Below are 56,253 nucleotides of genomic sequence, written 5' to 3'. Positions count from 1 at the left end.
GCACATCGAGGTGGTTGAAGGCCTTGACGACGCGCGCGCCCGGCACGAACTCGCGGAACACTTCGGTTGAATACTTACCGCCGAGATTGATCGCCTTGATGCCATAGGCCGCGAGCGGATTGCTAGGGTCCTTCGCATCGGGCGAATTGGGGTCGAGAAACTCAACCGGGTTGGTGCCATCGATGACGATGCGGCCGTTCCAGGCCGGCAGGCCGCGCAGCGCCTTGCCAAGGTCCACCCACCGCACGGCGACGAGAACGATCTCGGCACCCGCCGCTTCTGCCAAGGTGCCGGCCTTGATGGTGGGCCCAACTTCCTCGATCAGAGGTGCCAGCGAGGCCGGCCCGCGGCTGTTGGAAATCGTGGCCGAAATGCCCTTCTTCGCAAGCGCTCGCGCCACCTTGGAACCGAGGCCACCCGCGCCGATGATGCCGATGCTCATTGTTGTCATGCCTTCTGATGAATGAATGGTTTCAGGAAAGACGGCTGGGCAGCTTGCCCGCTTGCCGCAAGCGCGTGCCGATGCGTCGGATCTCGGCTTCACCCTGTGCGAGAGCCGCCTTGCTCGTGTGCACCGAGTAGTAGCCGGTCACCAGGTCGTGTGGGTGCTTCACCGCCGAACCCAGCACGAACGACGTATCGCCCTGCGCCACGAAGTCGATGGCCTGGCCGGACTCTTCGAACACCGCGAGCTCGCCTGCGCTGACCGAGCCCCCGGCGGTGAGCTGCCCGGCATCGACCGCGACCCATGCCACCGTGTGGCCGGCAGGTGGTGTGTAGCGCCAGCGCTCGCCGTCGTGCAGGTGGACAGCGAGGTAGCTCATCGCCGAGGGCGCCGAGATGGCGCTCTGCGCACCACCGTAGTGGCCCAGCAGCACGCGCGCCGGACCTTCTTGCGGCACTTGTGAAGGCGCGAGGTACAGGCTTTCAGCGGGCGCGTTTTCTTCAGCGGCCGGCAGGGCAACCCAGAGCTGGAAGCCCTTCACCGGTTCGTTGTCGACCGGTGCGCCGGTGTGCCACACACCGCCACCAGCGCGCATCCACTCGACACCGCCACTGACCAGAACCCCTTCCTTGCCGGTCGTGTCTTCATAGCGCACGTTCCCTTCTTGCATGAAGGTCAGCGTGGCGATGCCGGAATGCGGGTGCATGCCGAAGCCCTGGCGCTCACCTATCGGCTCGAAGCTGAACAGGTCGAGAAAGATGAACGGCTTCAGGATCTCGCCCAGATCGCCGGGGCTCATGAGCCGCGTGATCGGCCCATGCTTCGCGCCGCGGGTGCGGTGGACGATTGCGCGCGTTTGCGTAGCCACAGCCGTGTTCATGCTGCGTTCCTTGCGGGCTTGAGTGCCTTGATCCAATCATCCCGTGCCGGCACCAGCTGCCAGGCAACAAATGCCGCCAGGGCACCCAGCACCAGCGCGGGCAACGGACTGCCGCCGATCAGCATCAGATGGGTCGCGACGGCACCGACCATGGTGGCGAGCAGCAACACGCCCCCAAAGAAGCCGGTCGCAGGCACAAGCAGCAGCACGGCACCGGCCAGTTCAACGACACCGGTCACGATGCGAAACCACTGGCCGAAGCCGACGGCGTCGAACACCTGGACCATCTGCTGCGCGCCAGCCAGCTTGGCCACGCCAGCCGCACCGAATGCGAGTGCCAGGAGGATGCGAACGCCCCAGACGACGCGGCGCCGAGTGGGGGTCATTGAAGTGGAAGAAGTGATCATGATTTGCGATGTTCCTTGTGCGTGTTTGCGGCGATGGACGAAGCCAAACGATCCGATGCATGAAGCTTAGGCAGCCATCCATTCCACGACTAGACGGCACAATTGGATTGCACTCATCCATTTGCACAAGGAATCTCTCATGCTGGACCTCAACGACGTCGCCATGTTTGTGCAGGTGGTGCGCAGCGGCAGCTTTGCCGAGGCGTCACGGCGCCTCGGCGTGCCACCCAACACCGTGAGCCGTCGCATCCAGCAGCTCGAAGCCGAACTCGGCACGCGACTGATGCAGCGCTCCACCCGCAAGCTCGCGCTCACCAGTGCCGGGCAAGCCTTTCACGAGCGCTGCGCCAGCGCGGTCGATGGGCTGGTGGATGCAGGCCAGGAGCTGATGACGGGCAGCGATGAACCCAGCGGCCTGGTGCGCGTGGCCACCACGGCGGACTTCTTCGACTTCTTCCCGATGGAGTGGGTGGCGGAGTTTCTGGCCGCACACCCCCGTGTTCGGCTCGACTTCGTGCTCAGCGATGCCCGGTCCGATTTGATCGCCGAGCGCATCGACATTGCGCTTCGTGGCGGGCCGCTTGAAGACTCCGGCTTCATCGCACGCCAGATCTCGGGCGCCCGCAGCGATGGCCTGGTGGCCAGCCCGGCCTACATCGCCACGCGCGGGACGCCCACCACGCTGCAAGACCTGGCAGACCACGACTGCATGGGCTTCGCCCATTCTGGCGGCCGCACCCTTTGGCGCTTGTCCGGGCCCAATGGCGCGGAAGAAGAAGTGCAGGTGTCCGGCCGCTTCAGCGGCAACACCGCGCAGGCCGTGCGCAAGGCCACGCTCACCGGCCTCGGCATCGCCCTGTTGCCACCGACCATGATCCGGCGCGACCTGCGAGAAGGCCTTCTCGTACCGGTGCTGCCGCAATACCGACGCGACGCCCACGGCCTGAACCTGCTGTACCCGAGCCGGCGCCATCTGCCGCTCGCGGTGTCGGCGTTCGTCGACCTGGTGATGGAAAAGCTGAGCGACGTTGAAGAGCTGCCGCCGTGTCCCGTCCCTGCCCCGGTCTGCGCTGGGGACTCGCACGAAGCTTGATGCGTCAGCAGCCTCACGAAGGCATCGTCCCGATCACCTCGAAGGCTTGCTCAGCCCCGGCGCGCCGCCTCGATCTTGGCGATATCGATCTTCTTCATCGTCATCATCGCGTCGAAGGCGCGCTTGGCCGCCGCGCGATCGGGGTCGCAAACGGCAGCCGTGAGCGCCCGCGGCGTGATCTGCCATGACAGGCCCCACTTGTCCTTGCACCAGCCGCAGGCGCTCTCTTCGCCACCGTTGCCGACGATCGCGTTCCACAGACGGTCGGTTTCGGCCTGGTCATCGGTCGCGACCTGGAACGAGAAAGCCTCGCTGTGCTTGAACATCGGCCCGCCGTTGAGGCCCAGGCAGGGAATGCCCATCACGGTGAAGTCGACCGTCAGCACATCGCCCTGCTTGCCGTCCGGAAAATTGCCCGGCGCACGCATCACCGCGCCCACCGAGCTGTCGGGAAACACTTCGGCGTAGAAGCGAGCCGCTTCCTCGGCGGTGCCGTCGTACCAAAGGCAAATGGTGTTCTTGCTGGGCATGTTCGGTCTCCTGTAAAGCTGGGAGGATGCTCGGCCACACGCCGCGCCATCGTCCCAGTGGTTGACGGCCGTCCGGCCGAAGTCGTCGAGAAGCATCTGTTGCAGCAACCGGTGTTCCTGGATCTTGGCACCCCACCGATCGCGATTGACGTTTCAATCGCTGGTGACATCATCTGCGCGTCAAGCACTCACAGGGGTATCGCATGTCCAAGCCGTTTCCCACAGACGACCCGTTTCTGCGTGGCTATTACGCACCGCTGCACATGGAATGCGACGCGCCCAATCTGCCTGTGACGGGCGAGATTCCCAAGGAGTTGAACGGCTGGCTCTACCGGAACGGGCCCAACCCGCAATTTGCGCCGCGCGGGCCGTATCACTTCTTCGCGGGCGACGGCATGTTGCATGCCTTCCATGTGGAAAACGGTCGCGTGGCTTATCGCAACCGCTGGGTGCAGACGCCGAAGTGGAAGCTTGAACACGCAGAAGGCGAAGGCCTGTCGGGCGCGTTCGGCACACCACGCTTCTCAGACCCTCGAATCGTGGAGCTGAATTCGACGGTCGCCAATACCAACGTGGTGTGGCACGGCGGCAAGCTCCTGGCGCTGGAAGAAGCGCACGCCCCCTTCGAGGTCGACCCCGTCACGCTGGCATCGAAGGGCTACTGCGACTTTGCCGGCAAGCTGGCCGGCCCGATGACGGCGCACCCGAAGCTCGATGCCGTCACCGGCGAGATGGTGTTCATTGGCAACGCCGCCAAGGGCCGCTTCACGCCGGACGTGGCACTGCACGTTGCCGATGCCGACGGCCGGCTGCTGAACTCGCAGATGCTGCAGGCGCCGTACCCGAGCATGCTGCACGACTTCGTGATGACGCGCGACTGGATCATCGTGCCCGTCTTCCCGCTGACCGGCTCGATGGACCGCGCCATGAAAGGCGCGCCCGCCTATGCCTGGGAGCCCGACAAGGGCACGCACATTGCGCTGATACCCCGCCGCGGTTCCGTGGCCGATGCGCGCTGGTTCAGCGCAGACCCCTGCTACGTGTTCCACACGATGAATGCGTTCGACACGCCCGACGGCAAGATCGTTTGCGACATGATGAAGTGCGAGGTGGCGCCGCTCTTCCCGCTGCCCGATGGAAGGCCGATTGCCGACACCTACCCGATGGCCCAACTCGTGCGCTGGACATTCGACCCGACAGGCCGCAGCGACACCTTCAGCGAAACCGTTCTCGACGACCACCCCGGCGAATTCCCACGGCTGGATGAGCGGTTCGTCGGCCTGCCCTATCGCCACGGCTATTTCCAGGCGAGCACCGACCACACCCGCACTCGCGACGCGCGCAACGGCCTCGCGCACATCGATCACCAGACCGGCCGCGTGAGCACATGGCGGCCAGGTGTTGCCGACCAGTGCGGCGAACCAGTGTTCGTGCCGCGAAGCGCCACCGCCGAAGAAGGCGATGGCTTCTTGCTGTCGGTGATCTGGCGTGCCGAGACGAACAGCAGTGACCTGGCCTTCTTCGACGCAGGCCAGATATCGGCCGGGCCAGTGGCCCTCGCGCACCTGTCGCACCGAGTCCCTTCGGGGTTCCACGGCAACTGGCGTGGAACGGTGCAATAGGGAGCGAAGGGGCTCGTTGCACTCAGGCAGGCACTGCAGGCCTTAAGTCGCCTGCATGCCGGCCGCTTGGTGGATGGCGGCACGGATACGCGGATAGGTACCGCAGCGGCAGATGTTGCCAGCCATGGCCGCATCGATGTCCGCATCGGTCGGCTTGGGAATTTGCCGCAGCAACGCGGCGGCGGTCATCAGCTGCCCACTCTGGCAGTAGCCGCACTGCACCACGTCGACATCGGCCCACGCCGCCTTGAGCACCGCCACCTGCGGCCCGGACAACCCTTCGATGGTGGTCACTTCGCGGGTTCCCACCGCCGAGATCGGGGTGACGCAGGAGCGCATGGGCTCACCATCGACGTGCACCGTGCACGCGCCGCACAGCGCCATGCCGCAGCCGAATTTGGTACCGGTCATCTGCAGCTCACCACGCAACACCCACAGCAGAGGCGTGTCGGGCTCGGCCTTCACTTCAACGGGTTTGCGATTGATCGTCAACGTGGTCATGGGGCTTCTCCGGGTCAGGTGAACTTCAGCGGCAAGCTGCGCAGCCGCTGGCCAGTGAGGGTGAACAAGGCGTTGGCCACCGCCGGGGCGATCGGCGGCGTGCCGGGTTCGCCGACCCCCTCGGGGCTCGCATCGCTGTCGATGATGTGGGTCTCGATCAGCGGGCATTCATCGAGCCGCAGCACGGGGTGGTTGTGGAAGTTGGTCTGCTGGACCTGGCCCTTCTCGATGCGCACTTCGTCGTTCAACGCGGCCGACAAACCGTAGACGATGGCGCTTTCCATCTGCTGGCGGACGAGGTTGGGGTTGATGGCGAGGCCGCAGTCGATCACGCACATCACGCGGTGAACTCGAATGCGCTTGTCGGCGGACACCGACACTTCGGCAACTTGCGCCACGATCGAGCCGAAGGACTGGTGCAAGGCCACGCCGCGCGCACGCTTGATGCCGTCGGCCGCTGCAGGCAAAGGCTTGCCCCAGCCCGACAACTCGGCGGCGCGCTGCAGAACCTTCAGGTGCCGAGGGTGTTTCGCCAGGAGCGCGGCGCGAAAGGCCACCGGGTCACGGCCGGCGGCACTGGCCACTTCATCGAGAAAGCTTTCCTTGAAGAAGGCGTTGTGCGAATGCCCGACCGAGCGCCAGAACCCCACGGGCACGGGCAGGTCCATGGCTTCATGGCCAATGCGCGCCGCAGGCCATTCGTAGGGCTGGTCGAAGGCACCCTCCGAGGTGGTCTTGTCGGGCCCGGCGCCTGGCAGGTCGAACATGCGCTTGATGACCTGCGGCACGATGGCCTGGCCAGCCGACGCGTTCACCCAGCCCAACAGCTGACCCGAGGCATCGAGCCCGGCCTTGAAACGCGATACGCACGCCGGGCGGTAGAAGTCGTGCGTCATGTCCTGCTCGCGCGACCACATCGTCTGCACCGGAACGCCACCGGCCTCGCGGGCGATGAAAGTTGCCTGCGCGATCACGTCGACCTCGCAGCGCCGGCCGAAGCCGCCGCCGAGCAACTGCATCTGCACGTCGACCTGTTCGGCCGCGAGGCCCAGCACCTTGGCCGCGGCGCTGCGCGCCAGGTCGGGCACCTGCGTGGCCGCCCACACGGTGGCACGACCGTCCTTGACCTGCACGGTGCAGTTCATCGGCTCCATCGTGGCGTGGGCCAGGTACGGCGCGCGGTACTCGGCCTGGACGGTCTTCGCGGCGGTCTTCATCGCGGCATCGACGTCGCCATGCTTGTAGAAGTCGAAGCCATCGTCTGTGTCCAGCGATTGCGCCAGCCGCTGATAGATCTCGTCGGTGGACACCTGGGCGGCCGCGCCATGGTCCCATTCGACACGCACGGCCTTGACCGCACGCATCGCGTGGTACGGCGTGTCAGCGATCACCGCGACGCCGCCGGTACCGCCGTTGAGGCCCGGCACCGCCAGCACCTTCTTCACACCGGGCAGCTTTTGCGCGTCCGCGGCATCGAAGCTGGCAACGCGGCCGCCGAACGTCGGGCACATCTCGACACTGGCGTATTGCATGCCGGGTTGCAACACGTCGATGCCGAAGCGCGCGCTTCCGTCCATCTTCGACGCGGCGTCGAGACGGCGCCGAGGCTGGCCGATCAGCTTGAACGTCTTGGGGTCCTTCAGCACCACGGACTCAGGCAAGGGCTGGCTCGCGGCCGCCGCTGCCAATTCCCCGAACGAAGCGCTCTTGCCCGACGGGTGCAGCACGCGGCCGGCCTCGACGCGGCACTCGGCGGCCGGCAGCTTCCACTGCTTTGCAGCCGCAGCCACCAGCATCGCGCGCGCCGATGCACCGGCCTCGCGCATCGGCAACCACAGGTCCCTCATGCTGGAGGACGAGCCGGTGAGCATCACGCCGAACTCGCGCATCGCCTTGCTGGTAATTCGCCCGGCGACGGCCTTCAGCGTGCCGTGGTCATCGGGATGGAAGGGCAGGCCATCGATCATGCCGGCGACGTTCTGGTAGATCTTGTCGATGGGCGCGCGTTCGACGCGAACCTGCGCCCAGTCGGCGTCCAGTTCCTCGGCCAGTACCATCGCCAAGCCAGTGTGGATGCCCTGACCCATCTCGGCCTTGCACATCACGATGCCGACCGTGTTGTCGGCGCCGATCTTGACCCAACCGTTCAGCGCCGACTGGCCCGGCCCCACCGGCAGCGGGTCGGTCGTGACCAGGCGCGGCTTCGGCGGCGACGCCGTCCAGCCCACCATCAGTGCACCGAGCGCGCCCGCGACGCCGGCACTGCTGAGCAACACTGTTCTTCGGGTAACCATGACCGCACTCCTGTGGCGCCTGCCGCCTGAACAAAATAAAAGACCGTTGGTTTCCAATATAGCAGACCATCAGTCTCTTGTGCGGTTTTCTAAGATGCGCCGAATGAGCCCTCCATCACCGTACTTGCGCGCGCGCTCTCCCGAGCAGAAAGAGGAGCGCCGACGCCACCTGCTCGACACCGCAAGGGCCCTGCTGCTCGAGATTCCGGACGTGCATGCCCTGGGCATCAACGAGCTGGCGCGCAAAGCCGAGATGACCAAGTCGAACGTCTACCGATACTTCGAGAGCAGCGAAGCCGTGCTGCTCGATGTGTTGGTGGAAGAGTTCGTCGCCTGGCGCGCCGAGCTGGTCAAGGCCCTGAGCCGTGGCGGCAAGCGCAGCGGGACCATCGAACACATCGCGCGGGCGTTCAGTGCCACCTGGGCGGCCCGTCCACTGCTGTGCCGACTCACCAGCATCTTCCCGTCGATCCTCGAACACAACGTTTCTGCTGAACGCATCGTCCAGTTCAAGCAGGGCATGCTGGCCGTACGCCGAGAAACGGCGATCGATTTCCACGGCTGCGTGCCAGCCATCTCGGCCGCCACGTTCGAAAAATTCATCCACTTCGCCCTGCCCCTGCTCATCGGGCTGTGGCCGCTGAGCAGCCCGGGAGAAGTGGCTGCCGCGGCGGTTCGGCGCGCCGATCTGGCGGCATTGCGATACCCGTTCCAGCAGGAGCTGGAAGAGGGAATGCTGCTGCTGCTGCGTGGCCTGTCTCGCAAATAGCTGCATGCACGTCAGCTGGGTGCGCGTCCGCACGCGCTTCTGAGCGCCGGCGTTCCAGGCACCATCTCGCCACTGCGAGTGGTCTTCAGTCCGCCGGACGGTTTCAACCCTCTGCAGGACTGAGCGCGGGGTAGTCCGTATAGCCCTGTGCGCTGCCACCGTAGAAGGTGTTGCGGTCGGCACCGTTCATCGGCGCATGGGTCTTCACGCGCGCGACGAAGTCGGGGTTGGCCAGCACCATCTGGCCGTAGGCCTCCAGATCGGCCAGACCCGCAGCCACATCGGTGCCGATCTGCTCACGCGCCCGCCCCGGCCGGTTCACGATCAGCGTGCCGTTCCAGAGCCGGCGGATGTCCGCGAGCAGCGACTCGTCACCCTGGTGCAACACATGCACGTAAGCCAGACCGAGCTTGCCGAGTTCGGCGACGAGGTAGCGGTACAGGTCCGGCCCTTGTGGGCCCTCATCGATGCCGCCCATCTTGGCGCCGGGGGACAGGCGAATGCCGGTCCGGTCCGCGCCGATCTCTTGCGCGATTGCTGCTGCGACCTCGATGGCGAAGCGCGCTCGGTTCTCGATCGATCCACCGTACTGGTCGCTGCGTGTGTTCGCGCTCGGGGCAAAGAATTGATGGACCAGATAAGCATTCGCGCCGTGGATCTCGACCCCATCGGCACCGGCTTCGATGGCCCGGCGTGCGGCCAGTCGAAAGTCCGCCACCGTCTGGCGGATCTCGTCGATGGACAGCGCACGCGGCTCGGGGATGGGCTGCATGCCCTTCACCGTGAACATCGGCGCACCGGGCGCGATGGCGGACGGTGCCACAGGCTGCCGATGGTGCGGCGTGTTATCGGGGTGGGACATGCGCCCCACGTGCATGAGTTGGATGAAGAGGTGTCCGCCCTGGGCATGCACGGCGGTCGATATCGGCTGCCAACCCGCAACGTGGGCATCGGTATAGATGCCAGGCGTGGTGAGGTAGCCCTGGCCATCGTCGGAGGGCTGCGTGCCTTCGGTGACGATCAGGCCCACAGTGGCGCGCTGGGCGTAGTACGTGGCCGCCAAGGCCCCGGGGGTTCCGTCGACCTCGGCGCGCGAACGCGTCATCGGTGCCATCACGAGGCGGTTGGAGAGGGTATGGCGTCCGACTTGGACGGTGCTGAACAGTTGGCTCATGGGGATCTCGGGTTGGGTTGTTGAAGGCCTGGCTCAACTGCGCTGCAGCGGCCAAGCCTCGGACGACGAGGAAAGCGGCGTGTGCGTCAGCGCGAGAAGTCCGCAACGACCTTGCCGATGCGCGGCTCGGTGCGATTGCGTTCGATGGCCGCAGGGATGCCGTCGAAGCCCACCACTTCGCTGAGCTTCGAGATCAGCGTGCCTTGCGCGATGTCTGCCGCCAGCCGTTCCAGCAGGGCAGCGTCCGCCTTGTTCACGAACCACAGTCCGCGGCGGCCGGCAGGCGTGCGTGCAAGGATGTCCGGCGAGGTGGTGCCGACGATCGCGCCGTCTTTCTTCAGCACCTGCCACGAGCGATCGAGCACTTCGCCACCGACGTAGTCGAGCACCAGATCGATGTCTCGTGCGATCGACTCGAAGCGTTGAGTCTTGTAGTCGATGACGTGGTCTGCGCCCAGGCTGCGCACGTACTCAATGTGTGCGGTCGACGCGGTGGCGAAGACTTCGGCACCGGCGCGCTTGGCGTACTGCACGGCATAACCGCCCAGCCCACCCGCTGCGCCGTGGATCAGGATTCGCTGACCCGCGACGATCGGACCGGCGAGGTGCAAGCTTTGCCAGGCTGCCACGGCAGCCACCGGGATGCCGGCCGCCTGCACGTCGTCCAGCCCCTGCGGCGTCGGCACCAGGTTCGCCTCGGCGACCGCGACGAAATCGGCATAGGCACCCAGCCCGCCGAGCGGCCCCATGACGCGATCACCGACGCGAAAGCGCGAGGCACCCGGGCCAACCGCCTCGACCACGCCGGCGAGTTCGATGCCCAGCACAGCGGGCAGTTGAAGCGGGAAGGCGTCGCGGACGTAGCCTTCGCGAACTTTCCAGTCGATGCCGTTCACGCCGGCGGCGCGAACGCGGACGAGAACCTGCCCCTGTCCGGCGGTGGGCTTCGCGATCTCGGCGAGCTCGGCGGCGGCAGCACCGCCATAGGCCCGGATCAGAACGGCGCGTTGAGTGGTGGAAGTCATTTCATTTCCTCTATCGAAGTTGCGATGAGGAGAAGATAGGCCGTTGCATTCTCAAAACAAAGACTACAAAATCAAGACGCTTCGTCTCAAATTCGGAACATCATGGACATGAACGCATTGGCCGACTTCGCACTCGTCGCGACGAACGGCGGGCTTGGAAAAGCAAGCCGCGCCAGCGGCAGGCCCAAGGCCACCCTCTCCCGCCGCATCGCAGATCTGGAAGAGCAGCTCGGCGTGCGCCTCATCGAGCGCAGCGCGCGCGGGCTCAAGCTCACCGAAGCGGGCCAGATGCTGATGGACCGCACCGAAGGGCCCATGCACGAGGTGGCCGAGGCCATGACTGCTGCTCGCGAGGGCTTGTCGGCGCCGCGCGGTCGCTTGCGTGTCGCCGCGCCGGTGCTGTTTTCGCAGCTTGCGATGGGGCGCATCTCTGCCGAGTTCTGCGCGGCTTACCCCGAGGTCACGTGCGAGGTGGTGTCAGAAGACCGCGTGGTCGACCTCGTCGAAGAGCAGTTCGACGCCGCGATTCGCATCAACCCGAGCCCCGACAGCAGCCTCGTCGGCCGCTGCTTCGCCAAGGACCGGCTGGTGGTCGTCGCCGCGCCTTCCGTGCCGATGCCGACCCGAGGCAAGGTGCGGCCCGTTCCCGCCATCGTCGCCACGACCTTTCAACCCACAAACTGGACGCTCGACGATGGTCGCCTGGTCCTGGAGCCGATCCCGAAACTGCGACTTTCATCGTTCCTGACGATCCGCGATGCCGCGATTGCCGGCGCCGGCGCTGCTCTGCTACCGCAGTCCATCGCGTGGAACCAGCTGACCCGCGGCGAGCTGATTCAGTGGGGCGCGGTCTCGGGCGTGGAGGTCGCACTCTGGGTCCTGCATACGTCGCGACGACTTCCTGCGCCGAAGGTCCGTGCGTTCGTCGAGTTCATGTGCGAGCAATATCCGCAGGGGTCGCTCGTGCTGAACGGCTAGAAGAACGGCCTTCCGCTATTCGGAAGGTCATGCACCGTCCATCACGGCACGGGCCCCGGCGGCTGCCACGCAAGCGTCTTGCGTGGACTGCATGCCAGACACGCCAATCGCTCCAATCAACCGCCCGTCTTCGATGAGCGGGAGCCCACCTTCGAGCGGGCACACACCTTCGGTGGCCAACAGCCGCAGTCCCAGGCCTCCAGCGGCCAACGCCTCTTCGAAGACCTTGGTAGGGCGCTTGAACTGCACGGCACTCTTCGCCTTGGCTTGAGCGACTGCGACGCTGCCGATCTGCGCCATGTCCATCTTGTGCAGAACGACGAGGTTGCCGCCGCTGTCCACCACCGCGATCACCATCGGCCATCCGTTCGCCGTGGCTTCCGCTTCGGCAGCGGCGGCAACGCGTCGTGCTGTGTCGAGCGACACCGGCGCTCCATAAGGAATGACTTGTGCAATGGTCTTCACATCGACTCTCTTGAAGTGACAATGCGCCGCACGATAGCGGCGCACACACTGCACGCCTATTCCCAAACGTTTCGCATCCACTGTGCATAAATCGCCAGGTCCATCCCCTGCCATCGTGTCGCCATCGCTTGCATGGGACGACGTTCGCTTCTTCGTGGCCGTGGCGCGTGAAGGCAGCCTGTCGGGTGCGGCGCGCAGGTTGAACGTTGAACATTCGACGGTCGCACGCCGGGTGGCCGCGCTCGAGGCGCGCATCGGTGTGCGCCTGTTCGACCGCATGCCGCGCAGTTGGGCATTGACGAACGAAGGCGAGGCTTTGCTCGCGCCCGCCGAACGACTGGAGAACGAAGCCCTGGCCTTCGGCCGTGCCGCGATCGCCGCGACGAACATGCAGGGCACCGTGCGCGTGTCTGCCCCGCCGGCGTTCGCCAGCCACTTTCTGGTCCCCCAACTGGCCGGCCAGGCAGACCGGTGGCCGGGCATCACGCTCGATGTTGTCGGAGAAGTGCGCACCGCCAATCTGCACCGCCAGGAGGCCGACCTTGCGCTTCGCTTCATGCGCCCGGACGAACCAGGGCTCGCCACGCGCAGGCTTGGCGAACTGAGCTTTCGGCTCTATGCCTCACCGGTTTGGTTGACGCGGCCCGAAGCGGACTGGCGCTTTCTCGGCTATGGCGAACCGCTGGGCGATGTGCCCCATCAGCGGCTGCTCGCCGACATCGCCGGTGCGCGGCCTTTCGTCCTGCGAAGCAACGATCTCGGCGCACTGCATCAAGCGTGTCGAGGCGGTCTGGGGCTTGCCATGCTGCCGAGCTTCCTGGCACACGCCGACAGCGGGCTGGTCGAAGTACCCGGTGAAGGCCGGCCAGTCCTGCGCGAGATCTGGAGCGTCATTCATCCCGATGTGCGCCGCTCTGCGCGTGTCAGGCTGATGGCCGATCTGATCGCGGAGGTGGTTCAAGCAAATGCGGCGATGTTGGTGTAGCCAACGGTCGCCTGGCCGCCCGCTTCAGGCTCTCAGCTGACGTGCAGACCGCGAATCTCGCGGGCAAAAAGCGATCGCCGGGCAATTGGACGCAAGGAGATCGCTGGGTCTGCATTTCAAGGTTGGACTTCAACCTCAACGAATGCGCTCTAGCCAATGTTGAAAAGAATTGCCAAACCAGCCTTGGAGGAGCGCCGATAGAACGACAGCAAACCAACTATCGCCGCGTAGACCTCTTCGAACCGGAACGTCGTCTCCAATTCAGCGTAACGGCGCTGTAGCTCGCGTTTGTTCAGCATGGTGAGCTGATCCGAGATGCGCGCTACCTCATTCGCGTATGAATAGGCGCCTCCTTCCGGTATGACCTCGGTACCTGTCGCTCCGCACCCGTCTTCTGGTCCAAGTAGCTTGGTCAGTTCGTACCACACAGCTTCGCCTCCAGAAAAGCGCTCCATCGGCGCTTCTGCGGTGCGGCCCTTTATGAAGGCCTCGCCATCGATGGATCTGTCGAGTATTCGCTTAAGTTGCGAATCAGTAATTGCGTAAAACGCTCCCCCGAAGCTCATCTGGTCCCCTTTCTGCGGCTCTGAAGAATGGTATCAATCACCCATCTCCTTTGGGATCGAGTTGCAGACGGGTCACCAGATTGAAAATCCGTACGCAGATCAGCGTGATGCCGTTGCTACTCCACCTTCACTCTCGTGCGCAAGTACACGGCTATCCGCAGGAGATCGGAGACAGGGTTATCGGGGTCGGAGCTAATGCGCTTGTCACCGCGAATGACCATATCGTCGAAACGCGGGTTGCGGCCGAGGTAAGCGATGACAAAGGGCGCGTAGCTTTGGAGCATCAACAAGAAGTCCACTTCCTCTCGCTCTCCATTGACCAGCGCATCGAGCTGCGCCATGTCCGCCGCTTTCGATACCAACTCGGCAAACAGCTCACGCGCCTTGGTGACAAAGGTCTTCAACCCTGAAGGGCTGTCTACCCGCAAGTCGCTCTCGCTGACAAAACTTGAGAACTTCAGCGTGGCCGTCGGCCTGTTGGCTTCGTTCGGCGTGAACCGACGAATCACCTGCTCGACCCGCATATCACGGATTTCCAGCCAGATGTCACACGTATAGCCGATGCCGTCGTCGCGCTGCCAGACGAAGGGGCGCATGTACTGCGTGCCGAGCGTGCCCTTGTGCAGCAAGGAGTCCCAAGCGTCTCCTCGCGGGTCGAGGGCCACACGGGTAAAGCCGAGCGGCGCAAAGGCCTTGGCCAGCGCACCGGTCAGGAGCGCCTGCATTTCATCTTCGGTCTGTGGCAATGCCATCTCGAGTCCAAATCAACAATAGGAGAAAGCTGATTTCATCTTACCGATGCGCCACCTAGGAAAGGTGTTTCGGCCCGCTGCTGGTCCGCTAGCAGTCAAACAGCATGGCTTGCTTTCGACGCTGTAAAGACTATCCGAGCATCGACCCAACGCCCCCCGGACAGTTTCAACTCAACAAGTCAGCCAAACGCGACGCCGAGCAAGCCGCTTCAGTGAGCAGCCGCCGGCACCGCCGCGAGCCCCGGGTCGCGTTCGACACGGTTGCGTCCGTTGGCCTTGGCGCGGTAAAGAGCCGAGTCGGCTCGGTGCAGCAGGCTGTGCATGTCGTCGTGCAGGGGGTCCAGCACGGCGATGCCGATGCTCACGGTGATCGACACCTCACCGCTTGCGATCTTCACCGCGTCATCCGACACGGCACGCAGGATGCGTTCCGAGGTGTGGTGGGCGTTGTCGAGGTTGGCGCCGGGCAGCAGGGCCACGAACTCCTCACCGCCCCAGCGCCCCAGATGGTCGCCATCGCGCAGTTCGGCCTGCAGCCGTTTCGCGACCGCGGCCAGGCAGGCATCGCCGATGCCGTGGCCGAATCGGTCGTTGATCGACTTGAAGTGGTCGATGTCGACGAAGAGCACGCCCAGCCCGCTGCCGCCGGCGCGGGCCTCGCTTGCGAGCGCGCGCAGTTGCATCTCGATCGCGCGCCGGCTTTGCACGCCGGTCAGCATGTCTTCTTCGGCCATCTTTCGTGCGACGTCGCGCTCGCGGCGGAAGCCGAGCACGCGGTCCGCGATACCGAGCGTCAGGGCCAACGCTTCCCACACCGCACCGAGTGCGTACAGGTACACGTCGTTGGCCGCGATCTCGACCAAGCCCGCTGCCTGCATGCTGCGCATGGACGTGGCAAGGGTCAACGGAACCCAGCCGGCCAGAAAGTAGTAGCCGTAGCGATCGCGGGCCAGCGCCGCACGCACGCCAAGGCCGATCATCAGCAGGTTGACCGCCAGCAGCACCGCCACGATCACCATGCCGAACCGGCTTGCCGGCCACGGCCATACCGCGATCACGACTGCGCAGACCAGCAAGGCGGTGCGCAGGCGATCCGTCACCGAAAGCAGACGCGGCGCATGACGCCCGATGTCGAGGAAGTCGCGCGCGAAACCAACGGCGAAGCCGATCGCCGCCGTGGCCGCGGCCCACTGCCCGTGGATGCCGAGGCGCCCGAGCCACTCACCCCCCGGCGCGGCATAGAGCAGCCCGGCGCTGGCGGTCATGAAGAGGATCAGGCTCAGCAGGTAGCAGGTGTAGTCGGCAAACATGCGCTCGCGCAGTGCGGCCCAGTAGCAACCGGCGATCACCGCGAAGGCGATGAGCGAGGCATACATCGCGGCCGACACGATCAGGCGCGTCTTCTCGTACTCTCGCCATGCTTCTCCGGCGACGATGGAGAAGTCGACGTTGACACGGTGGCCGTGCGCCAGGTGCAGCAGCAACGGCGCGCCGGGCTCGAGCGATGCCGGCAGCGGGAAGACCAGCGCGATCGCGGAGCCGTCGCGTTCTGACGGACGCAGCTTGGAGCGCTCGATGCGCGTGCCGCCTGGCAGCACGAGTTGCACCGGCCCTGCCACCTGGCCCTCGACGACCAGCAGCGCGCGGGGTGGCAGCGCGCCAGGCGTGATGCGCAGCCAGCTGCCCTGGTCGCGGTACGGCAGCATTCTCTGCACGCGCGCGCCCTCGGCCTCCCACAGCGGTGGCCCGTCGCCGCCAGCGGATACCGGCGGCGGCAAGGTGTCCGCTGGCAGGTCGGCCGCGATGAGCGTCGCCTTCAGCGTGGCCTGCGCCAGGTCGGGCTGTGCGGCGTTGGCGGCGCCGGCCCCGCATAGCAGGAACGCAAGGCACAGCAAGGCAAGACGACGCAGCACAACGGTCATGAACGTGAGCAGAGATGGGAGGTCAAGCCGGCGAGCCTACCGTCCCGCGCGCAACTTTTGAGAGGGCTGGACGATGCCAGTGCGACGGATTGCACGGTCGCGGTGACGAGCCATGGCCGCCCGGCACCCCCGGGACCGCATACCCCCGGCCACCTGTCGCTAGGACGCGCCTGTGCCGGCGCTGACCACCTTCCAGAAATCCTCCGCAGCCTTGCCGAGCGGCACCTTGTCGCGGAACAGCCGAATCTCCAGTTCGATGACCCATTCCTTCGCGGCCGCTGCGACCAGTCGGCCCGTCGCGAGGTCTTCTGAGATCAAAGACTGCGGCAGCCAGGCGAGGCCTCGGCCATCCAGCGCCATGGTCCGCAAGACCGACGCCAGGTGCGCCGTGAAAACGCTGTGGACATGGTCGCGCTCGAGTGCTGCGCCACGCACCTCTCGCAAGATGCGACCGAGGCCTGACTCCGGGCTGTAGCTGAGCAGCGCTATGGGAGAGGCCGCCGTGGCACGCGCAAGCTGGTAGCGCGGCTGTCCCACCGAATCGGGGATCGACACGGGAATGAGCTGGTCGCTCCCGATCCGCACAGACGGGAACGCCTGCGCCATCAGCTCACTGGACGACTCGGGATGCGCGTGGCTCAGCACGAACTGGACCTGGCTCTGGAGGAGCAGCGCCTCACAGCGCGCCAGCACATCGGAGACCAGGGTGATCGGGCCGATCGCCGTTCGCGCCTCCAGTCCGTGCAACCAGCCGGTCAGGAAAGTGAACGACAACGCATGCGTTGCCGCGAATCGCAGTGTCGTGGAGTGCGTCTCTGCCACCGCCTTCGCTTCGCCCGGTATGCGCGCCACACGGGCCATCAGATCGTGCGCGGCGTCCCTGAACCATTCGCCCGCCGGGGTCAGCCTGGCCGGCTGACTGCTGCGGTCGAACAGGTCGGTCCCCAGCCATTCTTCCAGCGCGCGAATCCGACGGCTGAAAGCAGGTTGCGTCATGTGCCGCTCTTCGGCTGCCCGAGAGAAGTTCCCGCTGGCAACAAGGGCCATGAAGTCTTCGAGCCATGAGAGGTTCATCGACATCTGGGGCGGTGCTTTCAGGGCATCAAAGACAAAAAAATGAGCATTGGCGTTGCGAGCCGGTGCCGACGATTATTCACTTCGTCGTCCACTCCCACAGCAAGACAAGCCACCATGAAGATCGTTGAAATCCGCGAGAAAACCATTCCCATCAGCTCTCCCATTCGCAACGCCTACATCGACTTCAGCAAGATGACGTTGAGCCTGGTGGCAGTGATCACCGACGTGGTCCGCAATGGTAAGCCTGTGGTGGGCTATGGCTTCAATTCGAACGGCCGCTACGGCCAGGGCAAGCTGATGCGCGAGCGCTTCATTCCGCGCATCACGGAAGCAAAGCCCGAGTCACTCGTGTCCGATGACGGCAAGAACCTGGACCCGCACAAGATCTGGGCCACGATGTTCACCAACGAGAAGCCGGGTGGGCACGGGGAGCGCTCGGTCGCCATCGGCACCATCGACATGGCCGTCTGGGACGCGGTCGCCAAGATCGAAGGCAAGCCACTGTTCCAGCTGCTGGCCGACCGATACGGCGACGGCAAGCCCAATCGCAAGATCTTCGTCTACGCCGCCGGCGGGTACTACTACCCAGGTCAGGATCACGGCAAGCTCAAGGACGAGATGCGCAGCTACATCGACCGCGGCTACACGGTCGTCAAGAAGAAGATCGGTGGCGCGTCACTGGACGAAGACCTGCGCCGCATCGATTCGATCCTGAGCGTGCTCGGTGATGGCCAGAAACTGTGCGTCGATGCGAACGGGCGCTTCGACCTCGACACCGCGATCCAGTACGCCAAGGCGCTCTCGCAGTACGACCTGTTCTGGTACGAAGAGCCGGGCGACCCTCTCGACTTCGAGCTCCAGGCGACGCTGCGCAACTACTACAAGAACCCGATGGCCACCGGCGAAGACTTGTTCTCCATGCAGGACGCCCGCAACTTGATCCGCTACGGTGGCATGCGCCCGGACCGCGACTACCTGCAGTTCGATTGCGCGCTGAGCTACGGCCTGGTCGAGTACCTGCGCACGCTCGACATGCTGAAGGAACACGGTTGGTCGGCCACCCGCTGCATCCCGCACGGCGGCCACCAGATGTCGCTGAACATCGCGGCCGGCCTGGGTTTGGGCGGCAACGAAAGCTACCCCGATCTGTTCCAACCCTTTGGCGGCTTCCCGGACGGCGTGAAGGTCGAGAACAGCTTCGTGACCTTGCCCGACCTGCCGGGCATCGGCTTCGAAGGCAAGGCCGACCTCTTCCGCGAGATGCAGGCCCTGTCGGCCTGACGCTCTGCCGAACAACAAGGAGACAAGACCATGACATTCCCCAAGCGAGCCATGCTGCAAAGCGTCCGGATGCTGCTTGCCTGCTGCGTGATCGCATCCGCAGCGGCGCACGCGGCCTACCCGGAAAAGACCGTGGTGCTGGTCGTTCCGTTCTCAGCGGGTGGGCCCAGCGACAAGATCGCTCGTGATCTGGCCGAAGCCCTTGGCAAGCCACTCGGACAGTCGGTGATCGTGGACAACACGGCGGGTGCCGGCGGCACCCTCGGCACGGCGCGCGTCCTGCGATCAACGGCAGACGGCTACACGCTGCTCGTTCACCACATCGGCTTGGCCACCGCCCCAGCGCTGTACAAGAAGCTCGGCTACAAAACCGAGGACCTCGAGTTTCTCGGCCTGATCAACGAAGCACCGTCCACGCTGATCGGCAGACCGACCCTGCCCGCAACCACATTCGCTGACCTTCGAAAGTACATCGAAGACAACAAGGGGAAGATCAACCTCGCAAACGCCGGCATCGGATCTGCCTCGCACCTGTGCAGCCTCATGCTGCAGACAGCGCTCAAGAGCGACATGGTGTTCGTCCCCTACAAAGGGACCGGGCCGGCGATGAACGATCTGCTGGGCGGCCAGGTCGATCTCATGTGCGAACAGGCCACCAACAGCACGCCGCAGATCGAAGCCAAGAAGGTGAAGGCCTTTGGGGTGACGAGCCCTCAGCGCATGACGGTGCCGGCGCTCGCGGAGGTGCCCACCCTCGCGGAGGCAGGCCTGCCCGGCTTCAGCTTCTCGGTCTGGCACGGCCTGTACGCGCCGCGCGGAACACCGCCTGCGGTCATCGAGAAGATCAACGCCGCGCTGCGGGTGGCGCTCAAAGACCCCGAATTGATCAAGCGGCAGGAAGCGCTGGGCATCAAGGTGGCGGCCGACTCGCGGATTTCTCCAGCCGGGCACAAGAAATTCTTCGAGAGCGAACTCGCACGCTGGTCGAAGACGATCAAGGACTCCGGCATCGAGCCGGAGTGACCTGAAGACGGAGAATGCAGGCCGTCCCGCCACAACGGACCTGCATCGATGCGCCTCGCACGGCACCTCATCCTCATTGCGCTTGCCGCGCTGCTGGTCGCCTGCAGCTCCTTGCCGCCGCGTGGCGAGGTGCCCGCCTCGCGTGCCTTCACGGCCACCGACGTCGCGACCACGGCACTGGCGCGGGTGGCGGCGTCGAGCCGGCCGCCGGATGAGGTCCAACCTTCGGGCTTTCGGCTGCTGCCGGTCGGCGAGTTTGCCTTCGACGCACGCGTGGCCCTGGCGCGCCGGGCTGAGCAGTCGCTGGACCTGCAGTACTACTACGTCCATCGCGACGACGCCGGCCGCACGCTGCTGCGAGAACTGCGCGATGCCGCCCTGCGCGGCGTGCGCGTCCGCCTGCTGGTCGACGATTTCTACGCTGCAGAGATCGATGACCTGCTGATCGGGCTGGCGTCCTTCCCGAACGTCGAGGTGCGACTGTTCAACCCGATGCCCTTGCGCCGCGGTGCGCCGGTGGTCCGGCTGGTGCTGTCGCCGGGCGACTTCCAGCTCTACAACCACCGCATGCACAACAAGCTGTTCGTGGCCGACAACGCGGTGGCCATCTATGGCGGGCGCAACATCGCCGACGAATACTTCATGAAGAACCGCGACGCCAACTTCATCGACCTGGACGTCATTTCCACCGGCCGCGTGGTGACCGACTTGTCGTCCGCGTTCGACCTCTACTGGAACAGCGAACTCGCGTGGCCCGTGCAGAGCGCGCTGGGCAAACCCGCCGATGCGGCAGTGGCCCGCGAGCACTTCGACCGCGCGGTGGAAGATGCGCGCGTCACCGCTCCGCAAGAGCCGACCGACATATTCGGCCAGTCGACGATCGGGGCTCAGCTGAGCGAAGGCCAGCTGATGATGTCGTATGCCACCGCGCAAGTGCATGCCGACCCACCCGAGAAGGCCAGCGAAAAGACGCTTGCCATGGTGCCGACGCGGGCAGTGAGCGGGCTGCTGGACGCACTCACTGCCGCGAACCAGGAAGTGATGATGGTCTCGCCCTATTTCGTGCCCGGCACGGTCGGCATGCCGCTGATCCGAACGGCCCGCGCGAACGGCGTTCGCCTCAGGCTCTTCACCAACTCGTTGGGGTCCACCGACGAGCCGCTGGTGCACGAGCGCTACGCGGCCTACCGGGTGGAGATGCTGCGCCTGGGCGTGGAGGTGTACGAGATCAGCCCCACGCAAACCCGCCGCGTGCGGCGCTTCGGCGACTTCGGGCGGTCCATTCCGCGCCTGCATGCCAAAGTGTCGGTCGTCGACCGCCAACGCCTGCTGGTCGGCTCGGCCAATCTCGACGGCCGCTCGGCGGTGGGCAACACCGAGATGGGCGTCGTCATCGACAGCGCCGTGCTGGCCGAGGCGATCAGCGACAGGATCGACGGCGACCACTTCGCAAGCGTCTACAAGCTTCGCCTGAAGCCCGACGACCAGACCATCGAATGGACCCACCTCGATGAGCAAGGCGAGATCAGCGCCACCATCGACGAGCCCGACAGCGGTTGGTGGCTGCGCCTGAAGCTCTGGCTGCAATCGATGCTGGTGGAGGAACGGGACCTCTGATCCGCGAGCTGAGCACAGTCAATCGACGCGAACGCCGATCGTGCGCAGCACGGGCTGCCAGTAGCGCTGTTCATTCGCGATTCGCGCCGCGAGATCGGAAGGCGAGCTCGACGCGGGCGTCATGCCGGCCTGCGCAAACGCGAAGGACACCTCGGGTCGCGCGATCGCTTCGCCCAAGGCGGCAGACGTCTTCGCGACGATGTTGCCCGGCACGCGGCCCGGCGCGAAGAAGGCGAACCATTCCTTGACGACGAGCGCCGGATGTCCCTGCTCGACGAACGTCGGTACCTCGGGAAGGTAGGTGCTCCGGCCTGCGCCTGAGGTGGCGAGCACCCGCACGCGGCGCGTAACGTGATGCTGCCGGAGCAGCCCCTCCGGCAAAGCCAGTGCCGCAAGCTGGCCACCGAGCAAATCGTTCACCGCAGGTGGGCCGCCCGAATAAGCGACGTGCTGCCACGCGAGGCCGGCCTCGCGAAACAGCATCGCCTCCAACAGGTGAGGCAAGGTGCCGGTGCCGGGCGAACCGACGTTGAACTCGGTGGGATGCCGCCGGCCCCAGGCGAGGAAATCGGCGATCGTCGTGACCTCCGGCGGCACGGCCGGGCCGACCGCGAGCGCGAGCGGCATCTCGCCCCCCAGTGACACCGGCTGCAGATCGACGGCCGGGTCGTACGAGAGCTTGGAGTAGAGGAATGGATAGACCGTCGCGACCGCGCCCTGCGCCAGCAGCAAGGTTGATCCATCGGCCGGTGCGGCTTTCAACGCGCTCACGCTGAGCTGACCGGCCGCCCCAGCGCGGTTGTCCACGACGACGCGTTGACCAAGCACAGGCAGAAGCTGCTCGCCGATGGCACGCGCGATGAAGTCGGGAATGCTGCCGGGCGGGCCGCTGCAGAGAATGCGCATCGGACCGTCTGCAGCCTCGCAGGGGCTCACCAATGAGAACGCCGCGCACGCGGCCGGCAACGCAGCTGCGGCTCGCAGGAATCGACGCCGCTGCGCTTGTGCCCTGTCGTTCGGCATGTGGCTCACGGCATCTCCTTGGCTCGGCGCCCTGCCGTCAACAGCAACTCGTTGGGCCCTTCCCAGCCGCTGGCGGTGTTGAAAGCGCTCAGCCGTTCTCTGATCTCGGCCCACGCGTCCTCTGCCGAGGCAGGGTCCAGACGACCGAGGACTTGAAGGATGGGGCCCCCCGCACTGCGGACGAAGGAGAGGTAGTCGTCCACCGACGGCATGTGGAAGCTTGCATCGACGGCCGTCGTGGCAACGTCCCGAAACCCGGCCTCGTTGAAAAGCGCTTCCATGTGCCCCGGCTTCCCCAGGCTCATCAAGCCGCCCGGCACGAACGGGTCGCGCGCCGGCAGGCCGGCATGCTTGAGGGCCGTCGACATGAGGATCGTGAGGCACGGGTTCTTCTCGGGCCGCGAGAACACCATCGTGCAGAGCCCGCCACCCGGTCGCAGCGCCCGATGTATCTCTCGCAAGCCCTTCAGCGGCTGTGGGAAGAACATCAGGCCAAGCCGGCAGATCGCCGCGTCGAACGATGCGGGTGCGACCCCCAGAGCCTCGCCATCGGTCGCCAGGGTGTCGACGTTCGACAAGCCGGCGTCTTCGGCTCGTGCCCGCGCAAAAGCCAGGATCGCGGGCGAGAGATCGGTCGCGAGCACACGACCAGTCGGGCCGACTCGCTGTGCGAGCGACGCGGTCTGGTCGCCGGCGCCTGCCGCCACATCGAGCACGCGCGTACCGGGCGCCACGCCGGCCATCGCGAACATCGCTTCAGTCGGCATGCGAAGCCAGGCACGGATGTCGGCGGTGTGGGCGTCCCAGCCCGATGCGCAGGCGTCCCACTGGGCGCGCATCGCTGTCTTGAACGGCTGAGGGTCGGCGGAGGTGCTTGCATTCATGTCTCCAGCGTATGCGGTGGCAGCGCCGGGCGTAACCCGCAAAGATGCAGAATGGGGCCGCAACAATGCATACCCCGCGGCTCGCTGCGCAGACCTGTTGGCCACGTCCGCAGGTGCTGACAGTTGCAGACCCGAATCTCCAACCTGAAGGCGCCCGCATGTTCGACTGGGACGACTTGAAGCACCTGCTGGCGGTCGCGCGCCATGGCAGCACGCTGGCCGCGGGCCGCGCCCTCGGGGTCGATCAATCAACCGTGCAACGGCGTCTCGCCGAACTGGAGCGACGGCTCGAGCAGCCGCTCGTCGAGCGGCACCCCAGTGGCTACAAGCTGACCGATTTCGGGCGCGAGATGCTGCCGTATGCCGAACGCGTCGAACAGTCGGTGGCAGCATTCGAAGAGCACCTGAAATCCGCAGCTGCGCGGGCCGAGGGCGTGATACGCATGACCTGCCCCGAGCCCATCGTCAATCGAATCACGCAGACCTCGCTGTTCGACAAGTTTCACGCGCGCTATCCGAACTGGCGCGTGCAGTTCGTGATGAGCGACAAGTACCTCGACCTCATGAAAGGCGATGCAGACGTCGCCCTGCGCTCCGGCAACACCGAAGACGGTGAGCTCATCGGGCGCAAGATCGCCGACTCGATCTGGGCCGTGTACGCCAGCCGCAGCTACGTCGAACGCCATGGCCAGCCGCAAGACGTCGCAGACCTGAAGCACCACGCACTCGTCGGCTTCGACGACACCATGGCCAAGCACCGCGCATCCCAGTGGCTGCGAGAGGTGGCCCCGGACACACCGCTGATGGCACGCAGCAGCAGCGTGCTCGGGCTCATCTACTCGGCCAAGGCAGGCATCGGCGTGGCACCGCTGCCCATGTCGCTGGGTGACGCAGAACCCGACCTCGTGCGCGTCCTCGGCCCGATTCCCGAGCTGGCGCGCATCTGGCGCATCCTGACGACACCGGCGCTGCGGCACACGCCGCGCATCTCGGCGTTCTTCGATTTCATCGTCGAAGAGATCGAGACGATGCGGCCCATTCTCACGGGGTGAGGTGAGGGCACCTCATTCGACAGCCGCAGACTCGTTCTCTGTGTGCCGGTCAGGCTCAGTGGTGCTGAGAATTTCGTTCAGAACGGAAGTGGCGTAATTCCCGGCGGGCAAAGAGAACGTGAGCACCAGTTGATCGGCCTGCGGCCATTCCCATGACATCTCCGCCGGGCTCGCCACCAGGGCGCGGCGCTCCTGATCCAGACCGGCGTGTTCCATGCCGTCGCACAAGGTGGCGTGACGTTCAGCCACGCCGTTTTCCAGGGCCTGCGCTTGATCGGTGGTGATGACGCGGCCCCGTCCCCAGAGCGGTCCGGTGGGCCGGCCCGCCTCGTCCATCACGTCACCGGGCAGGGTCTTGCCCCAGATTCCCTGCTGAATTCGCAGCCCCAGCACTTCATTGAAGACGAAGGAGCGCACCGCCGACAGATAGATGCCCTTCTTCTTCGGATTGCGCACACGGATTTCGCGCGCCAGCATGGCCCTGCCCTGCTCGACGTTGCCGCCCTCAAAGCCGAAACGCTGAGCGCCAAAATAGTTGGGCACGCCATGTGACGCAACGGCCTTGAGACTGGCCTCGATGGCGTCGCGGTCGCCGGTCACGTCACGCAGCACGATGCGGAATCGGTTGCCCTGCAGATCACCGCGGCGCAGCTTTTTCACGTGGCGGCTCTGACTCAGTACCTTGAATTCCGGGTGCTGAAGCAGGGTCAGGTCGGGTGTCTCACCCTTGGGCAAGTAGATGCTGAACCACTGACGTGTGATGGCGTAGCGGTCCTTGAGGCCGGCATAGCCCACGTCCCTTTCCTGCACGCTGGCGGCCTCGGCCAGCTGCTGGGCAACGAAGGCGGTGTTGGCACCGTTCTTTTCGACGTCCAGCCAGATGTGTTCGCCCTCACCGGAGGGCAGCTGCAGCGGCATTTCCGTCACGATGAAATCCTCGTTGAGGAGTTTCAGGGTGGCGCTGGCGCCACTGGCCGGATAAGCGTTGGGCCACTGCGGCAAGGTCATGTATTGAGCGTCGGTCATGAGCAGTCTGGCGGCACCAGCTGTAGAGAGGAGAGGGACGGGAGGGACAGGCTGTCTAGCCGACCAGGGGCAGTTCAGACAGTGATTCTCGCCCTACCCGCATGCCTCGACGCGCGTCAACAGATGCGCCTTCAACGGGAACCGTTGCGCGCGACGACAGGCGGCTTCCGGGCGGCGATGTCAACTCACAGGAGGCCAGGAGCGGAAGTGCGTCGGGCGGTGGCCAATGACTTTGCAAGGCTGCCGTTCGCGTCAGGCCTGACCGCTGACAGCTATCCGACCCACTGCGTAACTCCGCCTCTGCGATTTCGCCGGCAAAAAGCTGACGTTCAACGCTTAACTTCAGCGGCCGCCGAAGGCGGTCCGCTGGTAGGGTGGGTCAGGCGTCGCAGGCCACTTCATGCCAACCTTGGTGCGTCATGCGAGTCGGTTGCAAGCATCGACAATGAAATCAATGTACCCCCGAGCAGAGACGATGTACTGCCGGATGTCGCCGAGCGATAGATCGGACGCGTCGTCGTTGTGATGAACCACATTGTTGCGCCGAGTGACGATGGTTTGGATCAGGTCCTTCCACCCCTCCCAAGTCGCCTTATCGCTTGTTAGGTCAACCCCGACGTAGGCCAGAGCGTCCTTCGTGCGATAGACGTTCCCGGACACGAGATCATCGACTTCCTTTCGTGTCATGCCAATCTCTAGCCGAACACCCTGCGGTGCCCCGTCGTTCTTCTTCTTCGTGTTGTACCTCCACTCGATGAGAGCGGCTGGAATGGAGGCTGCTCGAGTTCGTTCCTCAATATCTTCAGCAATAGCAAAGACGATCTCTTTGATGCACATCTCCAGGTGAGCACACAAGGAGATCAAGAACGACTTAGTAAAGAAATTTATGTTGTCCGTGAGGATGGGAGAACTGCCGCTTCCGCCCACGACCTCCTGCTCAGTGGCATGCACCATCGCCTCGAGTTCGGTGAGGCCGAGCTTGTATGTCTGCGCTGCAGACGCGACTCGTGCACTCATGAAGCGAGAATCGGCGTGACCAGCTTTTGCCACAGCTCGCGGCGCTTCAAGATCGATGACTTGTTCTGAATTCCACCCGACAAAGTCCTCTGAAACTCGGCATTCTTGCAAAGCTTCTCGAAGGCCTTTCTGATCTTTTCTTCCTTGCCGGTGATGGTCGTCCTCTTGAGCGACGCCATGCTACTCATCAACAAGTCATAGTGAACAATGCTCTGCCTTGGCTTGTCCTTCGTGGTATCTGCGAACACACTATCTCCAAAAATCTGCTCACAGACCGCGAGCGTAGAAGTAAAGAGACTGCGGAGCTTCTTTATCTTCGCTTGGGACGTACTCGCGTTCTCGCGCATGTAGACATCCAGGAACTTCGAGAGCCGCCCTTCGTAACTTTCGAGATCGTCTTGCAAGGCAAAGAATCGAAGTACGAGTTCTTCGCCTTCTCTGGAATCCTTCTGTGTATTTCCGAACTCAGAGATGGCCTTGTTCTTTGCCAATTCGATTAAAAGGTCGTTCAAAGCCCCGGGATAGATTGCATGCCGAATCTCCTGATCTGAAAGTCGAACAGCGCCTTGATTCAGTCGAGAAAATATCTCCTGTACTAGATTGGGAGGGTTCTCCTTCCTGAGAACGATGCAACGGATAGTCGTAGCTTCAAGTTCGGAACGATAGGCCCCTAACTCGGAGAACTTCTTTCCTTCCAACTCTTTGAATGCACTCATTCCCTCAAGGGCGAACTCGTCCTTGAAGAACTTTTGAATCGTCGTAAGGCGCTGTACGCCATCGATCACGAAGTGTGTGCCGTCCTCTTTCTCAGCGAAGTAGCAGGCCGGCAAAGGGATCCTCATGAGACATGACTCGATAAACCGCGATGCGCGCTCCCAGCCCTCTTTGTCCCACTTGTACTTGCGTTGAAACTCGGGGTCGAGCTTCAGCTTCGGAGGCTTTGTCTGGATACGAGAAAAAAGGGTCTCAAACGGATAGTCGATAGGGAAAAGGTTGAGAGTCTTTTCTGAGGTAACCAGCTTTGCCACTTGCATTGTCTCCAGAGAATGGTTGATGGATATAGGCTTCTATGATGCTCTATTCAACGAACTGCCGGCGACGCCCGACGTTTGACTTGAGCGAGGCCGCCAGGGCCGCTGCCGGCATCAACAAGGCGGCGACGCCAAACGCGCCGCGGTACGCATTCGCGAAGCACTTGCTAAACCATGCTCTTCACCTACGTGCTCAAGGTGAGTGGCGGCGGCGTGCGCAGCCCCTTGATTCGCGGGCTGCCCGATCCAGCGCCTGGAGACCGCGGCGGTAGACGGCCGCAAAGCTGTCGCCCCTCTATACCCGCATCTGGCCGAGAGCGGAATTCAACCTCGGCGCAAGACATTCAGCTCGACCTCGACTCGATCGCAGGCCGTGGCCCGCACACCCGCTAAACGGCAGTTTTCTTGTGACGACGCGCAGACCAAACCGCTCGAACGCGCCCCATCCCGGGCCACACGCTGCGGGCCAGCAACAACAAGAACGCCAGCGCCGCCAGCGCCACGCGCCCGTCGGCTCGCGCCACCACCGGCTTGGCGAGCGTCGGTGCCGAGAGTTCGGCCGACAGCCCTTCCGCCGTTTGCAGCCGATGGAACTTCAGCCCTCGTTCGCTCGCGAGCAGGCGCAGATAACCTTCTCGCAGAGCGGAGAGGTGTTCGCGCCCCGGCGTGCCGCCAAGCCCGGTGGCCGCGGGGGCGGCGCCGTCGTCCACCATTTTTTCGCCGCCGACGCTGGCGCCGCGGCCCTGGCTGCGGGCGTCGGTCTGCATGACTTCGTCGGAGCGCCAGAAACCGAGCGGGCGGCCCAGGGGGTCGGTTTTGGGGATGGGGAACGGCAGCAGGTCGCCGACGCCGACGATGAGTCCCGGCACCTCGCCCGGCTTGTCGTCGAAGGCGGGGCGGTACTGCGGGTTCAGCGGCGGCGCCTCTTGCCCGTCGGTGATGAACACGAGCGAAGGTTTGCCGGGCAGCTCTCTCGCGATGCCGAGGCCGCTGTGCAAACCCTTGGCCACCTCGCTGTTGCCCGACCACGCCATGCGGCCGTCGATGCGGGCGAGCGACGAACGCAGCTCGCTGAGGTTGGCGCACACCTCCACCGGCGCCGTCAGCAGGAACGAGCGGTACTCGGTGAACACCGCCCAGCCGACCTTGGAGCCGCAGGGCAGCTCGAGCAGGCTCTGGCGCAGCGCGTACTTGGCGAAGGCGAGGCGTGATGCGGGCTTGCCGTCGAGCGTCTGGTCGGTCACGTTCATGCTCTGCGTGATGTCGAGCACGACCACGTGCTCGAACAGCTTGCGCTCGATGCGCACGCCGGGGCCGAGGAACGTGGCGGCGAGCGCTGCGGCCGCCAGCGCCAGCAGCCAGCGTTCGCGCTGGCTGCGCCACGAGGCGCGCAACCATTCCAGAGCTCTCACGGCATGCCCGGTGAATAGCCGCGCATGGTGGTGACGGCGCGCTCGGCGTCACGCTTGATGTCGGCAGGCTCGGCCAGCGTGTCGTCGGGGTCGGGCAGCAAGCGTTGCGCGCGTTCGAGGTTGTAGCGCGCGTCCCATTGCCCGGGGTCGTTGCGCAGCACCTCGCGGTAGTTCTCTTTCGCCAGCTCGAGCAGCGGAATGGCCTGGCCGGGCTGCGAGGTGGCGCGCACGCCGATGGCCTGGCGCATCAGCAGGTTGGCGCTGTTGTAGCGCGCCGCCTGCCCCAGCGCCGAGTCGCTTTGCAGTGCGCGGTAGCGGTTCAGGGCGGCTTCGGTGGCGCCGCTGGCCGCTTGGGCATGTGCCAGTGCGAACTTCAGTTCCACCGGCGCACCGTTGCCATCGCCCACCGGTGGGTTCGCGGTGATGGCCGCGTTCCATTGGTGCTGGCGCCACAGACGCACGGTGTCTGTGGCCGTGGCCAAGGCCGCAATGGCCAGCACCGCCAGCACGATGCGCGTGCGCCGCTTGGTGGCTAGGCCCATCGCTTGATCTCCAGCAGCTGCGCGCTCAACAGCAGCAGCACGCAAAACAGCGCAGCAGCGTGGCCGTAGGGCGAGAGGTCGCGCCGCGGCACGGTGTCGAGGTAGGTGATGGGCAGGTTCTCGAGGCGGTTCACGTCTTCGATGGCGGCCTGCAAGGCCTTGTCGTTGTCGGCCTCGTAGGCGCGGTACGGCGTGCCCAGCGACTGGAAGAACTTGTGCAGCTGGTGCTCGGGCACGGTGTCGGCCGCACCGAGCGGGTCGCCGGCCTCGGCGTTCAGGCCGGGGCTGTTGGCGGAGCGAAGGTAGAACCAGTCGATGGCGGTGCGCTGCTTGCGCGCTGCGAAGGCAATGCGCTCCTTGGTCACGTCGTCGAGGTGGTCACCACCGTCGGACACCAGCATCACGATGCGCGAGCCGGTGTAGGGCCGGTCATCGAAGAACGAAAGCGCCTCCAGCAGAGCGAGGCCGATGTTGGTCTCCGACAGGCCCCGCCCGATCTCCCCGGCGGCGATGGCGGCCAGCACCACCTCGTTCTTCTGAGTGAACTCGAGCACGCGCATGGGCAAGGTGCTGAAGACGATCATGCCGAAGCGGTCGTCGGGCCGGCTCGACGCAAACTCCGACAGCAGCCGCCGCGCGACCTTGCCTTTGCTGTCGCGCGACGACGCCTGCTGCTGCCTGGCATAGAAGTCGAGCACTTCCGGCCGGAGCGCGTTGCCGCTCCCCGCCTTCATGCGCGCGCCGGCGAAGCCCTGGTCCATGCTGCGGCTGCGGTCGAGCACGACCACGATCTCGGCGCCCTGGCCCACGCGCTCCACCGTGTACTCGGGCCGATACGGGCCAGCCATCGCCAGCAGCAGCAACGCGAGCGCGAGCACGGCCGCGCCCTTGAGCAGGCGCTGTAAGGCGTCGGACGCGCGGTCGTGCGGCATCAGCGCCACCCAGGCGTTGACCACCGGGTGGTCGGCGCGCGCCCACAGCGGCAGCAGCGCCAGCGGCAGCAGGCACAGCAGCCAGGGGTGGTCGAAATGGATCACGCGGCCCCCCGCTCGGCATCGCGGCACTTGCGGCAGAACTCGACCAGCCAGCGCCCGCCATCGGCCGCTGGTTGGCCGCCGGCAAAGAACTCGCGGCGCGATTGCTCGAAGAAGGCCAGCAGGTCGGCGCGCAGGCCGGCGTAGCGCGGCTGCGCGGCAACGAACCGGTCGATGCCATGCTCGAACACCACCTCGCCGGCCGTCTCGTTCAATGCGTCGTGCACCCGCTGGAAGGCGGCCCGCCACTCCACCGACGGGCTGCCTGCAGGCAAGTGGCTCAGCTGCCGCCACGCGTTGGCGAACGGCCTTTTGCGGCTGGACCACCACGGCATGGCGATGTACACCTGCGCAAGGTAGGCCAGGCACAGCAGCAGCACCACGCCATAGGCCAGCAGGCGCGTCTGCGTCGAACGCGTGTCGATGAGCGGCGGTGCGGCGTCGGGCCGCAACTCGCCCAGGCCTTCGCGCGGCGAGACCTCGGTCGGCACGAGTGGCGACACCGTCACCGGCCAGGCCTCGACGCGCACGCCCTGGTCGCGCCCGTCGCCTTTGAAGCTCAACGAGAAGGGGGCGATCTCGAGTGTGCGCACCTCGGTCGGCGACATGAACACCTGGTATCTGAGCTTCAGCTCATGGCGCGTGCCGCCGGATTCGGATTCAGTGTGTCGCAACACGGCCTGCAGCTCCAGCGCCTTGCCGCGCGCACCGGGGCGCGGCAGCGAGGCCTCGTCGAGCACGAAGCCTCGAGGCGCATGGACGATGACCTCGCGCTCAACGATGTCACCCACGTGGTAGCCGAAGGCACGTGGCTCGATGGTGATGGCACGCAGCGTGTCGGCAGGCGCGTCGGCCGCCGGCGCGTGGCCGCTGCCCATCATTAACGCCAGGGCAAGGACCAGTTCACGCATGGAAGTGCCTCGTGACGGCATCGGCATCGAACGCGCCTTCGACGAACAGCGGGCTCAGCCGGTGGGTGCGAAACACCTGCAGCAAGGCTTCGCGGCGCTGCGCCAGTTGCACGCGCCATTGCTCGCGCAATGCGGGCCGCCACCACACCAGCCGCTGGCGGCCTGTCTCGGGGTCGAGCACCTGCGCCAATCCACGCGCTGCGCTGAGGCTGAACTCCTGCGGGTCCCACAGCACCACCGGCACCAGGTCGTGGTGGGCCAGGCTCGCGAGCACGGCCGACACCTCGTCCATCGCGAAGTGAAAGTCCGACAGCAGAAAGACCAGCGAACGCCGTTGCGACAGGTGGCGGTGGGCCAGCCGCAAGCCCTGCGCGGAGTGGCCCGTGGGCTGCAGGCTGCGCAGCGTCTGCGTCAGCTCGCCGGCCGCGGCACGCGATCGGCTCTGCGGTAGCAGCAGGTCGTCACGCACGTGTTCGTCGCACGCGACAAAGCCGAAGCTGTCGCCGGTGCGCCAAGCCGACCACGCGAGGCTGTCGACAAAGTCCGCCACCACGCCCAGCTTGTGCTGCGCACCGGCAAACCCCATCGACGCCGACAGGTCGGCCACCACCGCAATGGGAATGGATTTGCGCTGGCTGTAGATGCGCACCGACCATTGGCCGAAGGGGTCGCGCAGGCTGGCGTGCAGGTCGAGCCGGCGCGGGTCGGGTGCATCGAGCAGAGACGCATGGCCGCGGAACTCGAAGCCGCTGTCACCACGCCGGCTGCGGTGGTGGCCAGGAAAGTGGCCGAGCGCTGCACTGCCGATGCGGTAGTGGATCTCGGGGACGGTGGTGGGTTGGGTCACTGTGTCACGGGCTCGAAGGAAGCCGTTCAACCAACATGAGTCAGGGCGCAGCCACGCTGCTCAAGATGCCGCCCATCAGCGGGCCGGAGATCTCCTGCCGCCGCATCTCGTACACCGGCTGGTAGCACAGCCGGTGCGCGATGGTCTCGACGAACACCGACTGCACGTCTTCAGGGGTGACGAAGTTGCGGCCTTCGAGCCACGCCGCCACGCGCGCCGCGCGCAGCAGGTAGCTCATGCCGCGCGGGCTGGCACCGGCGAGCATCAGCTGCGCGGTGTCGAGCCCTGAGAGCTTGACACCGTAGTCGGCCGGCACCGCGGTTGCCCGCCACAGGCCGAGCGCGTAGTTCTGCAGCGCCTGCGAGGCCTGCACGCTGCGCTGGATCACCTCGGCCACCTCGTTCAGCGCCTGGTAATTCACCATCGCCGGTGCCAGCTCTTCCATCAGCCGGTCGGTGTCGTGGTAGCGCGGGTTGAACATGAGCTCGCGGCGGTCTTCGTCGCTTGCGGGCGAGTCGATGGTGATCTCCATCATGAATCGGTCGCGCGCGGCCGACGAGATCTCGAAGGTCTCTTCGCGTTCGACGCGGTTGCGGTCGGCAAACACGATCAGGTGCGGAAAGCGGAACTCGCGGTTGAAGGCCGACACGCTGCGCTCGGCCATCACCCGCAGCAGCAGCGAGTGCACCTGCGGGCGCGCACGGTTGATCTCGTTGAAGAAGAAGATGGCCAGGTCTTCGCCATGGCGGATCAACGGCCCCTGCTCCACCGCCGGCCGCCCCTCGGCGCTGATGTAGGTGTAGTAGATGAGGTCGTTGGGCATCAGGTCGATGGTGCCCTCGGTGCGCGCGAAGTCGCCGCCCAGCACCTGCGCAAAGGCGCGCAGCAGCGTGGTCTTGCCGACGCCCACGTCACCCTGCAGCAGCACGTGGCCGCGCGCGAACACGGCCATGTTGATGAGCCGGATCACCCGCGTCTGGCCGATCACCGCCTTGCCCACCTCGGCCTCCAGGGCCAGCGCGCGTTCGCGCCAGTCACTCAGCAGCGCGTCGTTTCGGTCCATGCAGCCATGTCTCCTAGGGTTCGCGCAGAACGAAGCGCCCGCGTCGAGCGCGGAACAGTCTGCGTCAGCCGTGAGACGGGCTGGGCGAAGTGGCCTGCGCGAGCTTGTTCAAGCAAGAGACAAGCCCTGAGGCTGCGGGAAAACCCAAACTCGCGAGGCGCGAGTGAAAGGCCCTGGATCAAGGCTTCAAGGAAGGCAGCAGTTCGTCCAAGCTGCGGATCAGGTTGCGGTGGCCTCCCAGATGGCGCGACCCGCGGTCCAGCAGCAAGGCGGTCAACCCGGCCTCCCGGGCTGCGTCATAGTCCAGTTCGGCCGAATCGCCCACCATCAGGGTGTCGGCAGCTGCCACTGAAAACCGCTCGACCACCTTGTGGAACGCCAGCGCGAGCGGCTTGCTGACGCCGACCTCTTCGCCGATCTGGACATGATCGACCTCCTGGTCGAGCCCGGTGGCCTTGAGCTTGCGGCGCTGGCCATCGGCCGGCCCGTTGGTGAGGATTGCCGTCGCAACGCCTCGCTGGCGCAGTGACGCCAGCACGGGCCTCACGTCGTCGAACAGCTGCGGCCTGTCGTTGACGCAGTCCATGAACAGCTTGTTGAGATGCAGCACGAGGTGTTCCAGTGGCTCCATGCCGAGCACGCCGAACGGGTCCGAGAATCGCCTGAGCCGATACTCCTGCCGCGTCAGATGGCCTTGTTCGAACAACGAGAACAGGGGTCTGTCTACCTCGGTACAGGCACGGATGAATGCATTCGAGTCGATGCCCTCGCCATCGAGAAACAGAGACATCTCGCGGTAGGCCGTCTGGCGCGTCGTCGCGAAGTCGACCAAGGTGTCGTCGAGGTCGAAGATGATGAGCTTCACGTCAACGTCCCGTCGTCCCACACCGGGCGCAGCCCGATCGTCGTCGTGCCCAGCCGCTCCCATTTGCCGCGGCTGGAGCCGATCGCGAGGTAGCCGGCATGCTTGCTCCAGGCGCCGCCCTTGACGATTCGCTCGAACGACCCACCCGGGCCAGACGGGCGGTCCGCGCACCATTCGCTGAGGTTGCCGGCGAGGTCGTACAGCCCGAGGTCGGACGGCGCAAAGCGACCGACCGGGCTGGTTCCGCCGTAGTRCTCGTCATAGTTGGCCAATGTGTGGTCCGGGGCGGCATCACCCCACGGATAGATTCTTGCCGGGTCGTTGTTCGACGCCAGGCACTCCCACTCGCCGACCCTCGGGAGCCGCGCACCGAGGTGGCTACACATGAGCGCGGCCCCTGCCCAGTTGATGCCCCAGACCGGGTGCTCCGCGATGGCATCGACGCAGCCCCAACCCGGGCCGCTTTCGTCGAAGCTCAGCGGGCAACGAGGGTTGTGCACGTTGATGTAGCGGTAACTGGTTTCTGACTCACCCGGCACACCGAGTTCGTTCAAGATGTCGACCGCGATGCGGCAGGTCAGCAGGTTGCGAGCAACCCTGATCGGCCGGGCGTCGTGCAGGCGGGCGCGATCAGGCACGAAACGCACCGCCTCGTCGACGTATTGCTGAACGCTTGGAGATGTCATGCGACTCCCGGCTCTGTTGCCAACGCAGCATCCGCCGGGGCGCCCTGCGCCGCGCGCAGCACCCCATCGATCGCTTCGACCTGGCGGTCATTCAGATGCCGCCGCCAATTGCCGCTCACCTCGGCCGGTGCCCGAAACGAAGAAAACGCGCCGCCACGACTGGTGATCTGCCGCTCGGCCAGGAATGAAGACTGGTCCGCATGCGGGTCGATCTGAAGGAGGTCCGTGATCGATCGCAGCGGAGCTTCTGGCGTGTGCATCAACGCGTCGAGCGACACCACGCAGTGGTCGAACAGGTGCAGGCTGCGCCGGGCCAGCTCGTACCGCGCGACGACGCTCATCGCGGCGATCTCGGCGGCTCGCACCTGCGGGTCAGGGTCGTCGAGGCGGCCGCTGTAGTTGGGCCAGATCTCCTGGAACAAGCGCGGCACCAGATCGCGGTAGCGCCAGAAATCGGCGAGCTCACAGCGCAAGACCGAGGACACGATCGCATGAGGTTCGCGGGTCAGGAAGATGACCTTCAGCGTAGGAATGAACTCCTTCAGCCACGCGAGTTTTCCAAACAGCGCCGTCTCCTTGAAACCGACCACGCGGGTGCGGCTCGATTCGAGCAGGTAGGCCTTGAGTTCGTCGAGGTAAGCACGAAGACCCGGATGCTTGGCCAGCGCCACGTGAAGCACGCGCGGGTCGAATTCGGCGTCGGACCATTGCACGAGGTCGCAATGGCGGAAGAACCGCGTGTGCATCGAGAGCGGCTCGTTGATGCATTCGATCGCCGGATGCGCCTGCAGGAGATCGTGCAGAAAGTTCGACCCGGATCGATGGTGGGCCATGATCAAGAACGGGGCCCGAACGTCGGTCGACTCCATCGAATGTTCCACCCTCCTTGCGCACGGCAGCATAGGCGCAAGCCAGCGCGGCACCACTTAGCCAAGACGCCAGTAGGGGATTGTTCTGCACACTTGTTCAGCTCCGAATCCATCGCTTGCCAGAGGCGCTTGGCACTCGTACGCTTGCGTCACGGATTGAGGCGGACGCGCACATGATGCGTCCCCAGGTGCGGAGCATGTGCGCCTGGCCCACCTCGGTACGAGGGAGAAGAACAAATGAATCTTCTGGCACCGGCCGGCAAGACGGGACGCTATCGCGCGGCCCTGGGCGTTGCCGTGGTAGCGCTGCTGGTCGTGGCCGCGTTGGTGTGGGGTTATGCCAACCGCGCCGGCGCCGTGGCGGTGCCACTCGAGAAGATCAGCATCGCGGTGTCTTCAACGCCTCATGCCGCATTGCTTCACCTGGCTGCCGCACAAGGCTTGTTTGCCGAAGAAGGGCTCGATGCGACCCTGGTGCCGGTGAGCCACGGCAAGGCGGCCATGGACTTGCTCGCGCAGCGCAAGGTCGACGTGGCTGCCGCGGCCGAGGTTCCTTTTGTCATCGCCGTGCTGAACGGCGAACCTTTCTCGGTCGCTGCCACCATGGTCAGCGTCTCTTCCGAGATGGCGATCGTGGCGCGGCGTGACCGGAACATCGTGGGCGTGCAGGACCTGGTGGGAAAGAAAGTCGGCGTGACCCTGGGCACCAGTGGCGACTACTTCTTGTGGGCCTTCCTGATCCGCCACCGCATCCAACCCGACGCCATCACGTTCGTCGAGCTGGCGCCTGGGCAGATGGCCAAGGAGCTGGCTCGCGGCGCGATCGACGCCGTATCGACCTGGCAGCCGATCCGCTTCGGCGCCGAAACGGCGCTGGGTGCCAACGCGGTTTCGTTCATCGGAGCCGACGCCTACGCGGTCACCCATGTCGTGGTGGCGCGACATGACTTTCTGCAGGCGCACCGGCCCGCGATGAGCCGGCTCGTGCGCGCCCTGATGAAAGCCGAGGCGTTCAGCCGCGACAAACCCCAACAAGCGATGGCCCTTGTCGCAGAACGCCTCAAGATCGACGCCAAGGCCTTGCAAACCGGCTGGCCCGATCTCGACTTCAAGGTCGAGCTGCTGCAATCCCAATTGATCGCCATCGAAGACGAAGCCCGCTGGGCGATGGCCCGCGGCTATGCGCCGAAGGGCGCGGTGCCCAACTTCCTTCCCAACCTGTATCTTGATGCCTTGCTGGACGTCAAGGCCGAACGTGTGACGGTGGTGCATTGACATTGAGTGGACGCACATGAACATCCGCACCAAGGGCTGGCTTGCTGCCGCAACGGCGCTCGGCACCATTGCGTTGATCTCGGCGGCGATCGGGTGGGCGAACATCGAGGTCCATGACGCAGACCACCAGCGTCGGCAGACGGCGGAGATCGCACGGGCACTGAACGATCTGCGGCTGGTGACCTTCGAGTACATCCTGCATCGCTCCGACCGCGCTCAGGTGCAGGAGCGGGAGGCATCTGCGCGCCTCGACCGCCTGCTCGCGAACGCGCCGTTCTCGAGCCATGAAGCGGCCGAGGTGCTCGCCGACCTGCGTGAACACACTGCGGCGGCTCATCGGATCTTCGAGGAATTTCTCGCCAGTTCGTCAGCCCCCGGCGCGACCACATACGACGCGGAAACCACGAAGCGGTTCGAGGCCCAGCTGTCAGGGCGTTTGCTGGTGCTGCAACAGGAAAGCCTGACCGCGGCCTTACGCCTGACCGACTACTCGAGCCAGCGCATCAATGCGGCGCAACAACGGGTCGTCGTCGTGATCGCGATCGGGCTGGCGCTGATCGCGATCACGATCGCCGGCATTGCATGGCTGATCGGGCACCACGTGCTGGCGCCGATCGGCCGGCTGCAACAAGCCACCCGCGAGGTGGCGGCCGGCAACTGGAGCTTCGAACTGGTTGCCGACCGGCGCGACGAGATCGGCGAGATGTCTCGCAACTTCAACGCCATGACGCAGGCCCTGCGCGACTCCTTCGCGCAGATCGAGCACAAGAATGAAGAACTGGCCGCGTTGAACAAGGAGATCGAGGCCTTCAGCTACTCGGTCTCGCACGACCTGCGCGCGCCCTTGCGCAGCATGGACGGCTTCTCGCTTGCGCTGCTCGAAGACTACGGCGACAAGCTCGACGACGACGCTCGCGATTCGCTGAACCGCATCCGTGCGGCCAGCCAGCGCATGGGCCGGTTGATCGATGAGTTGCTCGGCCTATCGCGTGTGACCCGTACCGAGCTGTCGATCCGTGCGGTCAACCTGAGCGCGATCGCGCACGAGATCGCCGAATCACTGAAGCTGCAGCACCCGCAGCGGTCGGTTCAATGGGTGATCGAAGACGGCATGACGGTGCAAGCCGACAAGCCACTGATGGTCATTGCCATGCAGAACCTGCTGGAAAACGCCTGGAAGTTCACCGGCAAGACAGAACAGGCTGTCATTCAAGTCGGCACGGTCGAAGAGGACGGCTCACGCAACTGCTTTGTCGCCGACAACGGCGTGGGCTTCGACATGACCTACGCAGACCGGTTGTTTGGCGCCTTTCAACGCCTGCATCACGAGAGCGAGTTCTCCGGCACCGGGATCGGGCTGGCCATCGTGCAACGCATTTTTCGCCGGCACGATGGCCGAATCTGGGTGCGTGCCAAACCGGGCCAGGGGGCCACGTTTTACTTCAACTTGAAGGAGCCAATCCATGAGCGAACCCAACAAGGTCATCTTGCTGGTTGAAGACAATCAGGACGATGTCGTGCTGACCTTGCGGGCCTTCAAGCGCAGCCACCTGATGAACCCGATCGAGGTGGCGCGCGACGGCATCGAGGCGCTGGATTTCCTCTTCGCACGCGGCGCTCACGCCGACCGGGCATCGGCCCCGCTGCCCACGATCGTCATCCTCGACCTGAAGCTGCCCAAGCTCGACGGGCTGGGCGTGCTCAAGGCCATTCGCGCCGATCCGCGCACGCAGTACCTGCCGGTCGTGATCCTCACCTCGTCGAAGGAGGAACAGGACCTCATCTCCGGCTACGCGCTGGGCGCGAACAGCTACGTGCGCAAGCCGGTGGATTTCGCCGAGTTCCTCGAAGCAGTCAAGGTGCTGGGCATCTACTGGCTGATGATGAACGAGATACCTCCCAAGAGCGCGCCGCAGTGAACAAGCCGATCCAGTTGTTGCTGGTCGAGGATTCGGAGGACGACGCCCGGCTGGCATTGCGCGTGCTGCGCCAGGCTGGCTTCGCGCCGACCTGGCGGCGCGTTCAAGATGCGCCCAGCCTGAAGGCCGCCATCCGCGAGGAACCCTGGGACGCCGTGCTGTCCGACTTTCGCCTGCCGAGTTTCAGCGGCGTCGAAGCCCTGCAGATCTTTCGCGATTCCGGCCTCGACATTCCCTTCATCTTCGTCTCGGGCACCATCGGCGAAGAGACCGCGGTGGAGGCCATGAAAGCCGGCGCCAGCGACTACGTGATGAAGCAGAACCTCGCCCGGCTGGCGCCGGCACTCGAGCGCGAGCTGGGGCAGGCGGTGATCCGGGCACAGCACCGCCAGGCGCAGATCGACCTGGAGGTCTCCCGCGATCGTTATGTGGACCTGTATGACTTCGCGCCCGTCGGCTACCTGAGCGTGTCGGCCGATGGTTCGATCTCGCAGATCAACCTGACCGGTGCCGACCTGCTCGGCGACACGCGCGAGCGCCTGCTGGCAGACCGCTTCTCGCGTTTCGTGACGGCCGAAGACGCCGACCGCTGGGCTCAGCACTTTCTCGACCTGCTGCACGGCGCCGACGCGCGCCGGGTCGAACTGGCGCTGCAGCGAGCCGACGGCGTGCGCTTCCACGCCCACCTCGATTGCACGTGCGCGACCGCAGACGGCGACTCACCAGTGCGCGTTGCCATCACCGACATCAGCGACCGCAAGGAGGCCGAGGCGGACATGCACAAGTTCGAGACGCAGCTGCGGCAGGTGCAGAAGATGGAGTCGGTCGGCACGCTGGCCGGCGGCATCGCGCACGACTTCAACAACATCCTGGGCGGCATCCTCGGCAACGTGGCATTTGCCAAGGAACAGGTCGGCGCCGACCACGCCGCGCTCCCGTACCTGGACGAGATCCACAAGGCGAGTTCGCGCGCCCGCACCCTGGTGCGCCAGATCCTGACCTTCAGCCGAAGAGAGCCTCAGGAGCTGCTGACCCAATCGCTGCGGCCGATCGTCGAAGAGACCTGCAAGCTGCTGCGCGCCACCTTGCCCACCCGCGTCGAACTCACGCTGACCACAGCGGACGATGCGCCGAGCGTGCACGCCGATGCCACGCAGATCCAGCAGGTGCTGATGAACCTGGGCACCAACGCATGGCATGCCTTGAAGGACGGAGCCGGGCACATCCGCATCGGTCTGGGTTGCGTGGTCGTCGGTGCGGCCCAGCCCACCGGAGTGCCTGAGCTGGACCTGCCGGCGGGCCGCTTTGCCCACCTGTGGGTCAGCGACGACGGAACCGGCATGAACGCCGTCACGCGCGAACGCATCTTCGAGCCTTTCTTCACGACCAAGCCGGTCGGCCAGGGAACCGGGCTCGGCCTGTCGGTCGTGCACGGCATCGTGGCGGCGCACCATGGCGCGATCCACGTCGAGAGCGATCCGGGCCGGGGCAGCACCTTCCATCTCTATCTGCCCGCCGTCGAAGTCGAGCAGGCGGAATCCGAGACTCAAGCGCCGGCGACGGAACACCTGCACGGCCATGGCGAGCACGTGCTCTATGTCGATGACGACGAGACCATGGTGGTCATGGTCGAAAGCCTGCTGCAGCGGGCGGGCTACCGGGTCAGCAGCTTCGGGGATGCGCTGCAAGCCATCACCGCGGTGCGCGACGCTCCGCAAAGCTTCGATTGCGTCGTCACCGACTTCAACATGCCGGACTTCTCCGGCCTCGACGTGGCGCGCGAAGTGTCGAGCATCCGGCCCGAGCTTCCGGTCGTGATCAGCTCGGGCTACATCACCGAAGAGCTGCGTCGGCTGGCGCGCGAAGCCGGGGTGCTGGGCCTGCTCGAGAAGCAGAACACCTTCGAGGAGCTGGCCGACCTGCTCGGGAGCACGCTGGCTACCGCCCGAGGCTCCGCAGCCAAGCCCGACGAGAACCCCTGATGCGAGTCAGCAGAGCGCAGCGCGAGGCATTGAACGCGCATCGACCCGGCCTGATCTACCTCACCGGCCTGTCCGGTGCCGGCAAGTCGACGCTGGCCATGGCGGTCGAGCAACGGCTTCACGAATCGGGCATCCGGACCTACCTGCTCGACGGCGACGAGTTGCGAACCGGCTTGTGCAAGGACCTCGGGTTCAGCGACGCCGACAGGGTCGAGAACATGCGGCGAGCCACCGAGGTCGCCCGGCTGATGGTGGATGCCGGCCTGGTGGTCATCAGCGCACTGATCGCACCGTTTGCGGCCGAGCGCAATGCCGCCCGAGCGCGCTTTGCGGACGGGGAGTTCCTCGAGGTGTTCATCGACGCGCCGCTGTCAGTGTGCGAAGCGCGTGACCCGAAGGGCCTGTACAAGCGCGCACGGCGTGGCGAGATCCGTGGATTCACCGGCATCGATTCGTCTTACGAGCGGCCATTGCACGCAGACCTGCGCATCGACTCGGCACATTCAACGCCGAGCGAAGCCGCCGAGGCCTTGCTCAGCGGGTTGGCCGCCGCCGGATTCCTGCCGAGTTAGGGCAACGCCGAACAAGTGCCTCGCGGAGACTTATTCAGCCTCGCCTTAGATCTCGGCCCCGCCGAACGTCACCCGCAGGCCCACCCACCCTGCCCGCGGTGCACCCGGCGCCACGAACTGCGACTGCCGCCAATCGGCGGGCGCCTGCAGCGCACCGCTCGCATCGAAGGCGTTGGTGCCGAGCAGGCCGCCTGTTGTGTACTGGCGATCGAACACGTTCGTCACCTTGCCGAACACTTCCCAACCCGGCCGCAACTTCCAGCTGGTGGTGAGGTCGAGCAAGGCGAAGCCGCCGCTGGTGCCGCTGCCGAAGAAGTCGACCCCATCGGCCTGGTGCGCGTTGTTCTCGTTGCCGCGCAGGTACTGCTTCGACTGCGCCCTCACCTGCGCGCCGACGTTCCAGGTGGGTGTGGCTTGCACGTCGAAACTCAGCTTGAGCGTGTGGGCCGGCAGGCTCGGAAGGCGGTTGCCCTTCTTCACCTCGATCTCGTCGTCGCCGGTGCAATTGGGGCTGGTCTCGGCCGTGCTGTTCGATTCGGAGACCAGGCAGGCCGACGAGTCGAAGGTGGCGCGCAGGTAGCTGTACGACACCGCCCAGTTCCACGGGCCATTCTGTTGCGACAGGCTGAGTTCCAGTCCTTGCCGCACCGTGCGCCCGAAGTTGCTGAAGTAGCCGGCAGCGAGACCGTTGCTGATGAAGAGCAGGTCGTCCTGGTTGACGGTGCGGAAGACCGACGCGTTCCAGCGCAGGCTCTGCGCCACCGTGCCGCGCACGCCGGCTTCGAGCGTGCGCGAGACGACCTGCTTCAGCGGCGGGTCGGACTGCAGCGCGTTGGGCAGCACGCAGGCGTTGGCGGGGTCGGAGCAGCCGAGTTCGATCGGGCTCGGTGCGCGGTTGCCCTGGCTCCAGCTGCCATAGGCGGTGAAGCTCGGTGTCACCTGCCAGGTGGCGCCGACCGCGGGGTTGAACTTGCGGTAGCGGCCCTCGCTGTCGAGGTTGGTGGGCAGGCCGAGATTGATGCGGCCCTCATCGACCGTGCTGACGCGGGTGTCGTTGTAGCGGCCCGAGACGGTGAGCTGCAGGTTGGGCCGAAGCGCAAACAGATCGGAGAAGTAGATGCTGCTGGTGCGGCTGTGGCCGGCGATCTGCGCGTTGACCTCGGCCTCTTCGGTCGGGATCACGGCACGGCTCGCGTCGAGATCGCCCTCGGCCTCGGTCTGCATGAAGTGGTTGCGCGATCGGTCGTGCGACACACCAAAGGTCACCCGGTGCGGCTGCGCATTCCACGTGGCCTGCAGCGCCAGGCCTTCGCTGTTCGTGCGGGTGTGGGTGCGGTTCTCGACGCCTGCCTCTTCGACGGCCGGCGGATCGTAGTCGTCGTTCAGGTCGCCGTTGAGCGTGGACGCGCGGTTGCGACGGGCATACGCGGTGGCGGCCATCTCCCATCGATCATTCAGGCGGGCGGTGGTGTTGAGCGTGAGCAGGGTCGACTCGTTGTCGGTGATGTCGGGGCGGGTGTAGATCTGCTCGCGCCGCTGGGCCAGCATCGACTCGGGCAGCGGCCCGTTGCCGACCAGCTCGTTGTCGGCATGGCCGAGGCTCAGGTCCCATGAGAAGTCGGACGTGCGTTGGCCGCCTTTCAGAAAGAGCTGCCGCACGCGCGAGGGCGACGCGTCGCGCCAGCCGTCTTCGTTGAGCGCACTGAAGGCCATGAAGAGGTGGCCGGTTTCGCCAAGCTTGCGGCCATGCGTCAGCTCCGTGCTGATGCGGCCGAAGGAGCCGCCCTCCACTTCGACCTCGGTGCCGGGGTGCGTGTCGCCGCTCTTGGTCTGCAGCGAGAGCGCACCGCCCAGGGTGTTCAGGCCGAACAGCGGGTTGGAGCCTGGCAGCAGCGTGATGTTGGCGAGCGCGGCGCGCGGCAGCAGGTCCCAGTTGACGATGTCGCCGAAAGGCTCGTTGACGCGCACGCCGTCGAGAAACACCGACAGGCCCTGCGGCGTGCCGAGCAGTGGGCTCGCGGTGAAGCCGCGGTAGTTCACGTCCATCTGGTACGGGTTGCCCTGCACCTCGTTGACGTTGACGCTGGGCAGCTGCGAGCGCATGAACTCGGGCATGTTCAGGCTTTGCAGCCGGCGCAGCCGCTGGTCGTTGGCGGTCTGCACGTTGGACGGAATCTGGTCCCTGGGCACGCCGGTGCCAGGTATGGGCGTGGTCGTCACGATCTCGACCAGCGGCAGCACGGCGGTGGCCGCCACGGCGTCCGTTGTAGGGGCCGATTGCGCGTGGGCGCTGGGCGCGAACGCCGCCACGGCCAGCAGCGATGCGCTCGCGAGCGGGTGATGGCGCCAGTGCGGCCGACGGGGATGGGTCATTCGAAGTCTCCGGTGTTGTCCTTGTCTTCGAGTTGTGGGAGTCGTCTGGGAAGGGGGTGACGCCACGGTAACAAGCGATCGGTGTGCCGCACAGGGAAAACTTCCCGGCGGGGCTTGGTGTTAACGCTTGGCGCGGGTTGGAGATTCGCCGAGATCGTTTTGGACGCAAAGGCCGCGAAGAAAGACGCAAAGATCGCCAAGGAAGAGCAAAAAGGCTTCTTGCTTACCTCAGTTGCCCCAGCTCCGTTCGCCCTGAGGTACGTCACGAATCAGGAAAGGCTTTCTTTGCGACCTTTGCGTCCTGTCTTCGTAGCCAACGGCAGGGCCGAATCAAACACCCGCAGTGCTGATGACTTGGTGGCGAATGGCCAGGTGCACGAGTGCAGCGGAGGTGCCCACGCCGAGCTTTTCCTTGATCGCCGTCTGCACGTTGGCAATGGTCTTGGGGCTGAGCTTCAGCGCCTCGGCGCATTCGCCAGCCGAGTGGCCCTGCGCGAGCAGGCGGAAGACCTCGAACTCGCGCGCGCTCAGTTCGGCGAGCCGCTCGGCCTCGTCGTGCGGGTTGCGCTGGAGCACCGTGGGCGACAGCTCGCGACCCAGGTATCGGCGGCCGGCATGCAGCTCGCGCACCGCGTCGACCAGGCATTCGGGCGGGCTGGCCTTGGTAAGAAAGCCACTCGCGCCGGCCTGCAAGGCGCGCCGCACCAGCACCGGCGCATCGTGCATGCTGAAGACCAGCACGCGCGCCTGCGCATTACGCAGCAGCACGCGGCGCAGCAGTTCCAGGCCGCCGCCCGCGGGCATCGCGAGGTCGGTGACCACCACGCCGGGCTGGTGTGTGGTGAATGCCGCATAGGCCGCATCGGCATCGCCGGCCTCGGCGATCACCTGGATGTCGCCGGCCTGGTCGAGCAGGCGCAGGTAGCCGCTGCGCACCACCGGATGGTCGTCGGCCAGCAGCACGCGGATCATGCGAGTTCCTTGTCGGGCAACGTGGCCGGCACACGTGCCGCAGCCAGCATCGGCACACGCAGCGTGAGCCGCACGCCAGCGCCTGGAGACGCGTTGACCTCCAGCTCACCGCCGAGGGCCGCCGCGCGCTCGGTGGCACCGAGCAGGCCGAGGCCACGCGTAGCGGCAGCGAGGTCCATGCCCTGGCCATCGTCTTCGATGCTGAGCTGCAGCTCTCCCTGCGCGCTGCGGCCGAGCTTCACGTGCACGGCGCTCGCGCGCGCATGGCGCATCACGTTGGTCAGCGCCTCTTGCGTCACGCGGTAGAGCGCGATGTCGACGGCGTCGCCAAGCTCGTCGGGCAAGGCCTCGTGGTGAAAGATGCACGGCACGCCGCTGCGCTCTTCCCACGACTCGCACAGCTCCTGCAGCGCGGCGATGAGGCCCAGCTCGTCGAGATTGGCCGGGCGCAAGCGGCGCAGCATGCCGCGCACCGTTTGATAGAGCTGCTGCGCGGCGTGGTCGGCGCGCTCGACGGAGGCCAGCGTGGCCGCGCGATCGGCAGCGCCGCACAAGCGGATGCAGGCAGTCTCGGCACGCACGGCCGCGCAGCCCTGGCCGAGTTCGTCGTGCAGCTCGCGGGCGAGTGCCAGGCGTTCGCTCTCCTGAACGGCGATGAGCTGGCGCGCCAGTTCGCGGTTGTGCATCAACAGCTCGCGCGCCTGGGCCTCGGCCTGTTCGCGCAGGCTGAGCTGGGCGCGAGCATCTTGCGCGCGACGCAGTGCGTACCACGCCAGGCCGCAGGCCAGCACCGTGAGGCTCGAAGGCAGCTCGTCGGCCTGCCAATGTTCGTAGGGCGCGAGCCAGCGTTGCACACGTTCGCCCAGCTCGAAGAAGGACGCGAAGCCATAGCTCGCCAGCGTGGCGAGCACGACGACACCGATGTCGCGCAGCGAGCGCCAGCGCCTTGCCCGCAAAAGCAGATGCCGCTCAGGTGCCGCCACGAGACAGGCCCATGCGGTCGACGATGAGCCCCTCCTTGATGAACTGCTGGCGGCAGACCTCAGCGTAGTCGGCCGCGCCGAGGTAGTCGATCTCCTGGTCGTACTTGGTCAGCTCCTGGATGAACTGTGGGTCGAAGATGGCTTTCTTGAACGCGTCGTGCAGCACCGTCACGATCTCGGTGGGCAGGCCGCGTGGACCGCCCAGGCCGTAGGGCGAGTTGGCCACGATGTCGTAGCCCAGCTCGCGCAGCGTCGGCACATGAGACCAGCGCTTGGAGCGCTGCGCCGCAAAGGTGACGAGCAGGCGCAGCTGGCCCGAGTCGACCGCCGGTCCGAAGCCGGTGGAGTTGACGCCCGCCATGACCTGGCCCGACTCGATGGCGATCAGCTGCTCCGAGGTGCCCTTGTATGGCACGTGGATGTACTTGAGGCCGCGCGCTGTGAACAGGTCTTCGAGCACCACGTGCGGCGTGGTGCCCACGCCATTGGTCGCAATGCTCAGTCGGCCGGGGTTCTCGCGGGCGTAGGTGAACAGGTCTTCGAGCTTGCGGAACTTGCTGCCCGCGCTGACAAGCACACCGAAGGTGACGCCCGAGACCTGAATGATCGGCGTCACGTCACGGATCGGGTCCCACAAGACCTTCTGCGTGTGCACCAAGCGAAAGATCGGCTGCGGCAGCTGCGCGATGGTGTAGCCGTCGGGCTCGGCCTGCTGCAGGATGGGCATGACCATCGTGCCGCCGGCGCCACCGCGGTTCTCGGTGATCACGCGCTGGCCCAGGTGGCGCGATGCCAGCTCGGACAGCAGGCGCAGCGAGATGTCGGTCGCACCGCCGGCCGGCCAGGGAATCCACATCGTGATCGGGCGCGAGGGATACGGGTTTTGCGCGCGGGCCAGCAAGGGCCACGCGCCGAGCGCGGCGGTGGCGCCGAGAAAGTGGCGGCGGGCGGTCATGGCGCGCCCCCCGGGCCGCGCTTTGCCAGGCCGCCGAAGCCACGCTGTGGGTCGTAGCCCCAGCACGCCACCACGAAGAACACCACCAGGCAACCCAGCACCACCCAGGGCGCGGCGCCCGGATCCTTGCCGTAGAGCGCAAAGCGAATCCACTCCACTGCATGCGTGAAGGGGTTGAAGCGCGCCGCCTGGTACACCCACTCGGCGCCCGACTCCTGCAACTTCCACAGCGGGTAGAGCGCGGTCGACAGGAAGTACATCGGGAAGATGACGAAGTTCATCGTGCCGGCGAAGTTCTCGAGCTGCTTGATGTGCACCGACAGCAGCAGGCCCAGCGCGCCCAGCATCAGCGCGCCGCACACCAGCGCGAGCAAGGCATGCAGGCCGGCCCATGAGAAGAGCGGCAGGTCGGTGCCGAGCAGCATCGCCACCACCACGAAGGCCAGCGCCTGCAGCACCGAGAGCAGCGCGGTCGCGCACAGCTTGCTGAAGAGCAGCCACGAGCGCGGCAGCGGCGCCGTGAGCAGCAGGCGCATCAGGCCCATCTCGCGGTCGTAGACCATCGCCAGCGATGACTGCATGCCGTTGAACAGCAGCACCATGCCGATGAGGCCCGGTGCTATGTAGACGTCGTAGGGGATGTAGGTGTCGTAGGGCTCGACGATGGCCACGCCGAACACGTTGCGGAAGCCCGCAGCGAACACCGCGAGCCACAGCAATGGCCGTACAAGCGCGGAGACGAGCCGGCCGGTCTGTTGAGAGAACTTGAACAGCTCGCGCGCGACGATGGCTTGCAGTGCTTGCAGGGCATGTGCGATGCCGCGGCGCGCGGCCGGCTCGGCTACGACAGCGGCCGCAGAAGGGGCCACGGGTTTCACCGCGTCGCTTTGCATAACTTCTCCGGGGCGTCGGCACCCAAGGTATCGAGCACATCAGTCGGGTGCAGCAAGCCTTCGATCGGCGCCTGCGAGATCACGCCTTGCCCATCGGTGAGCAGCATCGGCTGGCGCAGCTGCCCGTCCCACGGGCGAAAGCTCAGATTCCCGCCCTTGGAGCCGTCGACCGGCGTCTTGGCCACCGCCTGCGCCCACGCGGCGTTCGGCCCTTTGGGCTCACTGGTGGCGATGGCGATCAAGGCCTTGCCGCCCATCCACGCGGCCCAGTCGTGGTCGGTCATCGGGCGCTTGGTCGCTTTGGCGAAACGGCGCGACACCTGCGGCGCGCCATAGCGTTCGAACTGCGCATGCCAGGCCAGCGCCACCAATCCGCCATCACCGACCACCGGCCGCGGCAGCACGATGCGGTAGGGCAGGCTGCGCGCGAACTCGCCGTCGCTGTCGACCACCCACACCGCGTCGTAGGTGGCACCGGCGGTCAGCAGCAAGGGGTTGGCAAGGTCGCGCTCGCGCGGGTCGGCGGAGAGCTTGAACGGCTTGGTGGCTACGACCTGCAGGCCATAGCGCTTGATCGAGGCCTGCGCGGTGACGGCGCGAAGCTGGTCTTGCGGGCTGCTGCCCACCAGCATCAACAACTTGCTCCATTTACGTGACACCAGCGTCTGCGCCAGCGCGTCGGCACGCATGCGCTCGCTCGGGATCAGGTGAAAGAGGCGCGGCCGGCAGTCTTGCTGGCGCAGGCGATCGGCGCTGTCGCCGAGGTTGAGCACAGGCAGCTTCACCGCGTCGGCCACGGCCAGTGCGGCGTCGGTGCCGAGGTCGGTGAGCAGCACGGCAGCGCCCGCCTTTTCGGCGGCCTGCGCTGCGGCGCGCGCGGCCTCGGGCGTGGCGGCGTTCACCACGCTGAGCGTCACGGCGGCGCCGGCCGCCTCGAGCTCGAACTTGCCTTCGTCGAGCGCCACCTGCAGGCCGTCGGTCGCTGGGCCCCCGGTGTGGCCGAGGTAGGCGCGCTCGAGCCGAGAGCGTTCCAGGCGCGGGTCATCGGCCGGCACGATCAAGGTGGCCTTGAGCGTAGCTGCGGCGGCAACCGGGGCGATGGCGGCGCAGAGCATCAGGGTGACCCCGTGGAGGACATGGCGATGTCTCATGCAAAACGTCATGCGGAACATCATTCTTCGGGGCGCATCATTCGACGATCGCCACGCCGTACGGCACGCGGCCGACCGGGATGCTCTTGATCGCCTTGGCGCCCGCCACGTCGACCACCGTCACGTCGTCGCTCAGGCCGTTGACGACGAGGAGCTTGGCCTCGGCCTTGTCGAGCGCCACGTTCCACGCGCGCTTGCCCACCAGCACGAGGTTGCTGACCTTGCGCGAGGCCACATCGACGAAGGCCACGTGATTGGCCTTGCCCAGCGCCACGAAGGCGCGCTTGCCGTCGCGCGTCATCAAGATGCCGACCGGCGTGATGTCTTGCGCGCGGGCGCCCTTCACTTCGAACTTCAGCGTGCCGACGACGGTGTGCGTGGCGGTGGCCACGATGCTGACGCTGGCATCGAGTTCGTTGGTGACCCACAGTTCCTTGCCATCGGGCGTGATCGCCATGCGGCGCGGCCGCTTGCCGACCTTCACGTTCTTCGTGATCTTGGCCGTGGCCACGTCGATCACGTGCACGAGGCTCGCGACCTCGGACGTCACGTACAACGTCTTGCCGTCGGCGCTGACCTTCACGCCTTCGGGCTCCTGGCCGACCTTGATCGACTGCAGTGTCTTGCCGGTGGCCGCGTCGATGAAGCTGGTCTCGGCCTCGTCTTCGTTCGACACGTAGATGGTCTTGCCGTCGGGAGAGAGGTCGAAGGCCTCGGGCTCGTCGCCCAGCGGAATGCGGCGCAGCGACTTGCTGGTGGCGGGGTCGATCAGGTCGGCCGCGTTGGAGTCGGTGCAGGCCACCATGATCTTGCGGTCTGGCGTGAGCTGGATGTGCCGGCCACGCTTGCAGGTGGGCACGGTGCCCTTCACTGTCAAGGTGGCCAGGTCGATCATCGTGAGCGCGTCGTCTTTCTCGCTCGACACATAGGCCGTACCTTGCGCGTGGGCGGGCCCACAAAGCGCGGCGAGGGCCCACGCCGTCATTCCCGCGAAGGCGGGAATCCACGACGTGCGGCGATGCTGGATTCCCGCCTTCGCGGGAACGACGGGGGAGAGGTTCATGGCAGAGGTCATGTCATTGCGTGCGGGCGATGAACCCGGCTTCAAGGGTGGACTCGCCGAGGGCGAGGGTGACTTCGGCCGGCGACCCGTCGGCCAGCAGCGCGCCCTTGTGCAACACCAGCACGCGGTCGGCGGCCATGGCCTCTTCGACCCAGTGGGTGGCCCACAGCACGCACACGCCGCGCTCCTGCACGTCGGCGCGCAAGGCGGCCAGCAGGTCCTGGCGCGACTTCGGGTCCAGGCCCACGGTGGCTTCGTCCATCAGCATCACCGCGGGGTGGTGCAGGCCCGCACGCACGAGCTCGACCTTGCGGCGGTTGCCGCCCGAGAGCTCGCGTACCTTGCGGTCGAGCTCGTTGCCGAGGCCGAGACGTGCGCAGCCGGCATCGATGCGATCGCGCGCCAGGCGGCGCGGCAGGCCGTGCAAATCGGCCTGGAACAAGAGGTTGCGGCGGATGCTGAGGTCGAGATCGAGCGAGATCTGCTGGAACACGACGCCGATCTGGCGCAGCGCCGACGCTGCTGCGCGGCGCAGCGAATGACCGGCCACTTCGACCTCGCCTTCATCGGCTGCGAACAACCCTGTCAGCAGCTGGAACAAGGTGGACTTGCCCGCGCCGTTCGGCCCGAGCAGCGCGACGAACTGGCCCGCCCCCAACTCCAGCGACAAGGACTTGAGTGCCGCACGTTCGCCATAGCGCTTGGTCAGGCCCGTGGTTCGCAGCATGGTCGAAGAGCGGGTCGCGATGGTCATGAAGTCGGCAAAGGCGGGAACCTTGGTACGGCGTGTTGTTGGAACGACATCGAGCATTGCAATAGGCGGGCCTGTTGAACGGCAGCACGAGTCGATGAGCCCGCAATCGCTCGAGCTCGCCGCAGTTTCAGTGACGCCGATCGCGGCTCGCGTCATGGCTTGCCCGCTTGCTTTTCCTGCAGCGGACATGACGTTCGGCCGCGCACGGCCCGGGTTGTTCTCGCATGAAAAAAGAGCTTGATCCATCTGCGTCACGGCCTCTGCGCGGCGCTGAAACACTCTGTGCCGAACGTGGTTGCCACGAATTCGGCGCAAGGTGTCAGCGCCCGTTCAATTACGGCACACCGCTCGTTCAAATACGGCACACCGATCGCATCACGTTTCCAGCGAAACGTGGGTTTTCCCTCTCAGGGTGATCCCTGGAGTTTGTTGTGTAGCGAACATTCGATGAGCCTCACGCGGCGTGGAGCATGTACCACTGCCTCCCTCTGACCAACTTCGTCGCGAGCAGTTCGGCTTGCACTGCACGAACTCACTCGATGGCACAGCGGATTCGCAACAGGCGCAGAACTTGCGGTTAGACGCCTGCCGAGTTCTGTGGGTCGCTGGGTTGGTGGGTCTCAGATTGTTCTTCGCGACCGGACTCAGGTCACTTCAAAACAGGAGACTTCAATGCGAAATTCCGGTCATTCAAATTGGCGCGTCTGGCGCCGTTTGGGTATGGTGCTGCTTGCTCTGCCGGCGTTGGCACTGGCCAATGCGGATGTCGAGAAGAACATCGCCAACTCGAAGAATTGGGCGACGCAAGCTGGTGATATGTACAACCAGCGCTACAGCCAGCTCAAGCAGATCAACACGGGCAACGTGGGCAAGATGCAGGTCGCGTGGACCTTCTCCACCGGCGTGCTGCGCGGACACGAGGGCTCGCCGCTCGTGATCGACGGCACGATGTACCTGCATTCGCCGTTCCCCAACAAGGTCTTCGCGATCGACCTCGACAGCCAGAAGATCCTCTGGAAGTACGAGCCGAAGCAAGACCCTGCCGTGATCCCGCAGATGTGCTGTGACACGGTCAACCGCGGTCTGGCCTATGCCGAAGGCAAGGTCTTCCTGCAACAGGCCGACAGCAACCTCGTCGCGCTCGATGCCAAGACCGGCAAGGTCGTGTGGAGCGTGAAGAACGGTGACCCGAAGCTGGGTGCCGTGAACACCAATGCGCCTCACGTCTTCAAGGACAAGGTCATCACCGGCATCAGCGGTGGCGAGTGGGGCGTGCGTGGCTTCATCGTGGCCTACAACATCAAGGACGGCAAGCAGGTCTGGAAGGGCTACAGCGTCGGGCCTGATGCCGAGATGCTGATCGACCCCGCCAAGACCATGACCTGGACCAACGGCGCCATGGCACCGGTGGGCCCGGATTCGTCGCTCAAGACCTGGAAGGGTGACCAGTGGAAGACGGGTGGCGGCACGACGTGGGGCTGGTACAGCTACGACAAGGCGCTGAACCTGATGTACTACGGCACGGGCAACCCGTCGACCTGGAACCCGGCGCAACGCCCGGGCGACAACAAGTGGTCCATGACCATCTTCGCTCGCGACGTCGACACCGGCATGGCCAAGTGGGTCTACCAGATGACGCCGTATGACGAGTGGGACTTCGACGGCATCAACGAGATGATCCTGGCTGACATCGACGTCAAGGGCAAGCCGACCAAGGCGCTCGTGCACTTCGACCGCAACGGCTTCGGCTACACGATGGACCGTGTGACCGGCGCGCTGCTCGTCGCCGAGAAGTACGACCCGCAGGTCAACTGGGCAACGCACGTCGACATGAAGACGGGCCGCCCGCAAGTCGTGTCGAAGTACTCGACCGCGCAGAACGGGCCTGACGTCAACACCAAGGGCGTGTGCCCTGCTGCCCTAGGCAGCAAGGACCAGCAGCCTGCTGCGTACGACCCTGAGACCAAGCTCTTCTACGTGCCGACCAACCACGTCTGCATGGACTACGAGCCCTTCAAGGTCGAGTACACCGCTGGCCAGCCGTATGTGGGCGCCACGCTGTCGATGTACCCCGCTCCTGGCAGCCACGGCGGCATGGGCAACTACATCACCTGGAACGCCGGCACCGGCAAGATCGTGCAGAGCCACTCCGAGAAGTTCTCGGTCTGGAGCGGCGCGCTCAACACCGCAGGCGGCCTGAGCTGCTACGGCACGCTCGAGGGTTACCTGAAGTGCGTGGACAAGAAGGACATCAACAAGGAGCTCTTCAAGTTCAAGACGCCTTCCGGGATCATCGGCAACGTGTTCAGCTATGAGCACAAGGGCAAGCAGTACCTGGGCGTGTTCTCGGGCATCGGCGGCTGGGCCGGCATCGGCATGGCAGCAGGCCTCGAGAAAGACCAAGACGGCCTTGGCGCCGTGGGTGGTTACAAGGAACTGTCCCAGTACACAGAGCTGGGTGGTTCGTTGACAGTGTTTGCCCTGCCGAACTAAATCGGCATCAAGCAGAACATAGACATACCGAGCACAAGGGATGGCACCACCAGGATGCCATCCCGCTCCCTTCATTTCGGACGTATCAATGAAGTTCAAGAAGTCTCTCTTCGCCATGCTGGTGTGTGTTGCTGCAAGCGCACATGCCGATGACAAGCTCTACACCGTGGTCGACGGCTACAAGGTCGACGCAAAGACCATGGAGGGCTTTCGGACCTGGCGCGCCGCTGCTTGCGACCGCTGCCATGGTGCCAACCAGGAAGGCCTTGTCGGGCCCTCGCTGGTCAACAGCTTGAAGACGCTGAGCAAGGACGAGTTCATCAAGACCGTCACCGAAGGCCGCCTGCCCAAGGGCATGCCGAGCTTCGGCGAAAGCCAGCAGGTCAAGGAACACATCAACGACCTCTATGCGTACCTGAAGGGCCGTTCAGACGGCGCCATCACACGCGCCAAGGTCGAACCCAACAAATGAACAACACACTGCGCTCGCAGCCTGCGCGCGGCCCTGGCCTCCACGCAGGCCGATGGGGCCGCTGGGACCGGATTGCCGCGGTCGCACTGGTGTGCACCGCAGCATTTTCAAGCGCCCAGGCGCAGGACCAGGACAAGCCGCCGGCCCGCACCGCGCTGCGCGTCTGCCAGGACCCGAACAACCTGCCGTTCTCGAACGTGCAGGGTGCAGGCATCGAGAACCGCATCGCCGAGGTCTTCGGCAAGGCGCTCGGGCTGCCGGTGGAGTACTACTCGTTTCCACAGCGCCTGGCCTTCATCCGCAACACCTTGCGCTACAAGCTGCCGGGGCAGGACTACCCGTGCGACATCGTGATGGGCGTGCCGGTGGGCTACGACCAGGTGTCGGTCACGAAGCCGTATTACCGCTCGACCTATGCGCTGGTGTTTCCGCAAGGCCAGGGCCTGGACCAGGTGAAATCGGGTGAAGACTTCCTGAAGCTCGACCCGGCCCGCATGGAAAAACTGCGCATCGGCGTGTACGACCGTTCACCGGCATCCGACTGGCTCAAGGTGCACAACCTGCTCGACCGCGGCGTGCCCTACCAGATCATGAACGCCGACCCGCAGCAGTACCCCGGCGAGATCATCGAGAAGGACCTCGCGGCGGGCAAGATCGACGTGGCCGTTGTGTGGGGCCCGATCGCGGGCTACTTCGCGCAGCGCGTCAAGTCGCCCAAGCTGGCGGTGGTGCCGTTGAAGTCGGAACCCGGCGTGCGCTTCGACTACGAGATGGCCATGGGCGTGCGCTATGGCGAGCGCGAATGGAAGCAGAAAATCGAAGGCCTGCTCGACTCGCAGAAGCCGGCGATCCAGGCCATCTTGAAGGACTACGGCGTGCCCGTCGTCGACGATTCCTTCGCCTACAAGGAGCCGGCGAAAGACCAGCCGGCGAAGTAAGGTGTTGAGCGTTTCACGTGTGGCCCTGACCCTCACGCCATGGCTTGCCGCCGTGGCACTTGTGCTGCCGGCAAGCAGCTTTGCTGCACAAGACTTCTCCGCGGCCGAGAAGGCCATCTTCATGGCCGACCAGCTCAGCAACGTGCGCCCGCCGTCAACGCTGCGCTACAGCTTTCACAAGGCCGGTAGCCTCGAGGCCGGCTACGACGACACCGTGGCCGTCACGCTGAGCAAGCAGGCCGACGGCAGCTGCTGCGCGTCGAAGGGCGAGTTCCTGAGCGGCGAACGAAAGGTGCCGCTGCCGGAGATCGACAACGCCAAGGCGAACCCGGTGATCCTGTACTTCCTGGAGCACGACATCCGCGAGATGCACCGGCTGACCAAGGGCTCGGAGAACTACTTCCGCAAGCGCATCCGCATGACGGTATACCAGGGTGCGACGGTGGTTCCAGCCTCGTTCCGCTACAAGGGCAAGACCGTCGCGGGGCAAGAGATTTCCTTCAAGCCTTACCTCGACGACCCCAACCGCTACCGCTACGAGAAGCTGGCCGACAAGGAGTACCGCTTCCTGCTGTCGGACGCCGTGCCGGGTGGGGTGCTCGGCATCCGCACCCGCATCGCTGCGGCCGGCGCCGATGTGCCGCCGCTGCTCACAGAAGACATGCTGATCGAAGGCGCCGACCCGCTCGCCGCCCGCCCCTGACTGCGCTTGCGCGCCCCACGACAAGAACACCATGAACCCTCTGTACCGACTGCTCTGCCTCCTTGCACTGCCGCTCGTGGGCTGCGCGACCGCCACGGCCACCGCGACGCCGACGAAGGTCAACGACTTCCCGACCACCGAGCGCGTGATCTACGTGCAGGAGTGCATGCGCACCCACCCGGGCCCCCACTTCGAGATGATCAACAAGTGCTCCTGCGCCATCGACACCATGGCCAGCGAAGTGCCGTACGAGGACTACGTGGGCATGGCGACGGTGGTCAACGCCATGTCGATCGGTGGCGAGCGCGGCGGTGCCTTGCGCGACAATGAGACCGTCAAGCCGCAGATCAAGCGCTACCGCGATCTGCAGGCCAAGGCCCAGAAGGCGTGCTTTATCAGCGACACCAAGTAGCACTTGCCACGGCCCTGACCATGTGGCCTCCTCATCGACTCACCGCTGCTCTGGTGCTGGCCGCTCTGCTGCACGCCACCACCACAGCGGCCCAAGGCCCTGCGTCGCAGGCCCAGAGCGCCTCCGATGTGCCGGCGCTCGACCTGCCAGCGCTCGACGTCACCGAGATCGCCCCCGGCGTCTTCGTGCATGCCGGGAAGCTGGAAGACTGGCTGCCGGCCAACGGTGGCGACGTCGCCAACCTCGCCTTCGTCGTCGGCAGCCGCTGCGTCGCGGTGATCGACACCGGCGGCACCCCGCAGCTCGGCCGGCGCTGGCGCGCCACCATCGAACGCAGCACGCGCCTGCCGATCTGCTACGTGATCGACACGCATGCCCACCCCGACCACGTACTCGGCAACGCCGCGTTCGTGTCACCCGACACCCGCTTCGTGGGCAGCGCCAAGTTCAATGCCGCGATGGCCGCGCGCGCGCCCTACTTCCTGCGCGCGCTGGAGCGAGATTTCGGCGTCTCTGCCGCACCCGATGCCGTGGTCTACCCCACCATCGCCGTCGATGGCACGCGCGAACTCGACCTCGGCGGCCGCACGCTCGTCGTGCAAGCCTGGCCCACCTCGCACACTGACAACGACGTGACCGTCTACGACCGCAGCACGCGCACACTGTTCACCTCGG

At 65.5% G+C, this 56,253-nt stretch carries 55 protein-coding genes (2 of these 55 cut by a window edge); 20 read left to right on the top strand and 35 right to left on the bottom strand.

Features of this window, described 5'->3' with window-relative positions:
* The 3 genes in view from AC1DYS_RS20925 to AC1DYS_RS20915 are tightly spaced (at most 31 nt apart) and all read right to left on the bottom strand, a layout consistent with a single transcriptional unit that may run on beyond the window.
* Positions 1 to 442, bottom strand: the 5' portion of a protein-coding gene (locus AC1DYS_RS20925; protein ID WP_477902682.1) for an NADPH-dependent F420 reductase. Its footprint begins 203 nt before the window's first position; the window shows 442 of its 645 coding nt (coding positions 1-442); it begins with the start codon at positions 440 to 442; the stop codon falls past the left edge of the window.
* Between the two features lie 31 nt (positions 443 to 473).
* Positions 474 to 1,325 (bottom strand): pirin family protein, encoded by an 852-nt coding sequence (locus tag AC1DYS_RS20920; RefSeq protein ID WP_477902680.1) that lies wholly within the window; start codon positions 1,323 to 1,325, stop codon positions 474 to 476.
* Positions 1,322 to 1,732, bottom strand: coding sequence for a DoxX family protein (locus AC1DYS_RS20915; protein WP_477902678.1), 411 nt, complete (start codon positions 1,730 to 1,732; stop codon positions 1,322 to 1,324). The genes AC1DYS_RS20920 and AC1DYS_RS20915 overlap by 4 nt, the downstream gene beginning before the upstream one ends.
* 139 nt (positions 1,733 to 1,871) lie before the next feature.
* Between AC1DYS_RS20915 and AC1DYS_RS20910 the strand changes: the two genes are divergently transcribed.
* Positions 1,872 to 2,825: a LysR family transcriptional regulator gene (locus AC1DYS_RS20910; protein ID WP_477902676.1), complete on the top strand. Its 954-nt coding sequence runs from the start codon at positions 1,872 to 1,874 to the stop codon at positions 2,823 to 2,825.
* 50 nt (positions 2,826 to 2,875) lie between these two features.
* Here AC1DYS_RS20910 and AC1DYS_RS20905 read toward each other — a convergent pair whose 3' ends face one another.
* A complete protein-coding gene (locus AC1DYS_RS20905) occupies positions 2,876 to 3,355 on the bottom strand; it encodes a VOC family protein (protein WP_477902674.1) in 480 nt (159 codons plus the stop codon).
* A 203-nt stretch (positions 3,356 to 3,558) separates the two neighbouring features.
* Between AC1DYS_RS20905 and AC1DYS_RS20900 the strand changes: the two genes are divergently transcribed.
* Positions 3,559 to 4,977, top strand: a complete 1,419-nt coding sequence (locus AC1DYS_RS20900; protein WP_477902672.1) for a carotenoid oxygenase family protein — start codon at positions 3,559 to 3,561, stop codon at positions 4,975 to 4,977.
* Positions 4,978 to 5,019: 42 nt separating this feature from the next.
* Here AC1DYS_RS20900 and AC1DYS_RS20895 read toward each other — a convergent pair whose 3' ends face one another.
* Complete coding sequence (locus AC1DYS_RS20895) at positions 5,020 to 5,478, bottom strand: (2Fe-2S)-binding protein (protein WP_477902670.1); 459 nt, start codon at positions 5,476 to 5,478, stop codon at positions 5,020 to 5,022.
* A gap of 14 nt (positions 5,479 to 5,492) precedes the next feature.
* Positions 5,493 to 7,772: a xanthine dehydrogenase family protein molybdopterin-binding subunit gene (locus AC1DYS_RS20890; protein WP_477902668.1), complete on the bottom strand. Its 2,280-nt coding sequence runs from the start codon at positions 7,770 to 7,772 to the stop codon at positions 5,493 to 5,495.
* On the opposite strand from AC1DYS_RS20890, the gene AC1DYS_RS20885 reads away from it, so the two are divergent.
* Entirely contained in the window at positions 7,771 to 8,541 is a 771-nt protein-coding gene (locus AC1DYS_RS20885) for a TetR/AcrR family transcriptional regulator (RefSeq protein WP_477902666.1), read from the top strand. The two genes, AC1DYS_RS20890 and AC1DYS_RS20885, sit on opposite strands and share 2 nt — an antisense overlap.
* A 103-nt stretch (positions 8,542 to 8,644) precedes the next feature.
* Here the strand turns inward: AC1DYS_RS20885 and AC1DYS_RS20880 are convergent, their stop codons facing one another.
* Positions 8,645 to 9,715, bottom strand: a complete 1,071-nt coding sequence (locus AC1DYS_RS20880) for an alkene reductase (RefSeq protein WP_477902664.1) — start codon at positions 9,713 to 9,715, stop codon at positions 8,645 to 8,647.
* An 86-nt stretch (positions 9,716 to 9,801) separates the two neighbouring features.
* Complete coding sequence (locus AC1DYS_RS20875) at positions 9,802 to 10,740, bottom strand: NADP-dependent oxidoreductase (protein ID WP_477902662.1); 939 nt, start codon at positions 10,738 to 10,740, stop codon at positions 9,802 to 9,804.
* A gap of 102 nt (positions 10,741 to 10,842) precedes the next feature.
* On the opposite strand from AC1DYS_RS20875, the gene AC1DYS_RS20870 reads away from it, so the two are divergent.
* Positions 10,843 to 11,718 (top strand): LysR family transcriptional regulator, encoded by an 876-nt coding sequence (locus tag AC1DYS_RS20870; protein WP_477902660.1) that lies wholly within the window; start codon positions 10,843 to 10,845, stop codon positions 11,716 to 11,718.
* 27 nt (positions 11,719 to 11,745) lie between these two features.
* On the opposite strand, the gene AC1DYS_RS20865 is transcribed toward AC1DYS_RS20870, so the two are convergent.
* Entirely contained in the window at positions 11,746 to 12,183 is a 438-nt protein-coding gene (locus AC1DYS_RS20865; protein WP_477902658.1) for a GlcG/HbpS family heme-binding protein, read from the bottom strand.
* A 115-nt stretch (positions 12,184 to 12,298) separates the two neighbouring features.
* Between AC1DYS_RS20865 and AC1DYS_RS20860 the strand changes: the two genes are divergently transcribed.
* Positions 12,299 to 13,168, top strand: a complete 870-nt coding sequence (locus AC1DYS_RS20860; protein WP_477902656.1) for a LysR family transcriptional regulator — start codon at positions 12,299 to 12,301, stop codon at positions 13,166 to 13,168.
* A gap of 149 nt (positions 13,169 to 13,317) precedes the next feature.
* Here the strand turns inward: AC1DYS_RS20860 and AC1DYS_RS20855 are convergent, their stop codons facing one another.
* The 4 genes from AC1DYS_RS20855 to AC1DYS_RS20840 all read right to left on the bottom strand — a co-directional run bounded on the left by AC1DYS_RS20855 (position 13,318) and on the right by AC1DYS_RS20840 (position 17,488).
* Complete coding sequence (locus AC1DYS_RS20855) at positions 13,318 to 13,734, bottom strand: DUF1877 family protein (protein ID WP_477902654.1); 417 nt, start codon at positions 13,732 to 13,734, stop codon at positions 13,318 to 13,320.
* 116 nt (positions 13,735 to 13,850) lie between these two features.
* Positions 13,851 to 14,486 (bottom strand): hypothetical protein, encoded by a 636-nt coding sequence (locus AC1DYS_RS20850; RefSeq protein ID WP_477902652.1) that lies wholly within the window; start codon positions 14,484 to 14,486, stop codon positions 13,851 to 13,853.
* A 209-nt stretch (positions 14,487 to 14,695) separates the two neighbouring features.
* Positions 14,696 to 16,408: a sensor domain-containing diguanylate cyclase gene (locus tag AC1DYS_RS20845; protein WP_477902650.1), complete on the bottom strand. Its 1,713-nt coding sequence runs from the start codon at positions 16,406 to 16,408 to the stop codon at positions 14,696 to 14,698.
* A 159-nt stretch (positions 16,409 to 16,567) separates the two neighbouring features.
* Complete coding sequence (locus tag AC1DYS_RS20840; RefSeq protein ID WP_477902648.1) at positions 16,568 to 17,488, bottom strand: LysR family transcriptional regulator; 921 nt, start codon at positions 17,486 to 17,488, stop codon at positions 16,568 to 16,570.
* Between the two features lie 111 nt (positions 17,489 to 17,599).
* Between AC1DYS_RS20840 and AC1DYS_RS20835 the strand changes: the two genes are divergently transcribed.
* From AC1DYS_RS20835 to AC1DYS_RS20825, 3 genes are read left to right on the top strand one after another with little or no spacing between them, the layout of a single operon-like run.
* Positions 17,600 to 18,766, top strand: coding sequence for a mandelate racemase/muconate lactonizing enzyme family protein (locus AC1DYS_RS20835; RefSeq protein WP_477902646.1), 1,167 nt, complete (start codon positions 17,600 to 17,602; stop codon positions 18,764 to 18,766).
* A 30-nt stretch (positions 18,767 to 18,796) separates the two neighbouring features.
* Positions 18,797 to 19,789, top strand: coding sequence for a tripartite tricarboxylate transporter substrate-binding protein (locus AC1DYS_RS20830; protein WP_477902644.1), 993 nt, complete (start codon positions 18,797 to 18,799; stop codon positions 19,787 to 19,789).
* A gap of 48 nt (positions 19,790 to 19,837) precedes the next feature.
* Positions 19,838 to 21,406, top strand: a complete 1,569-nt coding sequence (locus AC1DYS_RS20825; RefSeq protein ID WP_477902642.1) for a phospholipase D family protein — start codon at positions 19,838 to 19,840, stop codon at positions 21,404 to 21,406.
* An 18-nt stretch (positions 21,407 to 21,424) separates the two neighbouring features.
* Here the strand turns inward: AC1DYS_RS20825 and AC1DYS_RS20820 are convergent, their stop codons facing one another.
* A complete protein-coding gene (locus AC1DYS_RS20820; RefSeq protein WP_477902640.1) occupies positions 21,425 to 22,372 on the bottom strand; it encodes a tripartite tricarboxylate transporter substrate-binding protein in 948 nt (315 codons plus the stop codon).
* A gap of 62 nt (positions 22,373 to 22,434) precedes the next feature.
* Positions 22,435 to 23,313, bottom strand: a complete 879-nt coding sequence (locus AC1DYS_RS20815; protein WP_477902638.1) for a class I SAM-dependent methyltransferase — start codon at positions 23,311 to 23,313, stop codon at positions 22,435 to 22,437.
* A 158-nt stretch (positions 23,314 to 23,471) separates the two neighbouring features.
* On the opposite strand from AC1DYS_RS20815, the gene AC1DYS_RS20810 reads away from it, so the two are divergent.
* Positions 23,472 to 24,365, top strand: a complete 894-nt coding sequence (locus AC1DYS_RS20810; protein WP_477902636.1) for a LysR family transcriptional regulator — start codon at positions 23,472 to 23,474, stop codon at positions 24,363 to 24,365.
* A gap of 12 nt (positions 24,366 to 24,377) precedes the next feature.
* Here the strand turns inward: AC1DYS_RS20810 and truD are convergent, their stop codons facing one another.
* From truD to AC1DYS_RS20750, 12 genes are all read right to left on the bottom strand, one after another.
* Positions 24,378 to 25,391 (bottom strand): tRNA pseudouridine(13) synthase TruD, encoded by a 1,014-nt coding sequence (truD, locus tag AC1DYS_RS20805; RefSeq protein WP_477902634.1) that lies wholly within the window; start codon positions 25,389 to 25,391, stop codon positions 24,378 to 24,380.
* A 417-nt stretch (positions 25,392 to 25,808) separates the two neighbouring features.
* A complete protein-coding gene (locus AC1DYS_RS20800) occupies positions 25,809 to 26,408 on the bottom strand; it encodes a HEPN domain-containing protein (RefSeq protein WP_477902632.1) in 600 nt (199 codons plus the stop codon).
* Positions 26,405 to 27,436 (bottom strand): DUF262 domain-containing protein, encoded by a 1,032-nt coding sequence (locus AC1DYS_RS20795; protein ID WP_477902630.1) that lies wholly within the window; start codon positions 27,434 to 27,436, stop codon positions 26,405 to 26,407. The genes AC1DYS_RS20800 and AC1DYS_RS20795 overlap by 4 nt, the downstream gene beginning before the upstream one ends.
* A 392-nt stretch (positions 27,437 to 27,828) precedes the next feature.
* A complete protein-coding gene (locus AC1DYS_RS20790) occupies positions 27,829 to 28,851 on the bottom strand; it encodes a vWA domain-containing protein (protein ID WP_477902628.1) in 1,023 nt (340 codons plus the stop codon).
* Complete coding sequence (locus AC1DYS_RS20785) at positions 28,848 to 29,393, bottom strand: MxaK protein (RefSeq protein WP_477902626.1); 546 nt, start codon at positions 29,391 to 29,393, stop codon at positions 28,848 to 28,850. The genes AC1DYS_RS20790 and AC1DYS_RS20785 overlap by 4 nt, the downstream gene beginning before the upstream one ends.
* Positions 29,384 to 30,430: a vWA domain-containing protein gene (locus AC1DYS_RS20780; RefSeq protein ID WP_477902624.1), complete on the bottom strand. Its 1,047-nt coding sequence runs from the start codon at positions 30,428 to 30,430 to the stop codon at positions 29,384 to 29,386. Before AC1DYS_RS20780 ends, AC1DYS_RS20785 begins: the two co-directional genes overlap by 10 nt.
* Complete coding sequence (locus tag AC1DYS_RS20775; RefSeq protein WP_477902622.1) at positions 30,427 to 31,338, bottom strand: hypothetical protein; 912 nt, start codon at positions 31,336 to 31,338, stop codon at positions 30,427 to 30,429. The genes AC1DYS_RS20780 and AC1DYS_RS20775 overlap by 4 nt, the downstream gene beginning before the upstream one ends.
* On the bottom strand, positions 31,331 to 32,185 hold the full coding sequence (locus AC1DYS_RS20770; protein WP_477902620.1) for a DUF58 domain-containing protein: 855 nt from the start codon (positions 32,183 to 32,185) through the stop codon (positions 31,331 to 31,333). The genes AC1DYS_RS20775 and AC1DYS_RS20770 overlap by 8 nt, the downstream gene beginning before the upstream one ends.
* A 40-nt stretch (positions 32,186 to 32,225) precedes the next feature.
* On the bottom strand, positions 32,226 to 33,248 hold the full coding sequence (locus tag AC1DYS_RS20765; RefSeq protein WP_477902618.1) for an AAA family ATPase: 1,023 nt from the start codon (positions 33,246 to 33,248) through the stop codon (positions 32,226 to 32,228).
* A gap of 178 nt (positions 33,249 to 33,426) precedes the next feature.
* A complete protein-coding gene (locus AC1DYS_RS20760; protein WP_477902616.1) occupies positions 33,427 to 34,113 on the bottom strand; it encodes an HAD family hydrolase in 687 nt (228 codons plus the stop codon).
* Positions 34,110 to 34,799 carry a formylglycine-generating enzyme family protein gene (locus AC1DYS_RS20755; RefSeq protein ID WP_477902614.1) on the bottom strand — a complete coding sequence of 230 codons (690 nt, stop codon included), beginning with the start codon at positions 34,797 to 34,799 and terminating at the stop codon, positions 34,110 to 34,112. Before AC1DYS_RS20755 ends, AC1DYS_RS20760 begins: the two co-directional genes overlap by 4 nt.
* Complete coding sequence (locus AC1DYS_RS20750; RefSeq protein ID WP_477902612.1) at positions 34,796 to 35,668, bottom strand: sulfotransferase; 873 nt, start codon at positions 35,666 to 35,668, stop codon at positions 34,796 to 34,798. The genes AC1DYS_RS20755 and AC1DYS_RS20750 overlap by 4 nt, the downstream gene beginning before the upstream one ends.
* A 237-nt stretch (positions 35,669 to 35,905) precedes the next feature.
* Here AC1DYS_RS20750 and AC1DYS_RS20745 point away from each other — a divergent pair, with 237 nt between their 5' ends.
* From AC1DYS_RS20745 to cysC, 5 genes are read left to right on the top strand one after another with little or no spacing between them, the layout of a single operon-like run.
* Positions 35,906 to 36,943 (top strand): ABC transporter substrate-binding protein, encoded by a 1,038-nt coding sequence (locus tag AC1DYS_RS20745; RefSeq protein ID WP_477902610.1) that lies wholly within the window; start codon positions 35,906 to 35,908, stop codon positions 36,941 to 36,943.
* 16 nt (positions 36,944 to 36,959) lie between these two features.
* Entirely contained in the window at positions 36,960 to 38,441 is a 1,482-nt protein-coding gene (locus tag AC1DYS_RS20740) for a sensor histidine kinase (RefSeq protein ID WP_477902608.1), read from the top strand.
* Positions 38,407 to 38,862 (top strand): response regulator, encoded by a 456-nt coding sequence (locus AC1DYS_RS20735; RefSeq protein WP_047488421.1) that lies wholly within the window; start codon positions 38,407 to 38,409, stop codon positions 38,860 to 38,862. Before AC1DYS_RS20740 ends, AC1DYS_RS20735 begins: the two co-directional genes overlap by 35 nt.
* Entirely contained in the window at positions 38,859 to 40,844 is a 1,986-nt protein-coding gene (locus AC1DYS_RS20730) for a hybrid sensor histidine kinase/response regulator (RefSeq protein WP_477902606.1), read from the top strand. The genes AC1DYS_RS20735 and AC1DYS_RS20730 overlap by 4 nt, the downstream gene beginning before the upstream one ends.
* On the top strand, positions 40,844 to 41,416 hold the full coding sequence (gene cysC / locus AC1DYS_RS20725; protein ID WP_477902604.1) for an adenylyl-sulfate kinase: 573 nt from the start codon (positions 40,844 to 40,846) through the stop codon (positions 41,414 to 41,416). The genes AC1DYS_RS20730 and cysC overlap by 1 nt, the downstream gene beginning before the upstream one ends.
* 45 nt (positions 41,417 to 41,461) lie before the next feature.
* Here the strand turns inward: cysC and AC1DYS_RS20720 are convergent, their stop codons facing one another.
* From AC1DYS_RS20720 to AC1DYS_RS20685, 8 genes are all read right to left on the bottom strand, one after another.
* Complete coding sequence (locus AC1DYS_RS20720) at positions 41,462 to 43,789, bottom strand: TonB-dependent receptor (protein WP_477902602.1); 2,328 nt, start codon at positions 43,787 to 43,789, stop codon at positions 41,462 to 41,464.
* Between the two features lie 330 nt (positions 43,790 to 44,119).
* Complete coding sequence (locus tag AC1DYS_RS20715; RefSeq protein WP_477902600.1) at positions 44,120 to 44,761, bottom strand: response regulator; 642 nt, start codon at positions 44,759 to 44,761, stop codon at positions 44,120 to 44,122.
* On the bottom strand, positions 44,758 to 45,744 hold the full coding sequence (locus AC1DYS_RS20710) for a sensor histidine kinase (protein WP_477902599.1): 987 nt from the start codon (positions 45,742 to 45,744) through the stop codon (positions 44,758 to 44,760). The genes AC1DYS_RS20715 and AC1DYS_RS20710 overlap by 4 nt, the downstream gene beginning before the upstream one ends.
* Complete coding sequence (locus AC1DYS_RS20705) at positions 45,731 to 46,699, bottom strand: tripartite tricarboxylate transporter substrate binding protein (protein WP_477902597.1); 969 nt, start codon at positions 46,697 to 46,699, stop codon at positions 45,731 to 45,733. Before AC1DYS_RS20705 ends, AC1DYS_RS20710 begins: the two co-directional genes overlap by 14 nt.
* Positions 46,696 to 47,592 carry an ABC transporter permease gene (locus AC1DYS_RS20700; RefSeq protein WP_477902595.1) on the bottom strand — a complete coding sequence of 299 codons (897 nt, stop codon included), beginning with the start codon at positions 47,590 to 47,592 and terminating at the stop codon, positions 46,696 to 46,698. The genes AC1DYS_RS20705 and AC1DYS_RS20700 overlap by 4 nt, the downstream gene beginning before the upstream one ends.
* Positions 47,574 to 48,743, bottom strand: coding sequence for an ABC transporter substrate-binding protein (locus AC1DYS_RS20695; RefSeq protein ID WP_477902593.1), 1,170 nt, complete (start codon positions 48,741 to 48,743; stop codon positions 47,574 to 47,576). The genes AC1DYS_RS20700 and AC1DYS_RS20695 overlap by 19 nt, the downstream gene beginning before the upstream one ends.
* A gap of 37 nt (positions 48,744 to 48,780) precedes the next feature.
* On the bottom strand, positions 48,781 to 49,728 hold the full coding sequence (locus tag AC1DYS_RS20690) for a PQQ-dependent catabolism-associated beta-propeller protein (RefSeq protein WP_477902712.1): 948 nt from the start codon (positions 49,726 to 49,728) through the stop codon (positions 48,781 to 48,783).
* 91 nt (positions 49,729 to 49,819) lie between these two features.
* Complete coding sequence (locus AC1DYS_RS20685; protein ID WP_477902710.1) at positions 49,820 to 50,533, bottom strand: ABC transporter ATP-binding protein; 714 nt, start codon at positions 50,531 to 50,533, stop codon at positions 49,820 to 49,822.
* Positions 50,534 to 51,280: 747 nt separating this feature from the next.
* Here AC1DYS_RS20685 and xoxF point away from each other — a divergent pair.
* The 6 genes from xoxF to AC1DYS_RS20655 form a co-directional block, all read left to right on the top strand.
* Positions 51,281 to 53,053, top strand: coding sequence for a PQQ-dependent ethylene glycol dehydrogenase XoxF (gene xoxF / locus AC1DYS_RS20680; RefSeq protein WP_477902591.1), 1,773 nt, complete (start codon positions 51,281 to 51,283; stop codon positions 53,051 to 53,053).
* 88 nt (positions 53,054 to 53,141) lie between these two features.
* Positions 53,142 to 53,525, top strand: coding sequence for a c-type cytochrome (locus AC1DYS_RS20675; protein ID WP_477902589.1), 384 nt, complete (start codon positions 53,142 to 53,144; stop codon positions 53,523 to 53,525).
* On the top strand, positions 53,522 to 54,463 hold the full coding sequence (locus tag AC1DYS_RS20670) for a substrate-binding domain-containing protein (protein WP_477902587.1): 942 nt from the start codon (positions 53,522 to 53,524) through the stop codon (positions 54,461 to 54,463). The genes AC1DYS_RS20675 and AC1DYS_RS20670 overlap by 4 nt, the downstream gene beginning before the upstream one ends.
* A 4-nt stretch (positions 54,464 to 54,467) precedes the next feature.
* The gene (locus tag AC1DYS_RS20665) at positions 54,468 to 55,166 is read left to right on the top strand and encodes a hypothetical protein (protein WP_477902585.1); all 699 of its coding nucleotides are present in this window, start codon (positions 54,468 to 54,470) and stop codon (positions 55,164 to 55,166) included.
* 31 nt (positions 55,167 to 55,197) lie between these two features.
* On the top strand, positions 55,198 to 55,578 hold the full coding sequence (locus AC1DYS_RS20660; protein ID WP_477902583.1) for a hypothetical protein: 381 nt from the start codon (positions 55,198 to 55,200) through the stop codon (positions 55,576 to 55,578).
* Positions 55,579 to 55,598: 20 nt separating this feature from the next.
* Positions 55,599 to 56,253, top strand: partial view of a quinoprotein relay system zinc metallohydrolase 2 gene (locus AC1DYS_RS20655; RefSeq protein WP_477902581.1) — the 5' portion only. It continues 329 nt past the right edge of the window; only the first 655 of its 984 coding nucleotides appear in the window; it begins with the start codon at positions 55,599 to 55,601; its stop codon lies off the right edge, out of view.

The sequence above is a fragment of the Rhizobacter sp. P2_G4 genome, assembly GCF_056403575.1.
The sequence above is the reverse complement of the archived record's forward strand: the minus strand, read 5'-3'. Positions and strand labels throughout refer to the sequence as shown.

Coding starts and splice junctions, on each gene's coding strand:
- AC1DYS_RS20920 (WP_477902680.1), bottom strand. CDS start 1,325: ATGAACACGGCTGTGGCTACGCAAACGCGCGCAATCGTCCACCGCACC.
- AC1DYS_RS20915 (WP_477902678.1), bottom strand. CDS start 1,732: ATGATCACTTCTTCCACTTCAATGACCCCCACTCGGCGCCGCGTCGTC.
- AC1DYS_RS20910 (WP_477902676.1), top strand. CDS start 1,872: ATGCTGGACCTCAACGACGTCGCCATGTTTGTGCAGGTGGTGCGCAGC.
- AC1DYS_RS20905 (WP_477902674.1), bottom strand. CDS start 3,355: ATGCCCAGCAAGAACACCATTTGCCTTTGGTACGACGGCACCGCCGAG.
- AC1DYS_RS20900 (WP_477902672.1), top strand. CDS start 3,559: ATGTCCAAGCCGTTTCCCACAGACGACCCGTTTCTGCGTGGCTATTAC.
- AC1DYS_RS20895 (WP_477902670.1), bottom strand. CDS start 5,478: ATGACCACGTTGACGATCAATCGCAAACCCGTTGAAGTGAAGGCCGAG.
- AC1DYS_RS20885 (WP_477902666.1), top strand. CDS start 7,771: ATGACCGCACTCCTGTGGCGCCTGCCGCCTGAACAAAATAAAAGACCG.
- AC1DYS_RS20890 (WP_477902668.1), bottom strand. CDS start 7,772: ATGGTTACCCGAAGAACAGTGTTGCTCAGCAGTGCCGGCGTCGCGGGC.
- AC1DYS_RS20880 (WP_477902664.1), bottom strand. CDS start 9,715: ATGAGCCAACTGTTCAGCACCGTCCAAGTCGGACGCCATACCCTCTCC.
- AC1DYS_RS20875 (WP_477902662.1), bottom strand. CDS start 10,740: ATGACTTCCACCACTCAACGCGCCGTTCTGATCCGGGCCTATGGCGGT.
- AC1DYS_RS20870 (WP_477902660.1), top strand. CDS start 10,843: ATGGACATGAACGCATTGGCCGACTTCGCACTCGTCGCGACGAACGGC.
- AC1DYS_RS20855 (WP_477902654.1), bottom strand. CDS start 13,734: ATGAGCTTCGGGGGAGCGTTTTACGCAATTACTGATTCGCAACTTAAG.
- AC1DYS_RS20850 (WP_477902652.1), bottom strand. CDS start 14,486: ATGGCATTGCCACAGACCGAAGATGAAATGCAGGCGCTCCTGACCGGT.
- AC1DYS_RS20845 (WP_477902650.1), bottom strand. CDS start 16,408: ATGACCGTTGTGCTGCGTCGTCTTGCCTTGCTGTGCCTTGCGTTCCTG.
- AC1DYS_RS20840 (WP_477902648.1), bottom strand. CDS start 17,488: ATGTCGATGAACCTCTCATGGCTCGAAGACTTCATGGCCCTTGTTGCC.
- AC1DYS_RS20835 (WP_477902646.1), top strand. CDS start 17,600: ATGAAGATCGTTGAAATCCGCGAGAAAACCATTCCCATCAGCTCTCCC.
- AC1DYS_RS20830 (WP_477902644.1), top strand. CDS start 18,797: ATGACATTCCCCAAGCGAGCCATGCTGCAAAGCGTCCGGATGCTGCTT.
- AC1DYS_RS20825 (WP_477902642.1), top strand. CDS start 19,838: ATGCGCCTCGCACGGCACCTCATCCTCATTGCGCTTGCCGCGCTGCTG.
- AC1DYS_RS20815 (WP_477902638.1), bottom strand. CDS start 23,313: ATGAATGCAAGCACCTCCGCCGACCCTCAGCCGTTCAAGACAGCGATG.
- AC1DYS_RS20810 (WP_477902636.1), top strand. CDS start 23,472: ATGTTCGACTGGGACGACTTGAAGCACCTGCTGGCGGTCGCGCGCCAT.
- truD (WP_477902634.1), bottom strand. CDS start 25,391: ATGACCGACGCTCAATACATGACCTTGCCGCAGTGGCCCAACGCTTAT.
- AC1DYS_RS20800 (WP_477902632.1), bottom strand. CDS start 26,408: ATGAGTGCACGAGTCGCGTCTGCAGCGCAGACATACAAGCTCGGCCTC.
- AC1DYS_RS20785 (WP_477902626.1), bottom strand. CDS start 29,393: ATGGGCCTAGCCACCAAGCGGCGCACGCGCATCGTGCTGGCGGTGCTG.
- AC1DYS_RS20775 (WP_477902622.1), bottom strand. CDS start 31,338: ATGCGTGAACTGGTCCTTGCCCTGGCGTTAATGATGGGCAGCGGCCAC.
- AC1DYS_RS20765 (WP_477902618.1), bottom strand. CDS start 33,248: ATGGACCGAAACGACGCGCTGCTGAGTGACTGGCGCGAACGCGCGCTG.
- AC1DYS_RS20750 (WP_477902612.1), bottom strand. CDS start 35,668: ATGGAGTCGACCGACGTTCGGGCCCCGTTCTTGATCATGGCCCACCAT.
- AC1DYS_RS20745 (WP_477902610.1), top strand. CDS start 35,906: ATGAATCTTCTGGCACCGGCCGGCAAGACGGGACGCTATCGCGCGGCC.
- AC1DYS_RS20740 (WP_477902608.1), top strand. CDS start 36,960: ATGAACATCCGCACCAAGGGCTGGCTTGCTGCCGCAACGGCGCTCGGC.
- AC1DYS_RS20735 (WP_047488421.1), top strand. CDS start 38,407: ATGAGCGAACCCAACAAGGTCATCTTGCTGGTTGAAGACAATCAGGAC.
- cysC (WP_477902604.1), top strand. CDS start 40,844: ATGCGAGTCAGCAGAGCGCAGCGCGAGGCATTGAACGCGCATCGACCC.
- AC1DYS_RS20720 (WP_477902602.1), bottom strand. CDS start 43,789: ATGACCCATCCCCGTCGGCCGCACTGGCGCCATCACCCGCTCGCGAGC.
- AC1DYS_RS20715 (WP_477902600.1), bottom strand. CDS start 44,761: ATGATCCGCGTGCTGCTGGCCGACGACCATCCGGTGGTGCGCAGCGGC.
- AC1DYS_RS20705 (WP_477902597.1), bottom strand. CDS start 46,699: ATGACCGCCCGCCGCCACTTTCTCGGCGCCACCGCCGCGCTCGGCGCG.
- AC1DYS_RS20700 (WP_477902595.1), bottom strand. CDS start 47,592: ATGCAAAGCGACGCGGTGAAACCCGTGGCCCCTTCTGCGGCCGCTGTC.
- AC1DYS_RS20695 (WP_477902593.1), bottom strand. CDS start 48,743: ATGAGACATCGCCATGTCCTCCACGGGGTCACCCTGATGCTCTGCGCC.
- AC1DYS_RS20690 (WP_477902712.1), bottom strand. CDS start 49,728: ATGACGGCGTGGGCCCTCGCCGCGCTTTGTGGGCCCGCCCACGCGCAA.
- AC1DYS_RS20685 (WP_477902710.1), bottom strand. CDS start 50,533: ATGCTGCGAACCACGGGCCTGACCAAGCGCTATGGCGAACGTGCGGCA.
- xoxF (WP_477902591.1), top strand. CDS start 51,281: ATGGTGCTGCTTGCTCTGCCGGCGTTGGCACTGGCCAATGCGGATGTC.
- AC1DYS_RS20675 (WP_477902589.1), top strand. CDS start 53,142: ATGAAGTTCAAGAAGTCTCTCTTCGCCATGCTGGTGTGTGTTGCTGCA.
- AC1DYS_RS20670 (WP_477902587.1), top strand. CDS start 53,522: ATGAACAACACACTGCGCTCGCAGCCTGCGCGCGGCCCTGGCCTCCAC.
- AC1DYS_RS20660 (WP_477902583.1), top strand. CDS start 55,198: ATGAACCCTCTGTACCGACTGCTCTGCCTCCTTGCACTGCCGCTCGTG.